General features: G+C 62.9%; 53 protein-coding genes and 7 tRNA genes (2 of these 60 cut by a window edge). 49 read left to right on the forward strand and 11 right to left on the reverse strand.

Going from position 1 to position 55,729, the window contains the following annotated elements:
* On the reverse strand, positions 1–158 hold the beginning of the coding sequence (locus BUQ73_RS05865) for an acyl-CoA dehydrogenase (protein WP_079227039.1). It extends 2,290 nt beyond the left edge of the window; only the first 158 of its 2,448 coding nucleotides appear in the window; its start codon is at positions 156–158; its stop codon lies off the left edge, out of view.
* Between the two features lie 299 nt (positions 159–457).
* Between BUQ73_RS05865 and BUQ73_RS05870 the strand changes: the two genes are divergently transcribed.
* The 3 genes from BUQ73_RS05870 (at position 458) to BUQ73_RS05880 (ending at position 2,923) form a co-directional block, all read left to right on the forward strand.
* Positions 458–1,081: a glutathione S-transferase gene (locus BUQ73_RS05870; RefSeq protein WP_079227040.1), complete on the forward strand. Its 624-nt coding sequence runs from the start codon at positions 458–460 to the stop codon at positions 1,079–1,081.
* Positions 1,082–1,214: 133 nt separating this feature from the next.
* On the forward strand, positions 1,215–2,147 hold the full coding sequence (locus BUQ73_RS05875; protein WP_079227041.1) for an ABC transporter ATP-binding protein: 933 nt from the start codon (positions 1,215–1,217) through the stop codon (positions 2,145–2,147).
* Positions 2,144–2,923, forward strand: a complete 780-nt coding sequence (locus tag BUQ73_RS05880; protein WP_027919460.1) for an ABC transporter permease — start codon at positions 2,144–2,146, stop codon at positions 2,921–2,923. Before BUQ73_RS05875 ends, BUQ73_RS05880 begins: the two co-directional genes overlap by 4 nt.
* On the opposite strand, the gene BUQ73_RS05885 is transcribed toward BUQ73_RS05880, so the two are convergent.
* Positions 2,807–3,433 carry a DUF2062 domain-containing protein gene (locus tag BUQ73_RS05885; protein WP_027919459.1) on the reverse strand — a complete coding sequence of 209 codons (627 nt, stop codon included), beginning with the start codon at positions 3,431–3,433 and terminating at the stop codon, positions 2,807–2,809. The two genes, BUQ73_RS05880 and BUQ73_RS05885, sit on opposite strands and share 117 nt — an antisense overlap.
* A 142-nt stretch (positions 3,434–3,575) precedes the next feature.
* Here BUQ73_RS05885 and BUQ73_RS05890 point away from each other — a divergent pair, with 142 nt between their 5' ends.
* The 8 genes from BUQ73_RS05890 to murB all read left to right on the forward strand — a co-directional run bounded on the left by BUQ73_RS05890 (position 3,576) and on the right by murB (position 10,506).
* Entirely contained in the window at positions 3,576–5,792 is a 2,217-nt protein-coding gene (locus BUQ73_RS05890) for a DNA internalization-related competence protein ComEC/Rec2 (protein WP_079227042.1), read from the forward strand.
* A gap of 166 nt (positions 5,793–5,958) precedes the next feature.
* A complete protein-coding gene (locus BUQ73_RS05895; protein WP_079227043.1) occupies positions 5,959–6,594 on the forward strand; it encodes a MotA/TolQ/ExbB proton channel family protein in 636 nt (211 codons plus the stop codon).
* Entirely contained in the window at positions 6,591–7,025 is a 435-nt protein-coding gene (locus tag BUQ73_RS05900) for an ExbD/TolR family protein (protein ID WP_027919456.1), read from the forward strand. Before BUQ73_RS05895 ends, BUQ73_RS05900 begins: the two co-directional genes overlap by 4 nt.
* Positions 7,025–8,026 carry a tetraacyldisaccharide 4'-kinase gene (gene lpxK, locus BUQ73_RS05905; RefSeq protein WP_079227044.1) on the forward strand — a complete coding sequence of 334 codons (1,002 nt, stop codon included), beginning with the start codon at positions 7,025–7,027 and terminating at the stop codon, positions 8,024–8,026. The genes BUQ73_RS05900 and lpxK overlap by 1 nt, the downstream gene beginning before the upstream one ends.
* Before the next feature lie 53 nt (positions 8,027–8,079).
* Entirely contained in the window at positions 8,080–8,265 is a 186-nt protein-coding gene (locus tag BUQ73_RS05910) for a Trm112 family protein (protein ID WP_003247142.1), read from the forward strand.
* Positions 8,262–9,026, forward strand: coding sequence for a 3-deoxy-manno-octulosonate cytidylyltransferase (kdsB, locus tag BUQ73_RS05915; RefSeq protein ID WP_079227045.1), 765 nt, complete (start codon positions 8,262–8,264; stop codon positions 9,024–9,026). The genes BUQ73_RS05910 and kdsB overlap by 4 nt, the downstream gene beginning before the upstream one ends.
* The gene (locus BUQ73_RS05920) at positions 9,026–9,490 is read left to right on the forward strand and encodes a low molecular weight protein-tyrosine-phosphatase (protein WP_079227046.1); all 465 of its coding nucleotides are present in this window, start codon (positions 9,026–9,028) and stop codon (positions 9,488–9,490) included. The genes kdsB and BUQ73_RS05920 overlap by 1 nt, the downstream gene beginning before the upstream one ends.
* Complete coding sequence (murB, locus tag BUQ73_RS05925) at positions 9,487–10,506, forward strand: UDP-N-acetylmuramate dehydrogenase (protein ID WP_079227047.1); 1,020 nt, start codon at positions 9,487–9,489, stop codon at positions 10,504–10,506. Before BUQ73_RS05920 ends, murB begins: the two co-directional genes overlap by 4 nt.
* A 119-nt stretch (positions 10,507–10,625) precedes the next feature.
* Here murB and rne read toward each other — a convergent pair whose 3' ends face one another.
* Positions 10,626–13,886 (reverse strand): ribonuclease E, encoded by a 3,261-nt coding sequence (gene rne, locus BUQ73_RS05930; RefSeq protein WP_079227048.1) that lies wholly within the window; start codon positions 13,884–13,886, stop codon positions 10,626–10,628.
* A gap of 801 nt (positions 13,887–14,687) precedes the next feature.
* Between rne and rluC the strand changes: the two genes are divergently transcribed.
* Genes rluC through BUQ73_RS05950 form a run of 3 tightly spaced genes read left to right on the forward strand, consistent with a single transcriptional unit; the run spans position 14,688 to position 17,351 of the window.
* Positions 14,688–15,644 (forward strand): 23S rRNA pseudouridine(955/2504/2580) synthase RluC, encoded by a 957-nt coding sequence (rluC, locus tag BUQ73_RS05940; protein ID WP_027919450.1) that lies wholly within the window; start codon positions 14,688–14,690, stop codon positions 15,642–15,644.
* On the forward strand, positions 15,634–16,314 hold the full coding sequence (locus BUQ73_RS05945) for an HAD family hydrolase (RefSeq protein ID WP_079227049.1): 681 nt from the start codon (positions 15,634–15,636) through the stop codon (positions 16,312–16,314). Before rluC ends, BUQ73_RS05945 begins: the two co-directional genes overlap by 11 nt.
* A 2-nt stretch (positions 16,315–16,316) precedes the next feature.
* A complete protein-coding gene (locus BUQ73_RS05950; RefSeq protein WP_079227050.1) occupies positions 16,317–17,351 on the forward strand; it encodes a S49 family peptidase in 1,035 nt (344 codons plus the stop codon).
* Positions 17,352–17,620: 269 nt separating this feature from the next.
* Here the strand turns inward: BUQ73_RS05950 and BUQ73_RS05955 are convergent, their stop codons facing one another.
* Positions 17,621–18,199, reverse strand: a complete 579-nt coding sequence (locus tag BUQ73_RS05955; protein WP_079227051.1) for a Maf family protein — start codon at positions 18,197–18,199, stop codon at positions 17,621–17,623.
* 96 nt (positions 18,200–18,295) lie between these two features.
* Here BUQ73_RS05955 and BUQ73_RS05960 point away from each other — a divergent pair, with 96 nt between their 5' ends.
* From BUQ73_RS05960 to BUQ73_RS06015, 12 genes are all read left to right on the forward strand, one after another.
* Positions 18,296–18,823, forward strand: coding sequence for a YceD family protein (locus tag BUQ73_RS05960; protein WP_027919446.1), 528 nt, complete (start codon positions 18,296–18,298; stop codon positions 18,821–18,823).
* A 13-nt stretch (positions 18,824–18,836) separates the two neighbouring features.
* Complete coding sequence (gene rpmF / locus BUQ73_RS05965) at positions 18,837–19,019, forward strand: 50S ribosomal protein L32 (RefSeq protein ID WP_010223221.1); 183 nt, start codon at positions 18,837–18,839, stop codon at positions 19,017–19,019.
* 3 nt (positions 19,020–19,022) lie between these two features.
* A complete protein-coding gene (gene plsX, locus BUQ73_RS05970; protein ID WP_079227052.1) occupies positions 19,023–20,033 on the forward strand; it encodes a phosphate acyltransferase PlsX in 1,011 nt (336 codons plus the stop codon).
* 127 nt (positions 20,034–20,160) lie between these two features.
* Positions 20,161–21,099: an ACP S-malonyltransferase gene (gene fabD, locus BUQ73_RS05975; RefSeq protein WP_079227053.1), complete on the forward strand. Its 939-nt coding sequence runs from the start codon at positions 20,161–20,163 to the stop codon at positions 21,097–21,099.
* 15 nt (positions 21,100–21,114) lie between these two features.
* Entirely contained in the window at positions 21,115–21,855 is a 741-nt protein-coding gene (gene fabG / locus BUQ73_RS05980) for a 3-oxoacyl-ACP reductase FabG (protein ID WP_027919443.1), read from the forward strand.
* A 203-nt stretch (positions 21,856–22,058) separates the two neighbouring features.
* Complete coding sequence (acpP, locus tag BUQ73_RS05985) at positions 22,059–22,295, forward strand: acyl carrier protein (RefSeq protein ID WP_008096410.1); 237 nt, start codon at positions 22,059–22,061, stop codon at positions 22,293–22,295.
* 173 nt (positions 22,296–22,468) lie between these two features.
* Positions 22,469–23,713, forward strand: a complete 1,245-nt coding sequence (gene fabF, locus BUQ73_RS05990) for a beta-ketoacyl-ACP synthase II (RefSeq protein WP_027919441.1) — start codon at positions 22,469–22,471, stop codon at positions 23,711–23,713.
* Positions 23,713–24,528, forward strand: a complete 816-nt coding sequence (gene pabC / locus BUQ73_RS05995) for an aminodeoxychorismate lyase (RefSeq protein ID WP_079227054.1) — start codon at positions 23,713–23,715, stop codon at positions 24,526–24,528. Before fabF ends, pabC begins: the two co-directional genes overlap by 1 nt.
* A 4-nt stretch (positions 24,529–24,532) precedes the next feature.
* Positions 24,533–25,660: an endolytic transglycosylase MltG gene (gene mltG, locus BUQ73_RS06000; RefSeq protein WP_079227055.1), complete on the forward strand. Its 1,128-nt coding sequence runs from the start codon at positions 24,533–24,535 to the stop codon at positions 25,658–25,660.
* A 9-nt stretch (positions 25,661–25,669) separates the two neighbouring features.
* Entirely contained in the window at positions 25,670–26,302 is a 633-nt protein-coding gene (gene tmk / locus BUQ73_RS06005) for a dTMP kinase (protein ID WP_079227056.1), read from the forward strand.
* Positions 26,295–27,281 carry a DNA polymerase III subunit delta' gene (locus BUQ73_RS06010; RefSeq protein ID WP_079230491.1) on the forward strand — a complete coding sequence of 329 codons (987 nt, stop codon included), beginning with the start codon at positions 26,295–26,297 and terminating at the stop codon, positions 27,279–27,281. The genes tmk and BUQ73_RS06010 overlap by 8 nt, the downstream gene beginning before the upstream one ends.
* Before the next feature lie 30 nt (positions 27,282–27,311).
* The gene (locus tag BUQ73_RS06015) at positions 27,312–28,094 is read left to right on the forward strand and encodes a TatD family hydrolase (RefSeq protein ID WP_079227057.1); all 783 of its coding nucleotides are present in this window, start codon (positions 27,312–27,314) and stop codon (positions 28,092–28,094) included.
* Positions 28,095–29,140: 1,046 nt separating this feature from the next.
* Here the strand turns inward: BUQ73_RS06015 and BUQ73_RS06020 are convergent.
* The gene (locus tag BUQ73_RS06020) at positions 29,141–30,274 is read right to left on the reverse strand and encodes an aminotransferase class V-fold PLP-dependent enzyme (RefSeq protein WP_079227058.1); all 1,134 of its coding nucleotides are present in this window, start codon (positions 30,272–30,274) and stop codon (positions 29,141–29,143) included.
* 71 nt (positions 30,275–30,345) lie between these two features.
* Here BUQ73_RS06020 and BUQ73_RS06025 point away from each other — a divergent pair, with 71 nt between their 5' ends.
* The 5 genes from BUQ73_RS06025 (at position 30,346) to BUQ73_RS06045 (ending at position 33,818) form a co-directional block, all read left to right on the forward strand.
* Entirely contained in the window at positions 30,346–30,981 is a 636-nt protein-coding gene (locus tag BUQ73_RS06025) for a TetR/AcrR family transcriptional regulator (RefSeq protein ID WP_008096393.1), read from the forward strand.
* Between the two features lie 107 nt (positions 30,982–31,088).
* Positions 31,089–32,057, forward strand: coding sequence for a GTP 3',8-cyclase MoaA (locus BUQ73_RS06030; protein WP_079227059.1), 969 nt, complete (start codon positions 31,089–31,091; stop codon positions 32,055–32,057).
* A gap of 66 nt (positions 32,058–32,123) precedes the next feature.
* Complete coding sequence (locus BUQ73_RS06035) at positions 32,124–32,729, forward strand: DUF4823 domain-containing protein (RefSeq protein WP_079227060.1); 606 nt, start codon at positions 32,124–32,126, stop codon at positions 32,727–32,729.
* Positions 32,730–32,739: 10 nt separating this feature from the next.
* A complete protein-coding gene (locus BUQ73_RS06040) occupies positions 32,740–33,300 on the forward strand; it encodes a DUF1285 domain-containing protein (protein ID WP_079227061.1) in 561 nt (186 codons plus the stop codon).
* 101 nt (positions 33,301–33,401) lie between these two features.
* A complete protein-coding gene (locus tag BUQ73_RS06045; RefSeq protein WP_079227062.1) occupies positions 33,402–33,818 on the forward strand; it encodes a cupin domain-containing protein in 417 nt (138 codons plus the stop codon).
* A gap of 153 nt (positions 33,819–33,971) precedes the next feature.
* Here BUQ73_RS06045 and BUQ73_RS06050 read toward each other — a convergent pair.
* A tRNA-Asn gene (locus BUQ73_RS06050) sits at positions 33,972–34,047 on the reverse strand.
* A gap of 74 nt (positions 34,048–34,121) precedes the next feature.
* Positions 34,122–35,318 carry an amino acid aminotransferase gene (locus BUQ73_RS06055; protein ID WP_079227063.1) on the reverse strand — a complete coding sequence of 399 codons (1,197 nt, stop codon included), beginning with the start codon at positions 35,316–35,318 and terminating at the stop codon, positions 34,122–34,124.
* 287 nt (positions 35,319–35,605) lie between these two features.
* Between BUQ73_RS06055 and uvrB the strand changes: the two genes are divergently transcribed.
* The gene (gene uvrB / locus BUQ73_RS06060; RefSeq protein ID WP_079227064.1) at positions 35,606–37,621 is read left to right on the forward strand and encodes an excinuclease ABC subunit UvrB; all 2,016 of its coding nucleotides are present in this window, start codon (positions 35,606–35,608) and stop codon (positions 37,619–37,621) included.
* Between the two features lie 145 nt (positions 37,622–37,766).
* Here the strand turns inward: uvrB and BUQ73_RS06065 are convergent, their stop codons facing one another.
* Both BUQ73_RS06065 and BUQ73_RS06070 read right to left on the reverse strand, forming a co-directional pair.
* Entirely contained in the window at positions 37,767–39,257 is a 1,491-nt protein-coding gene (locus tag BUQ73_RS06065) for an MDR family MFS transporter (protein WP_192858716.1), read from the reverse strand.
* Positions 39,258–39,306: 49 nt separating this feature from the next.
* Positions 39,307–40,362, reverse strand: coding sequence for an HlyD family secretion protein (locus BUQ73_RS06070; protein ID WP_079227066.1), 1,056 nt, complete (start codon positions 40,360–40,362; stop codon positions 39,307–39,309).
* Positions 40,363–40,505: 143 nt separating this feature from the next.
* Between BUQ73_RS06070 and gltX the strand changes: the two genes are divergently transcribed.
* The 12 genes from gltX to BUQ73_RS06130 all read left to right on the forward strand — a co-directional run bounded on the left by gltX (position 40,506) and on the right by BUQ73_RS06130 (position 46,908).
* The gene (gltX, locus tag BUQ73_RS06075) at positions 40,506–41,987 is read left to right on the forward strand and encodes a glutamate--tRNA ligase (protein ID WP_079227067.1); all 1,482 of its coding nucleotides are present in this window, start codon (positions 40,506–40,508) and stop codon (positions 41,985–41,987) included.
* Between the two features lie 345 nt (positions 41,988–42,332).
* A tRNA-Ala gene (locus BUQ73_RS06080) sits at positions 42,333–42,408 on the forward strand.
* 72 nt (positions 42,409–42,480) lie between these two features.
* Positions 42,481–42,556: transfer RNA gene (locus BUQ73_RS06085), tRNA-Glu, on the forward strand.
* Between the two features lie 53 nt (positions 42,557–42,609).
* Positions 42,610–42,685 (forward strand) — tRNA-Ala (locus BUQ73_RS06090).
* A gap of 42 nt (positions 42,686–42,727) precedes the next feature.
* Positions 42,728–42,803 (forward strand) — tRNA-Glu (locus tag BUQ73_RS06095).
* A 64-nt stretch (positions 42,804–42,867) separates the two neighbouring features.
* Positions 42,868–42,943, forward strand: a tRNA-Ala gene (locus tag BUQ73_RS06100).
* Between the two features lie 42 nt (positions 42,944–42,985).
* Positions 42,986–43,061, forward strand: a tRNA-Glu gene (locus tag BUQ73_RS06105).
* Between the two features lie 173 nt (positions 43,062–43,234).
* Positions 43,235–43,774, forward strand: a complete 540-nt coding sequence (locus BUQ73_RS06110) for a TetR/AcrR family transcriptional regulator (protein WP_079227068.1) — start codon at positions 43,235–43,237, stop codon at positions 43,772–43,774.
* A gap of 24 nt (positions 43,775–43,798) precedes the next feature.
* Positions 43,799–44,632, forward strand: a complete 834-nt coding sequence (locus BUQ73_RS06115; protein ID WP_079227069.1) for an alpha/beta hydrolase — start codon at positions 43,799–43,801, stop codon at positions 44,630–44,632.
* Positions 44,633–44,792: 160 nt separating this feature from the next.
* Entirely contained in the window at positions 44,793–45,227 is a 435-nt protein-coding gene (locus BUQ73_RS06120) for an acyl-CoA thioesterase (protein WP_079227070.1), read from the forward strand.
* Positions 45,228–45,277: 50 nt separating this feature from the next.
* Positions 45,278–46,249 (forward strand): tRNA dihydrouridine synthase, encoded by a 972-nt coding sequence (locus BUQ73_RS06125; RefSeq protein WP_079227071.1) that lies wholly within the window; start codon positions 45,278–45,280, stop codon positions 46,247–46,249.
* A gap of 215 nt (positions 46,250–46,464) precedes the next feature.
* A complete protein-coding gene (locus tag BUQ73_RS06130; protein ID WP_016392971.1) occupies positions 46,465–46,908 on the forward strand; it encodes an Hsp20 family protein in 444 nt (147 codons plus the stop codon).
* 48 nt (positions 46,909–46,956) lie between these two features.
* On the opposite strand, the gene BUQ73_RS06135 is transcribed toward BUQ73_RS06130, so the two are convergent.
* Both BUQ73_RS06135 and BUQ73_RS06140 read right to left on the reverse strand, forming a co-directional pair.
* The gene (locus BUQ73_RS06135) at positions 46,957–50,253 is read right to left on the reverse strand and encodes a PAS domain S-box protein (protein ID WP_079227072.1); all 3,297 of its coding nucleotides are present in this window, start codon (positions 50,251–50,253) and stop codon (positions 46,957–46,959) included.
* A 61-nt stretch (positions 50,254–50,314) separates the two neighbouring features.
* Positions 50,315–51,193, reverse strand: a complete 879-nt coding sequence (locus tag BUQ73_RS06140) for a LysR family transcriptional regulator (RefSeq protein WP_079227073.1) — start codon at positions 51,191–51,193, stop codon at positions 50,315–50,317.
* A gap of 131 nt (positions 51,194–51,324) precedes the next feature.
* Here BUQ73_RS06140 and leuC point away from each other — a divergent pair, with 131 nt between their 5' ends.
* From leuC to asd, 5 genes are all read left to right on the forward strand, one after another.
* On the forward strand, positions 51,325–52,758 hold the full coding sequence (gene leuC / locus BUQ73_RS06145) for a 3-isopropylmalate dehydratase large subunit (RefSeq protein ID WP_079227074.1): 1,434 nt from the start codon (positions 51,325–51,327) through the stop codon (positions 52,756–52,758).
* Positions 52,755–53,399: a 3-isopropylmalate dehydratase small subunit gene (gene leuD, locus BUQ73_RS06150; protein ID WP_079227075.1), complete on the forward strand. Its 645-nt coding sequence runs from the start codon at positions 52,755–52,757 to the stop codon at positions 53,397–53,399. Before leuC ends, leuD begins: the two co-directional genes overlap by 4 nt.
* A 120-nt stretch (positions 53,400–53,519) precedes the next feature.
* Positions 53,520–54,284 carry a class I SAM-dependent methyltransferase gene (locus tag BUQ73_RS06155; protein WP_079227076.1) on the forward strand — a complete coding sequence of 255 codons (765 nt, stop codon included), beginning with the start codon at positions 53,520–53,522 and terminating at the stop codon, positions 54,282–54,284.
* Positions 54,285–54,338: 54 nt separating this feature from the next.
* On the forward strand, positions 54,339–55,421 hold the full coding sequence (gene leuB / locus BUQ73_RS06160) for a 3-isopropylmalate dehydrogenase (protein WP_027919152.1): 1,083 nt from the start codon (positions 54,339–54,341) through the stop codon (positions 55,419–55,421).
* Positions 55,422–55,484: 63 nt separating this feature from the next.
* Positions 55,485–55,729, forward strand: the beginning of a protein-coding gene (gene asd / locus BUQ73_RS06165) for an aspartate-semialdehyde dehydrogenase (RefSeq protein ID WP_079227077.1). It continues 868 nt past the right edge of the window; 245 of the gene's 1,113 nt are visible here — the first part of the coding sequence; the start codon lies at positions 55,485–55,487; its stop codon lies beyond the right edge, outside the window.

The raw sequence follows: 55,729 nt of genomic DNA on the forward strand, positions 1-55,729 counted from the left end.
ATCCACAGCAGCGTCAGCAGCCAGCCAGGGGCGCTGCTGAAAATGCCCATCAACAGCACATAGGCCGCCATGATGCCCAGTATCTGCAAGGGCGCCAGGCGCCGGTGCGTAAAATATGCCGCGCCGATCACCAGCACCACCAACCACAACAGCAACATAATCGGTCCTCCTTGGAACCAAGGGCTTGAGCCGTCCCAGACAGCTTAGACGCAACGCTGTGAACGGCCTGTTCAGAACAGTGACAGGGTGTGGCGGTGGGAGTTTCAGTTCATTGTGCGTCTGTGCCCGGCCTCTTCGCGGCGGTTCGACGCCTCGATAAACCCGCTCCCACAGAAATATCGCTGGCTTGACGGTAGTGGTGATCCTGTGGGAGCGGGCTTGCCCGCGAAGAGGCCAGTACAGGCAATAAAACTCTGGAGTAGACTGTTCACCCTCTGCATTCCATAAGGACATTGCCATGCTGAAGATCTGGGGCCGCAAGAATTCGAGCAATGTGCGCAAGGCGCTGTGGGTCGCCCATGAGCTGGGTCTTGATTTCGAATCCATCGACGCTGGTGGCGCCTTTGGCGTGGTCAACGAGCCGCACTACCGTGCACGTAACCCCAACGGCCTGGTGCCGATGCTTGAAGATGGCGACCTGACCCTGTGGGAATCCAACACCATCGTCCGCTACCTGTGCGCCGAATACGGTGCAGAGCAGGGCTGGTACCTGGACGACCCCCGCCAGCGCGCCCTGGCCGACAAGTGGATGGACTGGACCACCTCGTCCTTCGCCACCCCGTTCCGCCCGCTGTTCTGGGGCCTGCTGCGCACCCCTGAAGACCAGCGCGACTGGGTGGCAATCAACGCCGCGCACAAGCAGTGCGCGCAGTTGCTGGCAATTGCCGACGAAACCCTGGCGCACCAGCCGTACCTATCCGGTGACCAGATCGGCATGGGCGACATCCCACTGGGTAGCTTCGTCTACGCCTGGTTCGAAATGCCCATCGAACGCCCGGCCATGCGTCATCTGGAAGCCTGGTACGAGCGCCTCAGGGCCCGCCCGGCCTACCAGGCCGCGGTGATGACTGCGCTGACCTGAGCTTGCTTCGATAGTCATTATCAATAGATGTGACTGTACTTGTGCGGCCGGGCCTTGCACCATGGCCGCACTCACTGCGCCAGTGATCTGCCCTGGCGTGTCCTGCACCTTTTTCTTCGGTAAGTGACCCGCTATGAGTTCCGCCCTGTCCATCCGACAGCTGACCAAGACCTACGGCAACGGCTTCCAGGCCCTCAAAGGCATCGACCTCGATGTTGCCGAAGGCGATTTCTTCGCCTTGCTCGGCCCCAACGGCGCCGGCAAGTCCACGACCATCGGCATCCTCTCGACGTTGGTCAACAAGACCAGTGGCATAGTCAACGTGTTCGGCCACGACCTTGACCGCGAACCCTCGGCGCTCAAGCGCTGCCTGGGCGTGGTGCCGCAGGAGTTCAATTTCAACCAGTTCGAGAAAACCTTCGACATCGTAGTCACCCAGGCCGGTTACTACGGTATCCCGCCCAAGGTGGCCAAGGAACGTGCCGAGCAGTATCTGACCCAGCTGGGCCTGTGGGACAAGCGTGATGTGCAGTCGCGCTCGTTGTCCGGCGGCATGAAGCGCCGCCTGATGATTGCCCGCGCACTGATCCACGAGCCGCGCCTGTTGATCCTCGACGAGCCGACTGCCGGCGTGGACATCGAGCTGCGTCGCTCGATGTGGAGCTTCCTCACCGAGCTCAACCAGAAGGGCATCACCATCATCCTCACCACGCACTACCTGGAAGAGGCCGAGCAACTGTGCCGTAACATCGGCATCATCGACCACGGCACCATCGTCGAGAACACCAGCATGCGCCAGCTGCTGGGCAAGCTGCATGTCGAGACCTTTGTCCTCGACCTCAAGCAGGACCTGGCCAGCGCACCGGTGCTGCAGGGTTACCCGTGCCGGCTGCTGACCCCGCATACCCTGGAAGTGCAGGTGGAGAAGGACATCGGCATCACCGCGCTGTTCGGCCAGCTGGCGCTGCAGAACATCGAGGTGCAGAGCCTGCGCAACAAGACCAACCGACTCGAGGAGCTGTTCGTGTCCCTGGTGGAAAAAAACCTGTCGAAGGTGGCCGTATGAGTGTGGAACTGCGTACCAACTGGGTCGCCCTGAACACCATCGTCTACCGCGAAGTGCGGCGCTTCCTGCGGATCTGGCCGCAGACCCTGCTGCCGCCAGCGATCACCATGGTCCTGTACTTCGTCATCTTCGGTAACCTGATCGGCCGGCAGATCGGCGACATGGGCGGTTTCACCTACATGCAGTACATCGTGCCGGGGCTGATCATGATGTCGGTGATCACCAACTCCTACGGCAACGTGGTGTCGAGCTTCTTCGGCAGCAAGTTCCAGCGCTCCATCGAGGAGCTGATGGTGTCCCCGGTGTCGCCGCACACCATTCTGGTCGGCTATGTCCTGGGTGGCGTGCTGCGTGGCTTGGCGGTTGGGGTGATCGTGACCATCCTGTCGATGTTCTTCACCGACCTGCAGGTGCATCACCTGGGTGTGACCGTGGTCGTGGTGCTGCTGACCGCGACAATCTTCTCGCTGCTGGGCTTCGTCAACGCGGTGTTTGCGCGCAACTTCGACGATATCTCGATCATTCCAACGTTCGTGCTGACGCCCCTGACCTACCTGGGCGGAGTGTTCTACTCGATTAACCTGCTGCCGCCGTTCTGGCAGACCGTGTCGCTGGCCAACCCGGTGCTGCACATGGTCAACTCGTTCCGCTACGGCATCCTAGGGGTGTCGGATATCAGTATTGGCACGGCGATCACCTTCATGCTGGTGGCCACCGCGGTGCTCTATGTGCTGTGCGTTCGCCTGCTGGTCAGTGGCCGCGGCATGCGTGCCTGACACCCGTTGCTTGCGCCGGCGCCACTGCCGGCCAATCCACCAGCGCCAGTACAGCAGGGTAGTGAAGTAGGCGAAAATGCCCAGCACCACCCCGCACACCACCGAACCCAGCAGGAACGGCTGCCACAGCGTGGCCAGCTGGTCGGTGATCCATTCGAAGGTCAGTTCGTCGGGCAGGCTGCGGGGCGGAATCTGCAGCAGCCAGGCGCCGGTCATGTAGGTGACGAAGAACACCGGCGGCATGGTCAGCGGGTTGGTCAGCCAGACCAGGCTGACGGCGATCGGCAGGTTGCCGCGTACCGGGATCGCCAGTGCTGCAGCCAGCAGCATCTGCATGGGGATGGGGATCAATGCCGCGAACAGGCCCACGCCCATGGCCCGCGCCACCGAGTGGCGGTTGAGGTGCCATAGGTTCGGGTCGTGCAGCAACTTGCCGAAAAAGCGTAAGGACTTGTGTTCCCGAATGCTGGTCGGGTCCGGCATGTAGCGTTTGAAAAGGCGGCGCGGCATGTGGGCTCCCGGAGCATTGATCGGGGAAGTATGCCTTGATTCCATCTCAGCCTTGTTCAGAGTTTGTGACAATTGTTGAGCAGACATGGGCGGCTTTTCGGCTATGCCTCAGTAGGCGATTCCGCTTCTGGAGCTCTACCTCATGCGCACAGGGATGTTTGCGCTCGCGCTCGGGCTGTTGTGCCTGGGCTTTCTTCCCGTTTTGCCGTCGGTCGGGTGGCTGCTACTGCTTGTGCTGGGTGGTGGTGTCTTCGCGTGCACCCGGCTGTGGCCGCTGGGCTGCTTTTTGCTGGGGCTGTGTTGGGCCTGCTGGTCGGCCCAGCAGGCGCTGGATGAGCGCCTGGCTGCGGGGCTCGATGGCCGCACGCTATGGCTTGAGGGCCGGGTCGTAGGCTTGCCCACACGGACTGCGCAGGGCGTGCGCTTTGAGCTGGAGCAGCCACGTTCGCGTCGCGCCGAGTTGCCCCGGCGGCTGCAACTGAGCTGGTTCAACGGCCCGGCCATTCGCGCTGGCGAGCACTGGCGCCTGGCGGTCACCCTGCAGCGCCCGGCGGGGTTGCTCAACCCTCATGGCCCGGACCGTGAAGCTCAACTGCTGGCGCGCCGGATCGGCGCCACTGGCACTGTAAAGGCGGGCCAGGTGTTGCACGCGGCGCCACCGGGGTGGCGAGATGCGCTGCGCGAGCGGCTGCTGAATGTCGATGCCCTTGGTCAGGAAGCTGCTTTGGTGGCGTTGGTGCTGGGGGATGGTGCGGGGTTGGCCCGCGACCAGTGGCAGGTACTGCAGGCTACCGGCACGGTGCACTTGATGGTGATTTCCGGCCAGCACATCGGCCTGGTTGCAGGGCTGCTGTATGCCTTGATAGCGGGGCTGGCACGCTGGGGATTGTGGCCACGTGACTGGCCATGGTTGCCCTGGGCATGCGGCCTGGCGCTGACGGGGGCGCTGGCTTATGGATGGCTGGCCGGCGCCGGCGTGCCGGTGCAGCGCGCTTGCTTGATGCTGGCGGTGGTGCTGCTGTGGCGCCTGCGCTTTCGTCAACTGGGTGCGATGTTCCCGCTGCTGCTGGCGCTGAACCTGGTGCTGTTGGCAGAGCCCCTGGCGGTGTTGCTACCCGGGTTCTGGTTGTCGTTCGCGGCAGTGGCCATCCTGATCTGCAGCTTTGCCGCGCGTCTTGGCGGCTGGCGGCCCTGGGAGGCGTGGACGCGGGCCCAGTGGGTAATCGCCGTAGGCCTGCTGCCGGTGTTGCTGGCCACGGGCTTGCCGGTGAGCCTGACCGCCCCCCTGGCAAACTTGCTGGCAGTGCCCTGGGTCAGCCTGGGCGTGTTGCCGCTGGCGTTGCTCGGCACTCTGTTGTTGCCGCTGGCCGGTATTGGCGAGGGTTTGCTATGGCTGGCGGGTGGCATGCTGGACGTGTTGTTGCGCCTGCTTGCCTTGATAGCAGCGTGGCACCCGGCATGGACACCGCCGGCCTTGCCAATGCTTGCCTGGTTGCTTGTGTGTATTGGAGCGCTGCTGCTGTTGCTGCCACGCGGAGTGCCGCTGCGCGGCCTGGGCGGGGTCCTGCTGCTGGCCTTGTGGGTGCCGAGGGAACCCGTGCCGCATGGCCAGGTTGAGGTCTGGCAGCTGGACGTCGGCCAAGGGCTGGCGGTGCTGCTGCGCACGCGGCATCACGCCCTGCTGTATGACGCAGGGCCGGCCAAGGGCGAATTCGACCTGGGCGAACGGGTGGTGCTGCCGACCCTGCGCAAGCTTGGGGTAGGCAGCCTGGACCTGATGTTGATCAGCCACGCCCATGCCGACCATGCGGGCGGTGCTGCGGCCATTGAGCGTGGTTTGCCAGTCCGGCAAATGATCGGCGGCGAAGCGCTGGATGATGTGCAGCTGCAACCTTGCACCAGTGGCGAACAATGGACCTGGGATGGCGTACGCTTTTCGTTATGGCGCTGGGCTGACGGGCAAAGCAGCAATGACCGCTCTTGCGTGTTGCTGGTCGAGGCGCAGGGCGAGCGTTTGCTGCTGGCGGGGGATATGGAGGCCGGCGCAGAACGGGCTTGGCTGGCACAGGCCGAAGCACCCCGTATCGACTGGCTGCAGGCGCCGCACCATGGCAGCCGCACTTCTTCAAGCGAGGCCTTCATCCGCGCTACGGCTGCGCGTGGGGTGCTGATTTCACGGGGGCGTAACAACAGCTTCGGGCACCCGCATGCTCAGGTGGTCGAACGCTATCGTCGGCATGGCGTGGCCATTCACGACACGGCGGCAGAAGGGGGCTTGCGGCTGGTGCTGGGGAGCCATGGTGATGTCGAGGGTGTGCGTCGGCAGCGGCGATTCTGGCGGGAGGCTGGCGGTGGCTGACCGGTCCTCTTCGCGGGCAAGCCAGCTCCCACGGGCGATCGCAAGTCTCGGTAGGGGCGGGCTTGCTCGCGAAGAGGCCGGCCCTGCCATTTGCCTGACCTCCGGCAGATGAGCCCTTTGCGCTCCTGTGTTAGAGTGGCGGCCTTTTTCCAAAGGGGCGTTTACTGTGTGGGAATTGGTCAAGTCCGGTGGTTGGATGATGCTGCCGATCATTCTGAGTTCCATCGCCGCCATGGCTATCGTCGTCGAGCGCCTGTGGACCTTGCGCGCCAGCCGCGTCACCCCGCCGCACCTGCTGAGCCAGGTGTGGATGTGGATCAAGGACAAGCAACTCACCAGTGACAAGCTCAAGGCCCTGCGCGCGGATTCGCCGCTGGGCGAGATTCTCGCTGCTGGCCTGGCCAACTCGCGCCATGGCCGCGAAATCATGAAAGAGTGCATCGAGGAGGCCGCCTCGCGCGTCATCCACGAACTCGAGCGCTACATCAGCACCCTCGGCACCATCGCTGCCATGGCGCCGCTGCTCGGCCTGCTGGGCACCGTGCTGGGCATGATCGATATCTTCAGCGCCTTCATGGGCTCGCAGATGACCGCCAACGCCGCTGTGCTGGCCGGCGGTATCTCCAAGGCCCTGGTCACCACTGCGGCCGGCCTGATGGTTGGTATCCCGGCGGTATTCTTCCACCGCTTCCTGCTGCGCCGCATCGATGAACTGGTGGTGGGCATGGAGCAGGAGGCGATCAAGCTGGTAGAAGTCATCCAGGGCGACCGCGAAGTGGAAGTGGCCGGAGGCAAGGCGTGAAGTTCCGGCGCAATCGGCAGCGGGAAAACGTCGACATCAACCTCGCATCGCTGATCGATGTGGTGTTCGTCCTGCTGCTGTTCTTCGTGGTCACCACCACCTTTACCCGCGAGACCCAGTTGCGTGTCGAGCTGCCCGAAGCGGCCAGCGCCGAGCAGGCACCGGCCGATCAGGGCAAACTGGTGGAAGTGACCATCAGCGCCGATGGCGTGTATTCGGTGAACAACCACCTGCTGCCCAAGAGCGACCTGGCGACCCTCAGCGAGGCCATCGAACGCGAATCTGGCGGTGACAACAAGTTGCCTCTGGCCATCAGCGCCGACGGCAAGACTCCGCACCAGGCCGTGATCACCGCAATGGATGCCGCCGGCAAGCTCGGTTTCAGCCACCTGCGCATGACCACCGTCGAGGCCGCCCAGGGGACACCTTGATGGCGCTCGCCGACCGCTTGCTCGCCGCCTGGTACGCCGGGCATCCGGCCCTGGCGTTGCTGCGCCCGCTTGAAGCGTTGTACCGGCGTGTGGTGAGGCGCAAGCGCGCGCGTTTCCTCAGTGGCGAAAGTGCCAGCTACCGGGCGCCGGTGCCGGTCATCGTGGTGGGTAACATCACCGTGGGCGGCACCGGCAAGACGCCAATGATTCTCTGGCTGATCGAGCATTGCCGCCGCCAGGGCCTCAAGGTCGGTGTGGTCAGCCGTGGCTACGGTGCCAAACCGCCGCACTACCCGTGGCGGGTAGAGGCGAGCCAGCCGGCCGAACAAGCCGGTGACGAGCCTTTGCTGATTGTTCAGCGCACTGGCGTGCCGCTGATGATCGACCCTGACCGTTCCGGCGCGGTGCAGGCACTGCTGGCCAGCGAACCGCTGGACCTGATCCTGTGCGACGACGGCATGCAGCACTACCGCCTGGCCCGTGACCTTGAACTGGTGCTGATCGATGCCGCCCGCGGCCTGGGCAATGGCCGCTGCCTGCCGGCCGGCCCGCTGCGCGAGCCGCGCGAGCGCTTGCAAGAGGCGGATGCCGTGCTTTACAACGGTGCCGATGGCGACCGTGCAGACGGTTTTGGCTTCCGCCTGCAGCCGTCTGCCCTGGTCAACCTGCGCAGCGGCGAACGCCGCGAACTGGGCTTTTTCCCGGCAGGCCAGCGCCTGCATGCGGTGGCCGGTATCGGTAACCCGCAACGTTTCTTCAATACCCTGCTGGAGCTAAACTGGCAGCCGGTGCCGCACCCCTTTGCCGACCATGCACAGTTCAGTGCCGAAAGCCTGGCGTTCAGCCCGGCACTGCCGCTGATCATGACCGAGAAGGATGCGGTTAAATGCCGGGCCTTCGCCGCCGACGACTGGTGGTACCTGGCGGTCGAGGCACAGCCCACGCCTGCCTTCGGCGCCTGGTTCGACAACCAGCTGCAACGGTTGCTGCGCAAGCCCTGAACGCTCATTCAGCCAATTCAATGTTCCGGCCACCTGGCCTCAAGGAAGCCTCCATGGACACCAAACTGCTCGATATCCTCGCCTGCCCGATCACCAAGGGCCCGCTCAAGCTCAGTGCTGACAAGACCGAGCTGATCAGCAAGGGCGCAGGCCTGGCCTACCCGATCCGTGACGGTATCCCGGTGATGCTGGAAAGCGAAGCGCGTACCTTGACCGACGACGAGCGTCTGGACAAATGAGCGTGAACTTCACCGTGGTCATTCCCGCCCGGCTGCGCTCCACGCGCCTGCCGGGCAAGCCGCTGCTGGCAATTGCTGGCAAGCCTATGGTCCAGCACGTCTGGGAGCAGGCGCGCAAGAGTGGCGCCAGCCGGGTGGTCATCGCCACCGATGACGTCAGCATCCTCGAAGCCTGCCAGGCCTTTGGCGCCGAAGTGCTGATGACCCGCGCCGACCATGAATCGGGCACCGACCGCCTGGCCGAAGTGGCTGCGCACCTGGGGCTGCCGGCTGATGCCATTGTGGTCAATGTGCAGGGCGACGAGCCCTTGATCCCACCGGTGATCATCGACCAGGTGGCCGCCAACCTGGCAGCCCACCCGGAAGCCGGCATCGCCACCCTGGCCGAGCCGATCCATGAGCCGGAAACCGTGTTCAACCCCAATGCGGTCAAGGTGGTCAGCGACAAGAACGGCCTGGCCTTGAGTTTCAGCCGTGCGCCGCTGCCTTGGGCCCGCGACGCCTTTGCCAAGGACCGCGACGTGCTGCCGCAAGGCGTGCCGTATCGCCGCCACATCGGCATGTATGCCTACCGCGTCGGCTTCCTGCAGGACTTCGTCAGCTGGGGCCCATGCTGGCTCGAGCAGACCGAGGCCCTGGAGCAGCTGCGTGCACTGTGGCATGGCGTGCGTATCCACGTCGAAGACGCCATCCAGGCGCCAGCCGTGGGAGTGGATACCCCCGAAGACCTGGAGCGCGTACGGCGCTTGCTGGAGGCCTGATGCGCGTCCTGTTCGTCTGCCTCGGCAATATCTGCCGCTCGCCCACCGCCGAAGGCGTGCTGCGCCATCAGTTGCAGGCAGCCGGCCTGGCTGAGCAGGTGCATGTGGCGTCTGCCGGTACCGGCGACTGGCATGTTGGCAAGGCCCCAGACAGCCGCACCTGCAAGGCCGCGCTGATGCGTGGTTATGACCTGTCGCGCCAGCGTGCCCAGCAGGTCAAGCCGGCGCATTTCGCCGAGTACGACCTGATCCTGGCCATGGATGAGAGCAACCTCGCCCATCTGCGTGCCATGCGCCCGCACAATGCCAGTGGCGAGCTCGACCTGTTCCTGCGCCGTTACGGCGCGGCCCTGGACGAGGTGCCGGACCCTTACTATGGCGGCGCCGAGGGCTTCGAGCAGGTGCTCGACCTGATCGAGGCTGCGTGCCGCGAGCTGGTCGTGGAAATCAAGGGGCGGCTATGACAGCGGTTTGGCAGGAGCACGTTTCGCTAAAGCCGTACAACACCTTCGGCATCGACGTAAAAGCCCGGTATTTCACCCAGGCACACAGTGATGACGAAGTGCGCGAGGCGTTGGCCCTGGCGCGCCAGCGTGAGTTGCGGGTGCAGGTGATCGGGGGGGGCAGCAACCTGCTGCTGACCCGCGATATCGATGCGCTGGTATTGCACATGGCCAGCCGTGGCCAGCGCGTGCTGAGTGATGACGGCGAGCGGGTGGTGGTCGAGGCGCAAGCCGGCGAACCTTGGCACCCGTTCGTGCAATGGTCGTTGGCGCAGGGCTATTGTGGCCTGGAGAACCTCAGCCTGATACCTGGCACCGTGGGCGCTGCGCCGATGCAGAACGTCGGCGCCTATGGCGTCGAGATCAAGGATGTGTTCGCCGGGCTGACCGCGTTGGACCGGCAGACCGGGGAGCTGCGCGATTTCAGCCTGGAGGAATGCGCCTTCGGTTACCGCGACAGCGTGTTCAAGCGCAACCCTGGGCGTTGGTTGATCCTGCGTGTGCGCTTTGCGCTGAGCCACGACCTGCAGGCGCATCTGGACTATGGCCCTGTGCGCCAGCGCCTGGCGGAGCAGGGCGTCGAGCAGCCAACCGCGCAGTCGATCAGCGACGCCATTTGCAGCATTCGTCGCGAAAAACTGCCGGACCCGGCCGATTTGGGCAATGCCGGGAGCTTCTTCAAGAATCCGGTGGTGTCGGCTGAGCTGGTCGACAGCATTCGAAGCCAGTACCCGGGCGTGGTGGCCTATCCCCAGGCAGGCGGCCAGGTGAAGCTGGCAGCTGGTTGGTTGATCGAGCAGGCTGGCTGGAAAGGCTACCGTGACGGCGATGCGGGTGTACATCGGCTGCAGTCGCTGGTACTGGTCAATTATGGCCAGGCGAGCGGGGCGCAGGTGCATGCGCTGGCGCAGCGGATTCAGGCAGATATCCTGCAGCGGTTCGGGGTGGAGCTGGAAATGGAGCCCAACCTGTACTGATTGCTCTGCCTGTCCCGGCCCCGACTTGCCCGCGAAGAGGCCGGAACAGGTAAAACAGATAGGCAAGAAAAAGCCCCGCCAGTTCGCACTGGCGGGGCTTTTTCATTCAGCCTTGGCTATCAACCGTGATGAGGCTTGTGCTCATCGGCGGTTTCCAGCGCGGGCTCGGCAGCTTCCTGGGCAGCCTTGGCAGCGGCCTCGGCTTCACGCTTGCGGCGACGCACTTCGCGTGGGTCGTTCGGCGCGCGGCCGTTAGGCAGCATGACAGTAGCGGCTTCGACGGTTGCAGGGGCTTCTACAGGCGCTGGCTCCACTACCGCTGGGGCAGCTTCGGCAGCAACAGGTTCTACCGCCACTTCCGGCTGGGCTTCGATGACGGCAACTGGCTGCTCGGCAACCGGTGCTTCTTCAGCCACAACCTGAGCCTGCTCGGCTTCACCGCCCTCGACCACTGGCGCTTCGATCACTTCGGCTTTGGCAGCAGGTGCTTCAACCGGTGCTTCGGCTACTACCACTGGCTCGGCGGCAGGGGCCACTTCAACCACTGGCTGTGGTGCGACCTCGACCACTGGCTCGGCACTGGCTTCGACTACGGCGACCGGCTCGCTGACAGGCTGTTCGACCACTGGAGCGATGACAGCTTCCTCGGCTTGAGCAACCACTTCAACCTGCTCGGCCGGCTGGGCGACTTCGCTGTTTTCGGTGGTTACGGCTTCGGCGCTGGCGCGTTCGGCCTGCTGGTTGGCTTCAGCCTCGGCATTGGCACTGATGTGGCTGCTGGCGACAGCGGCAGTGACAGCCAGGCCGGCAGCCAGTTCGGCGCCAAGCTCGGTGGCTTGATGCTGCTGCGGCTGCTCTTCGCTGCCTTCTTCGTCGCCGCCTTCGATCAGCTCGCCATTGGCATTGCGCTGACGCTCACGACGGTTGCTGCGGCGACGCTGGCCACGGGAGCGACGACGCGGACGCTCGTCATCGTTACCTTCCTGCTCATCCTGCAGCAGCTCTTCGTTCGGCAGTTGCTCCTCGGCGAGTTCGGCCGCCTGCTCAGCAGCCTGTTCGGCTGGGCGTGGCTGGCGCTCTTCGCGCGGTGGGCGAGGCTGGCGTTCTTCGCGAGGAGCACGTTCTTCACGCGGGGCACGCTCTTCGCGGGGCGCACGTTCTTCACGCGGGGCGCGCTCTTCACGAGGAGCACGTTCTTCACGAGGTGCGCGTTCTTCACGAGGTGCACGCTCTTCACGTGGGGCGCGTTCTTCGCGAGGTGCACGCTCTTCACGGGCTACACGCTCTTCGCGCGGCTGGCGCTCTTCGCGTTCTGCCGGTGTAACGTCCAGCGGCTCGCGCAGTTCGCGTACGCGCTCTTCACCGCGGTTGCCGCGGCGGTCTTCGCGTGGCTGGCGTGGTGCACGCTCTTCACGTGGCGCACGCTCTTCGCGAGGGGCGCGTTCTTCACGTGGAGCACGCTCCTCGCGTGGTGCGCGTTCTTCACGCGGGGCGCGTTCGGCCCGCTCTTCGCGTGGCTTGCGTTCTTCATCGCGGCGGCCGTTGCGGTTGCGGCTCTGCTGGCGGCCGTTGCGGCGCTCTTCGTTGCGTGCGCTGCGCTCGGCAGCCGGCTTCTCGGCGGCGGCGACGACCGGTGCGGCGGCAGGTTCTTCCTTGCCGGCGAACAGGCTGACCAGCGACTTCACCAGGCCTTTGAACAGGCTTGGCTCAGGTGCGCTTGGTGCGGGGGCTACCGGTGCGGCAGGCTGAGGCTGTTCTTCGGCGGCGCTCGGTACTGGAGCGTTGACGCGGGCCGGAGCAGTCTTCACCGCGGCTTCCTGGCGAACCAGGGTGCGGGTGGCGGTCGGCTGTGGCGCCTCTTCAGTTTCGGCGGCGGCGATTTCGTAGCTGGACTGGTTGTTCAGCACTTCCGGGTTGTCGTCGCGCAGGCGCTGGACTTCGAAGTGCGGGGTTTCCAGGTGGTCGTTCGGCAGGATGATGATGCGTGCGCGAGTGCGCAGTTCGATCTTGGTGATCGAGTTGCGCTTCTCGTTGAGCAGGAAGGCGGCAACCGGGATCGGCACCTGGGCACGTACTTCGGCGGTACGGTCTTTCAGGGCTTCTTCTTCGATCAGGCGCAGGATGGCCAGCGACAGCGATTCGACGTCACGGATGATGCCGGTGCCGGAGCAGCGTGGGCAGACGATGCCGCTGCTTTCGCCGAGCGATGGGCGCAGGCGCTGACGGGACATTTCCAGCAGGCCGAAGCGCGAGATGCGGCCGACCTGGACGCGGGCACGGTCGGCTTCCAGGCATTCACGCACGCGCTCTTCTACTGCGCGCTGGTTTTTCGCCGGGGTCATGTCGATGAAGTCGATGACGATCAGGCCGCCGATGTCACGCAGACGCAGCTGGCGGGCGATTTCCTCGGCCGCTTCCAGGTTGGTCTGCAGGGCGGTTTCCTCGATGTCGCTGCCTTTGGTGGCGCGCGCCGAGTTGATGTCGATGGAGACCAGTGCTTCGGTCGGGTCGATCACGATCGAGCCGCCGGACGGCAGGTCGACGACGCGCTGGAAGGCGGTCTCGATCTGGCTTTCGATCTGGAAACGGTTGAACAGCGGCACGCTGTCTTCGTACAGCTTGACCTTGCTGGCGTACTGCGGCATCACCTGGCGAATGAAGGTCAGTGCTTCTTCCTGGGCATCGATGCTGTCGATCAGCACTTCGCCGATGTCCTGGCGCAGGTAGTCACGGATGGCGCGGATGATGACGTTGCTTTCCTGGTAGATCAGGAACGGCGCGGCGCGGTCCAGGGACGCTTCCTTGATGGCGGTCCACAGTTGCAGCAGGTAGTCGAGGTCCCACTGCATTTCTTCGCTGCTGCGGCCAAGGCCGGCAGTGCGCACGATCAGGCCCATGTCGCCCGGCACGGTCAGGCCGTTCAGGGCTTCACGCAGCTCGTTGCGCTCTTCGCCTTCGATGCGGCGGGAGATGCCACCGGCACGCGGGTTGTTCGGCATCAGCACCAGGTAGCGGCCAGCCAGGCTGATGAAGGTGGTCAGGGCGGCGCCTTTGTTGCCGCGCTCTTCCTTCTCGACCTGGACGATGACTTCCTGGCCTTCGCTCAGGACTTCCTTGATGTTGACCCGGCCTTCAGGGGCTTTCTTGAAGTATTCGCGGGAGATTTCCTTCAGCGGCAGGAAGCCGTGACGTTCGGAGCCGAAGTCGACGAAGGCGGCTTCGAGGCTGGGCTCGATCCGGGTGATCTTGCCTTTGTAGATGTTGGCCTTTTTCTGCTCACGTGCGCCGGACTCGATGTCCAGGTCGTAGAGACGTTGGCCGTCCACCAGGGCTACACGCAACTCTTCGGGTTGAGTTGCGTTAATCAGCATTCTTTTCATGTTGTACCGTCGGTTTCCGGGCTGCCGGAAACGGCGTTCGGCACACACGACTTCTCATGGTCGGTGCCAAGGTGCGCAAAGGGTGGCCGGGCCACCCCCGTGTCGAGCAACGTTCGGCACCAGCCGGTTGCCCAGCCTGCCGTTGTCGCGACGACGCGTCCTGTTTGCTGCGGTGCCTACCAGGCCCCGGTGGCTTCGAATGGGTATCCGAATCAACCAAGCGGGCCTCGTGCACTCAGTCAGGAGGAGGAATCAACCGTCGGCCGTGGACGCCCGGAGGCATCTGTTCAGGACCTTATCCGCTCGCCGGCCATTCAGTGGGCCGGTGGCCGGACGCGGTGCTACACGGTCCGAGGGCTGTGCATCTCCACCCTGCACGTATCCCTGATAATTCGGGTGCTGCCGCGCGCTGAATCCGCAACGGGTTGCATTTTTCGCCAGCTTCGAACGGGAAGCTGACGCCATTACATATCCAAGGCAGGTATTTCCGAAGCATTCGCCTTGCGTTGCGTGGAAGCGACGGGGGCGGGCAGAGGTGCAGCGAAAAGAATCGGGAAGCAGGTGAAAAACCACACTTGTCGTTTTTTTTCGGTCTTCTCTACACAGCGCTGGTGGCGATTCCAGGCAATTCGGTAAACTGGCGAAAACCCCGTAGGACGGCCTCGCGTCCTGGAGAACTGCGTAGGTCAGGAACCGGCCCAGGGCCTGGTTTCACTGGCCTGCCGCTTTTGGCGGCGTTCGCGACTATAGCAGTAATGATTAAGTGCTTCAATTCCATAAATAATTGTTATGATCCCCGCCATGACGACCAATACCCCTCCGACTTCCGGCGTTCAGCTGATCGAAGTCGCGCCGGAACTTGCCGGCCAACGAATCGACAATTTCCTCATCACGGCGCTCAAGGGCGTGCCCAAGACCCTGGTCTACCGCATCCTTCGCAAGGGTGAGGTGCGGGTCAACAAAGGGCGGGTCAAGCCTGAATACAAGATCCAGGCCGGCGATATCGTGCGCGTTCCGCCTGTCCGGTTGCCCGAGCGTGACGAACCGGCACCCGTGGCCCAGGGGCTGCTGCAGCGCCTGGAGGCAGCCATTGTCTATGAAGACAAGGCGCTGATCGTGATGAACAAGCCGGCCGGCATCGCTGTGCATGGTGGCAGCGGCCTGAGCTTTGGCGTGATCGAAGCGCTGCGCCAGTTGCGCCCGGACGCGAAGGAGCTGGAGCTGGTGCATCGCCTGGACCGCGATACCTCGGGCCTGCTGATGATCGCCAAGAAGCGCAGCATGCTGCGCCACCTGCATGCCGCCCTGCGTGGTGATGGCGTGGACAAACGTTACATGGCGCTGGTGCGTGGCCACTGGCCGACTTCGAAGAAACAGGTTAATGCGCCGCTGCTCAAGAGCAACCTGCGCTCCGGTGAGCGCATGGTCGAGGTCAACGATGAAGGCAAGGAGGCGCTGACCCTGTTCCGCGTACTGCGCCGTTTCGGCGAATTCGCCACCATTGTCGAGGCGCGCCCGATCACCGGCCGCACTCACCAGATTCGCGTGCACACCTTGCATGCCGGCCACATGATCGCCGGTGACAGCAAGTATGGCGACGAGGACTTCAGCCGCGAGATTCGCGAGCTGGGTGGCAAGCGTCTGTTCCTGCACGCCTATGCCCTGACCGTGCCGCTGCCCGATGGCGGTGAGCTCAAGCTTGAGGCGCCAGTGGACGAGGTGTGGGCAAAAACCGTGGAGCGACTCAGTGCGCCGTGACTATGAGCTACTGATTTTCGATTGGGATGGCACCCTGGCCGATAGCATCGGCCGCATCGTCGAGGCGATGAATGCCGCTGCCGAACGTGCCGGCGAAGCGCCTAGCCCCGAGGGCGCGGTCAAGGGCATCATCGGCTTGGCGCTGGGGGAGGCCATTTCGACGTTGTATCCGCACCTTGATCCGTTGCAGGTCGAAACTTTCCGCCAGCACTACGCCGACATCTATATGGCCCTGGATCAGCAGCCTTCGCCGCTGTTCGAGGGTGTGGTCGAGTCGCTGGATGCGTTCCGTGCCGAGGGCTATCGCCTGGCGGTGGCGACTGGCAAGGCGCGCCGCGGGCTGGATCGCGTGCTCAAGGCCAATGGCTGGGAGCAGTTCTTCGACATCACCCGTGCCGCTGACGAAACCCGTGGCAAGCCGCACCCACTGATGCTCGAAGAAATCCTCGGGCATTGCGGCGTCGAACCCGGGCGGGCGCTGATGGTCGGAGATTCGGCATTCGACCTGCAAATGGCCAGCAATGCCGGCATGCATTCGGTGGCGGTGGGCTATGGTGCCATGTCGCTGCAGGCGCTGGCCGAGTTCGGTCCGCAGGTGTGCATCGAGCATTTTTCCCAGTTGCGCGAGTGGCTGGCCGGTTCCAGGCAAGTTCAATTCCAAGGTAGGTGAGCATGGCTGACGAGTGGAAAGCGCCGGTTAACGAAACCGACGAGGAGCGCCTCGCCCGCGAGGCGCGTGAAGCGCAGAACGAAGAGGTTCGTGTCGAGCAGAAGAGCTGGAAGCTGCTGGAGAAGACCCTGCTGGCCGGTGTTCAGGAGCAGCGTCGGGCCCGGCGCTGGGGAATCTTCTTCAAGCTGCTGACCTTCGTCTATCTGTTCGGCATTCTGGTGCTGTTCACGCCGTTGATGGACATGGACAAGGCCGCTTCGCGCAGTGGCAATCACACCGCCTTGGTAGAGGTGCGCGGGGTAATTGCCGACCAGGAGGCCGCCAGTGCCGACAACCTGGTCAAGAGCTTGCGCGATGCGTTCAAGGACCCCAAGACCAAAGCAGTGGTCATGCGCATCAACAGCCCGGGCGGCAGCCCGGTGCAGGCGGGCTATGTGTACGATGAAATTCGTCGTCTGCGTGGTGAGCACCCAGATATCAAGCTGTATGCGGTAATCGCCGATCTGGGGGCTTCCGGTGCCTACTACATCGCCAGTGCCGCGGATGAGATCTATGCCGACAAGGCCAGTCTGGTTGGCTCCATTGGCGTGACGGCGGCCGGCTACGGCTTCGTGGGTTCAATGGAGAAGCTAGGTGTCGAGCGCCGTACCTACACCGCGGGTGAGCACAAGGCCTTCCTTGACCCGTTCTCGCCAGAAAAGCCTGATGAGCGCGCGTTCTGGCAGGGTGTGCTGGATACTACCCACCAGCAGTTCATTGCCATGGTCAAGCAGGGGCGGGGAGACCGCTTGAAGGATAAGGAGCATCCGGAATTGTTCAGTGGCCTGGTCTGGTCGGGTGAGCAGGCCAAGGCGCTGGGGCTGGTGGATGGGTTGGGCAGTGCCAGCTATGTGGCGCGTGAAATCGTTGGTGAGAAGGACCTGGTCGACTACACCGTGCAGGAATCGCCCTTCGATCGCTTCTCCAAGCGCATTGGTGCCAGCGTGGCCGAACACCTGGCCATGTGGATGGGCTTCCAGGGCCCTCAGCTGCGCTGAGCCTGTCGTGCGTTTTGCGGCGCCTGAGAGATCGAGTGCCGCCCGCGCGGCGCATCGCGGATAAATCCGCGCCTGCATTTGCTGCAGCGTGGCCATGCCTGACAGGCCATGGTTGTCAGTCGGTTTGCAAGGCTCAAGACATGCGCCAAGGCGGGCGACCATGGCGTAACAGGTTCGGCACGTTGCAACAGATGTAGGAGCGGATTTATCCGCGATGCGCCGCGCGGGCGGCGCTCGATCTCTCAGGCGCCACAACCCTCAAGCCAGGCTCAAGGAACCGTCACGCCTTCCTTGGTCAGCATATCCACCAGTCGAATCAGCGGCAGCCCTATCAGGCTGGTCGCATCACACCCGTGGGTGCTCTGAAACAAGCTCACGCCCAGCCCCTCGGCCTTGAAGCTCCCTGCGCAATCCAGTGGCTGCTCTGCCTCCACATAGCGCTCCACGCGCTCCCGATCCAGCTCGCGCATTGTTACCGTGAATGGCACGCAGTCGACCTGGCATTGCCCGGTCGCGGTATTGAGCAGCGCCAGCCCGGTCAGGAAGGTCACCTGCTGGCCGCTGGCTTCGAGCAGTTGCTCGCAGGCGCGCTCGAAGGTGTGTGGCTTGCCGAGGATCTGCTCGCCGAGTACCGCTACCTGGTCTGAGCCGATGATCAGGTGCTGTGGATGGCTGCCGGCCAGAGCTTCGGCCTTTTGCCTGGCCAGGCGCCGGACCAGCTCGACGGCGGGCTCGTCAGCCAGGCGCTGCTCGTCTAGGTCGGGGCTTGCCCAGGTGAAGGGCAGGCGCAGGCGCGCGAGCAGTTCGCGCCGGTAGGCAGAGCTGGAAGCCAGCAACAGAGGCAGCATGATAGACTCCTGGTCAGTTGAACCTGATTCTAACATGCGAGATGCCACCGAATTTCCTTTGACAGGGGCGGGGGGCATCCCTAGAATGCTGCGCCTATGTTGAATGACCCGATTCCACCTCACGTTGACCCGCGCAAATTAGCCGACCGAGGCGTATCCATCACTGGTACGCTGCAACTCGCTGATTTGGAAAGACTCTGCGACCCGCTTTCCGACGATGTCGGTACGGTGCAGGCGAAGTTCGATTTTGAACGAGATGAACAGCACGTGGTGGTTATCCACAGCGAGCTGGACGTCGAGGTCAAAATGGTTTGCCAGCGTTGTCTTGAGCTGGTCACCCTGCCGATCCACAGCGAATGTACTTACGCCGTGGTGAAGGAGGGTGCGAATACCCAGTCGTTGCCGAAAGGCTATGACGTGCTGGAACTGGGCGAAGATCCTTTGGATCTGCAGGCCTTGGTCGAGGAGGAGCTGCTGCTCGCCTTGCCTATCGTGCCTGCTCATCATCCGGAAGAATGCCAGCAGCCGGCGGGCGCAGACGAGCCCGAATCGAGCAAGGACGAGGTATCGCGGTCCAACCCGTTCAGTGTTTTGGCGCAGTTAAAGCGTGACCCAAACGTTTAGGAGTTAATCAATTATGGCTGTTCAGCAGAACAAAAAATCCCGCTCTGCCCGTGACATGCGCCGTTCGCACGACGCTCTGTCGGAAAACGCGCTGTCGGTAGAAAAGACCACTGGTGAAGTACACCTGCGTCACCACGTTTCGCCAGAAGGCGTGTACCGTGGTCGTAAAGTGATCGACAAGGGCGCTGACGAGTAATCCTTGTCCGCTCAGATCATCGCGATCGACGCAATGGGCGGGGACTTCGGTCCCCGCAGCATTGTCCAGGCTAGCATTGCCTGCCTTTCGGCTACCCCCTCGCTGCACCTGACCCTCGTCGGTCAACCCTCCCTCCTTGAAGATCTTGTCAGCGGCCTTGCAGCTGCGGATCGCGCGCGCCTGCAGATTGTCGCCGCCAGTGAGGTGATCGGTATGGACGAGCGGCCATCCCAGGCGTTGCGTGGCAAGCCGGATTCGTCGATGCGCATCGCCCTTGAACTGGTGCGGGACGGCAAGGCTCAGGCCTGCGTCAGTGCTGGCAATACCGGGGCGCTGATGGCGTTGTCGCGTTTTGTGCTCAAGACCCTGCCGGGTATCGATCGGCCTGCCATGGTCGCGGCTATCCCGACGCAGGCAGGCTACTGCCAGCTGCTCGACCTGGGTGCCAACGTCGACTGCAGTGCCGAGAACCTCTACCAGTTCGCCGTCATGGGCTCCGTGGCTGCCCAGGCCTTGGGCATTCACCGGCCGCGCGTGGCGCTGTTGAACATCGGTACCGAGGACATCAAGGGCAATCAGCAGGTCAAGCTGGCTGCCACGTTGCTGCAGAATGCCCGCGGCCTCAATTATGTCGGCTTCGTCGAAGGTGACGGCCTGTACCGCGGCGAGGCGGATGTGGTGGTGTGTGACGGCTTTGTCGGCAATATCCTGCTCAAGTCCAGCGAAGGCCTGGCGACCATGATCGGCGAGCGTATCGAAAAGCTGTTCAAGGGTGGGGCGTTGTCGCGGGTGGCCGGGGCGGTGGCGATGCCGCTGCTCAAGCGCCTGCAGGCCGACCTGGCGCCAGCGCGGCATAATGGCGCGAGCTTCCTCGGGCTGCAGGGCATCGTCATCAAGAGCCATGGCTCAGCGGGTGTGCAGGGTTTTCAAAGTGCGATCCAGCGGGCGCTGATCGAGATCCAGGAAAACCTTCCGCAGCGGCTGCATGGCCGCCTTGAAGATTTGTTGCCTTAGGCATTTCGCCGATGAAGTGCTTAAATGTGACCGCTTGGTCTGCGTATCCATCCAAGTTTTCAAATTCTGCGTCTAGCTCAGGGCTCGGCGCACCCCATTCGACGACAAGATCATAAGGGCTTGTTCAATGTCTGCATCCCTCGCATTCGTCTTCCCCGGTCAAGGTTCCCAGTCGCTGGGCATGCTCAAAGAGCTGGGCGCCGAAAAACCGGTGATCGTCGAGACCTTCAAGGAGGCCTCCGACGCTCTGGGTTACGACCTGTGGAAGCTGGTCCAGGAAGGCCCGGAAGAACAACTCAACCAAACCGACAAGACCCAGCCGGCGATCCTCACCGCCTCCATTGCTCTGTGGCGCCTGTGGCTGGAAGAGGGCGGCGCGCAGCCGGCTTTCGTTTCCGGGCACAGCCTGGGTGAATACAGCGCCCTGGTCGCTGCCGGCGCCCTGTCGCTTAAAGATGCCGTGCGCCTGGTCGAGCGCCGTGGCCAGCTGATGCAGGAAGCCGTGCCAGCCGGTCACGGTGCCATGGCTGCAATCCTTGGCCTGGACGACGCCGTCGTGGTGGAAATCTGCGCCGAAGCGGCCGAAGACGAAGTGGTGAGTGCCGTCAACTTCAACTCGCCGGGCCAGGTGGTCATCGCCGGTAACAAGGTTGCGGTCGATCGTGCCATGGAACTGTGCAAGGCCAAAGGTGCCAAGCGCGCCTTGCCTCTGGCGGTCAGTGTGCCGTCGCATTGCGCCCTGATGAAGCCGGCTGCCGAGCGTTTTGCCGAGTTCGTCAACGCCATCGAATGGAAGGCTCCGCAAATCCCGGTGGTGCAGAACGTCACTGCCGCCGTCGCCGCCGACCTCGATGCGCTGAAGCAGGACCTGCTGGCGCAGCTTTACCAGCCGGTACGCTGGGTCGAGTGCGTGCAGACGCTGGCGGCCAACGGTGCCGTCAACCTGGTCGAATGCGGCCCGGGCAAGGTGCTGGTCGGCCTGAACAAGCGTTGCGCCGACGGCGTGACCACCTACAACCTCAATACCCCTGACGCTGTCGCCGCCACCCGTGCGGCGCTGGCCTGATTTGGAGAAGCTTGCATGAGCCTGCAAGGTAAAGTTGCACTGGTCACCGGCGCCAGCCGTGGTATTGGCCAGGCCATCGCCCTCGAGCTGGGCCGCCAGGGCGCGACCGTGATCGGTACCGCCACCTCGGCTTCCGGTGCCGAGCGCATCGCCGCCACCCTGAAAGAACACGGCATCACCGGCACCGGCATGGAACTGAACGTTACCAGCGCCGAGTCCGTGGAAGCAGTGCTGGGCGCCATTGGCGAGCAGTTCGGCGCGCCGACCATTCTGGTCAACAACGCTGGCATCACCCGCGACAACCTCATGCTGCGCATGAAGGACGACGAGTGGTTCGACGTGATCGACACCAACCTGAACAGCCTCTACCGTCTGTCCAAGGGCGTGCTGCGTGGCATGACCAAGGCGCGCTGGGGTCGTATCATCAGCATCGGTTCGGTCGTCGGTGCCATGGGTAACGCCGGTCAGGCCAACTACGCGGCGGCCAAGGCCGGCCTCGAAGGCTTCAGCCGCGCCCTGGCGCGTGAAGTGGGTTCGCGTGGCATCACCGTCAACTCGGTGACCCCGGGCTTCATCGACACCGACATGACCCGCGAGCTGCCTGAAGCGCAGCGCGAAGCCCTGCAGACCCAGATTCCGCTGGGCCGCCTGGGCCAGGCTGACGAAATCGCCAAGGTGGTTTCGTTCCTGGCGTCGGACGGCGCTGGCTACGTTACCGGCGCTACCGTGCCGGTCAACGGCGGGATGTACATGTAAAACTGCAACGCAATGTGACGGATTGCTTCAAAAAAGAGTCATACTGCGAGCCTAAAATCCGTTATAAAGCTGCAACCAGATTCCAGGCAGCGGGTGAGGTGGCTAAAGGGAAGGTTCGTTCCGCTTGAAAAGCGAACGTCTTTCTATAAACTTGGTCACCGGCCAGCTGCCTGACATATGTCCATTAGGAGTGAAAACTAGGTATGAGCACCATCGAAGAACGCGTCAAGAAAATCGTCGCCGAGCAACTGGGCGTCAAGGAAGAGGAAGTGACCAACGAGAAGTCCTTCGTCGATGACCTGGGTGCCGATTCGCTTGACACCGTTGAGCTGGTGATGGCTCTGGAAGAGGAATTCGAGACCGAAATCCCTGACGAAGAAGCCGAGAAGATCACTACCGTTCAAGCTGCAATCGACTACGTCAACAGCCACAAGGCCTAAGACGTTGTAGTCGACGCTTCTTGTCGAGAAGAACCGCACTGCCTTTGCCGGCGTGCGGTTTTTTCTTTGCGAGCCTTCAGCGTCGCTTCGCTCGCACCGAGAGCTTGTTGCCATTTCATTCCATTGCTTGAATGCAATGGCAAGAAACTCTGTGATTAGAAAAGGAGAGTACTGTGTCGCGTAGACGCGTCGTGGTCACCGGTATGGGTATGCTGTCGCCACTGGGTACCGATGTACCGAGCACCTGGCAGGGCATTCTGGCTGGCCGCAGTGGCATTGGTCCGATCGAGCATACGGACCTGTCTGCCTACTCCACCCGTTTTGGCGGCTCGGTGAAAGGCTTCGAGGTTGAGCAGTACCTGTCGGCCAAAGAGGCCCGCAAGCTTGACCTGTTCATCCAGTACGGCCTGGCGGCCGGTTTCCAGGCGGTGCGTAACGCTGGCCTGGAAGTCACCGATGCCAACCGTGAGCGCATTGGCGTGGCCATGGGCTCGGGTATCGGTGGCCTGACCAATATCGAAGAAACCAGCCGTACCTTGCACGAGCAGGGCCCGCGCCGTATTTCGCCGTTCTTCGTGCCCGGTTCGATCATCAACATGATCTCCGGTTTCCTGTCGATCCACCTGGGTCTGCAGGGGCCGAACTACGCCATTGCCACCGCTTGCACCACTGGCACCCACTGCATCGGCATGGCCGCGCGCAACATCGCCTACGGTGAAGCCGACGTGATGATTGCCGGTGGCGCCGAAATGGCCGCCTGTGGCCTGGGCATGGGTGGCTTTGGTGCGTCCCGTGCGCTGTCGACCCGCAACGATGAGCCAACCCGTGCCAGCCGTCCGTGGGACAAGGGCCGTGATGGCTTCGTGTTGTCCGACGGCGCCGGCGCCCTGGTGCTCGAAGAGCTCGAACACGCCAAGGCCCGTGGTGCGACCATCTATGCCGAGCTGGTCGGTTTCGGCATGAGCGGTGACGCCTACCACATGACTTCGCCACCCGACAGCGGCGAAGGCGCTGCCCGTTGCATGGCCAATGCCCTGCGCGATGCTGGCATCCAGCCTGAAGCAGTCAGCTACATCAACGCCCATGGCACCTCGACGCCGGCCGGTGACATCGCCGAAGTCGCGGCGATCAAGCGCGTGTTCGGTGAACATGCCTACAAGCTGGCCGTCAGCTCGACCAAGTCGATGACGGGTCACCTGCTTGGCGCTGCCGGTGCGGTAGAGGCGATCTTCAGTGTGCTGGCGATCAACAGCCAGATGGCACCGCCAACCATCAACCTCGACGAGCCGGACGAGGGCTGCGACCTCGACTTCGTGCCTCACCAGGCGCGCAGCATGCCGATCGATGTGGTGCTGTCCAACTCGTTCGGCTTTGGTGGCACCAACGGTTCGCTGGTGTTCCGCCGGTTCGCCGGTTGATGCACAGCTGGATCGACGGCCAGCCCGCGACTGCGATCAATTTGCAGAACCGCGGCCTGGCCTACGGCGATGGCCTGTTCGAGACCATCGCTGTGCGCGGTGCACGGCCCAGCCTGCTGGACGGCCATCTGGCCCGTCTGGCGCTGGGGTGTCAGCGCCTGGCCATCGACGCCGACCTGGCGCTGGTGCGTGATGAAATCCTGCGCTTCGCCAGCCAGCTCGGTGACGGTGTCGCCAAACTGGTCCTCACCCGTGGCGACAGCCAGCGTGGCTACGCGCCGGTTGCCGGTGTTGCGCCGCGCCGGATCCTCCAGGGCAGCCCGCTGCCCAGCTATCCTGTCGAAAATGCCGAGCATGGCGTGCGGCTGTTCCCTTGTCAGACCCGGCTTGGGGAACAACCGTTGCTGGCCGGTCTCAAACACCTCAACCGCCTGGAGCAGGTGCTGGCCCGTGCCGAATGGCAGGACAGCGAACATGCCGAAGGCCTGATGCGTGACGGGCAGGGCAGGGTGGTCGAAGGCGTATACAGCAACCTGTTCCTGGTTCGCGATGGCGTGCTGCTTACGGCTGACCTCAGCCGTTGCGGCGTTGCTGGCGTTATGCGTGGTGCCCTGCTGGAGCAGGCGCAACGGCTGGGCATGGCGGTGCAGGTGCGTGATATCGCATTCGACGAACTGCAGCAGGCGGATGAAGTGTTCGTCTGCAACAGTGTCTATGGTGTCTGGCCTGTGCGTGGAATTGCCGCGCTGAACTGGTCGCCGGGCCCGCTCACCCGTAAACTGCAGGCCGTTGCCCGTACGTTACTGGATACCTGAATTCGTGAGACGCAAATTCCTGCTGCTGCTGGAAATGGGCTTGATCCTCGCCGGCCTGGCCCTGGGCTGGTCGGCGTGGAAGATCAACTCGGTGTTGGAGCAGCCCCTGCATGTGGCTGAAGAGCGCATGCTCGACGTGCCCAGTGGCACCAACCCCAACCGCATGTTCTATCGCATGCAGGCCGATGGTCTGCTCGATGACGCCGTCTGGCTGCGCCTTTACTGGCGCTTCAACATGGCCGGCACACAGTTGCATACCGGCGAGTATCGCCTCACTCCCGGCATGACCGTGGAGGAACTGTTCGACGTCTGGCGTCGTGGCGATGTGGTGCAGTACAACCTGACCCTGGTCGAAGGCTGGACGTTCCGCCAGGTGCGCTCGGCGGTGGCCAAGCATGAAAAGATCAAGCACACCCTCGAAGGGCTTTCCGATTCCGAGGTGATGGACAAGCTCGGCCACACGGGTGTGTTCCCTGAAGGCCGCTTCTTCCCCGACACCTATCGCTTCGTGCGTGGCATGAGCGACGTCGAGTTGCTGCAGCAGGCGTACATGCGCCTGGACGAGGTGCTGGCCAAGGAGTGGGCAGAGCGTACGACTGACCTGCCTTACCGTGACCCTTACCAGGCCCTGATCATGGCCTCGCTGGTGGAGAAGGAAACCGGTATCCCCCAGGAGCGCGGGCAGATCGCCGGGGTCTTCGTCCGCCGCCTGCGCCTGGGCATGATGCTGCAGACCGACCCGACGGTGATCTACGGCATGGGTGAGCGCTACAACGGCAAGATTTCCCGTGCTGACCTGCGCGAACCGACGCCTTACAACACCTACACCATGACTGGCCTGCCACCGACACCGATCGCCATGGTCGGGCGCGAGGCGATCCATGCCGCGCTCAATCCGTCCGATGGCACCAGCCTGTACTTCGTCGCCCGTGGCGATGGCAGCCACGTGTTCTCCGATGACCTGGACGATCACAACTCGGCGGTGCGCGAGTTTCAGCTCAAGCGTCGCGCGGATTACCGGTCCAGTCCGGCTCCGCAAAGTGCGCCCGAGGACGCAGCCGAGCCTGCCGAGCAGGATCCCGCCAGCGAGGCTGCACCGGCCGACGTGCCGGCGCCCGACGAACAACATTAAGGACTGCCTGTGAGCGGCTTGTTTATTACCCTGGAAGGCCCCGAAGGCGCGGGCAAGAGTACCAACCGCGATTACCTGGCGGCGCGCCTGCGTGAGCAGGGCCTGGACGTGGTGCTGACGCGAGAGCCTGGCGGTACGCCACTGGCTGAAAAGGTCCGTGAGCTGTTGCTGGCGCCAAGCGATGAAGTCATGGCGGCGGACACCGAGCTGCTGCTGGTGTTCGCTGCCCGAGCCCAGCACCTGGCCGAGGTGATTCGCCCGGCACTGGAGCGTGGCGCGGTGGTCCTGTGCGACCGTTTTACCGATGCGACCTACGCCTACCAAGGGGGTGGTCGCGGCCTGTCCGTGGCGCGAATCGCTTCCTTGGAGCAATTCGTCCAAGGGGATCTGCGCCCGGACCTGACCCTGGTCTTCGACCTGCCAGTGGAAGTCGGCCTGGCCCGTGCCGCTGCGCGCGGCCGCCTGGACCGTTTCGAGCAGGAAGGCCAGGCCTTCTTCGAGGCCGTGCGCCAAGCCTATCTGCAGCGCGCCCAGGGCGAGCCGCAGCGCTACAGCCTGCTCGACGCCGCGCAGCCGCTGGAGGCCGTGCAGCGTGCCATCGATGCGCTGCTGCCTGGCATCGTGGGGCGTTGCCGTGGCTGAGGCCTACCCCTGGCAGCAGGCGCTGTGGCAGCAACTGGCCGGGCGTGCCCGGCACGCCCACGCCTACCTGCTGCATGGCCCGCAGGGCATCGGCAAGCGCGCCCTGGCCGAGCGGCTGATGGCGCGTCTGCTGTGCCAGCAGCCGCAGGGGCTGGACGCCTGCGGGCAGTGCAAGTCGTGCCTGCTGCTCAAGGCTGGCAGCCACCCGGACAACTTCGTCCTGGAGCCCGAAGAGGCCGACAAGCCGATCAAGGTCGACCAGGTGCGCGAACTGGTTTCGTTTGTAGTACAGACGGCGCAGCTGGGTGGGCGTAAAGTGGTGTTGATCGAGCCGGTCGAGGCGATGAACGTCAATGCCTCCAACGCCTTGCTCAAGAGCCTGGAGGAGCCCTCGGGCGATACCGTGTTGCTGCTGGTCAGCCACCAGCCGAGCCGCCTGCTGCCGACGATCAAGAGCCGCTGCCAGCAAGTCGTTTGCCCGCAGCCGAGCTTGGCGCAGAGCCAGGCCTGGCTGGCCACTGCCTTGCCCGACAGCGACGAGGCCGAGCGCGAGGAGCTGCTGACGTTGGCTGCCGGTTCGCCGCTGATGGCGGTCAGCCTGCAAGCTCAAGGTGTGCGCGAGCAGCGAGCCCTGGTCACCGATGGGGTGAAGAAGCTGCTCAAACAGCAGCAATCGCCCAGCCAGTTGGCCGAGGCCTGGGGCAGTGTGCCGTTGTTGCTGCTGTTTGACTGGTTCTGCGACTGGTCACACCTGATTCTGCGCTACCAGTTGACCCAGGATGAAGACGGCTTGGGTTTGGCCGACATGCGCAAGGTGGTGCAGTACCTGGCGCAGAAAGCCCGTCAGGGCAAGGTGCTGGAAGTCCAGGCGTGGATCCTCGAACAGCGCCAGAAGGTGCTCGGTAAAGCCAACCTCAATCGCGTTTTGCTGCTGGAAGCCTTGCTGGCCCATTGGGTACAGCTGCCGGGTTCCCGCTGATTTTTCCATCTTTCATGTGTGCCGCCTCCCATGCTCGTAGATTCCCATTGCCACCTCGACCGTCTTGACCTGAGTGCCCACCAGGGCTCCCTCGATGCTGCCCTGCAGGCGGCGCGTGAACGCGGGGTCGGGCATTTCCTGTGCATTGGCGTCAGTGCTGAAAATGCCGGGGCGGTGAAGGCGTTGAGCGAGCAGTACGGCGATGTCGATTGCTCGGTGGGCGTGCACCCGCTGGACCTGGCGCCGGGCGAAACGCCGGCGCTGGAATGGCTGCTGCGCGAGCTGGCGCACCCGCATGTGGTGGCGATCGGTGAGACCGGCCTGGACTACCACTACGAACCGGAAGCCGCCGAGTTGCAGCAAACGTCGTTCCGCCTGCACCTGGAGGCCTCGCGCCAGACTGGCAAGCCGGTGATCGTACACACTCGTGCCGCGCGGGCCGATACCTTGGCGTTGTTGCGTGAAGCCAATCTGCCGCAGGCTGGTGTGCTGCACTGCTTCACCGAAGACTGGGACATGGCCAAGGCGGCGCTGGACCTGGGTTACTACATTTCGCTGTCTGGCATCGTCACGTTCCGCAATGCCGATGCCCTGCGCGAGGTGGCGCGGCAGGTGCCGGTTGACCGCTTGCTGGTGGAAACCGACTCGCCGTACCTAGCGCCGATTCCGTATCGCGGCAAGCCGAACCTGCCGCAGTATGTGCGGGAAGTGGCGGAGTACGTGGCTTCGCTGCGTGGGGTCAGCTACGACCAGCTGGCCGAGCAGACCACGGGCAACTTCAAGCGCTTGTTCCCACTTGCGCGAGTGGCCTGAACCCAGGCCAACCGCTTTTGCTCTGCTTTTGCTCTGCTTTTGCTCTGCTTTTGCTCTGCTTTTGCTCTGCTTTTGCTCTGCTTTTGCTTCTAAGTGCGCGATAGTTCAGGCGCCACAAAGTGCGACTTCAGGAGGCCGAACGCAGGCGTCTGGAGGGCCAGGGTGCGCAGCACCCCTTCGGCGTAGCCGAAGGCGCGAGATGTAGACTTGCGTAGCAAGTCGTAGGCCGCGCGGGCCCGGAAGGCGCCGGAGTGAGGGGACCCCGGAGCGCAGCGCAGGGGCCGGATGATGGGAGCCGGGGTTTTTGGTTACTTTTTGCCCAGTCAAAAAGTGACCCGCCGTAAGGGCGGAAAGGTGACTTTGCGTCGCCATCGCAAATGAATGTACTTGAAACTGTCAAAACCATCGCAGTCGAGCTTTTGGCTTTTGGCTTTTGGCTTTTGGAAGTGGGCTTTCAAATCAGGTCTACATGCAGTCGCCAGGGTGGCGCTGAATCACCTTTTCGCCTTTACGGCGACCTACTTTTTGACTGGGCAAAAAGTAGGCAAAAACCCCCGCTCCCATCATCCGGCCCCTGCGCTACGCTCCGGGGTCCCCTCACTCCGGCGCCCTCCGGGCCCGCGCGGCCTACGACTTGCTACGCAAGTCTACATCTCGCGCCTTCGGCTACGCCGAAGGGGTGCTGCGCACCCTGGCCCTCCAGACGCCTGCGTTCGGCCTCCTGAAGTCGCACTCTGCGTCGCCTGAACTATCGCGCGCTTAGAAGCAAAAGCAAAAGCAAAAGCAGAGCAAGAGCAAGAGCAAGAGCCAGAACCGGGCAGCTGGTTCTGGGCAAAAAAAACCCGGGTTCTGGGGGGGGGAATCCGGGTTAAGACCATTAGGAGTAAAACAAAGGTACGCGGTCCCTGAGCACCTTTATTGGCGCGCCACTTGGGGGGGATGCGCCGCGCCAACACTTCAAGTATTGGTCAGGTTTGGCGCAGTGCCAGTGCTTCTCTGTTCGTTTTTTAAACAGATTTGGAATACGCCCGCCTTCCCTTCCTCCTTCAATGCATGGCAAGACGCCTTACTTGCTGGACAGCTTCGTCGATCATCTGCTCGCTGGTGTAGAAATGTGGCGAAAATCGCACACCGGACCCTCTTAGTGCGCAGATTGTCTGCTCCGCCAGCAGCCTTCGATAGACAACCTCGCTGTCCTGCCCATGAAGGCTGAAAGTCACGATACCCGCCCGTTTTTCCTGGGCCGCGGGGCTGTGCAGGTGTATCCCGGGAATACCGGCCAAACCGTGAAGCAGTTGATCGACGCGCAGTTGCAATTGTCGGCCAACCTCGTCCATGCCGATCTCCTCCAGCAGTGACAGGCTGGCTTCCAGGGCACATGCACCCAGCATGTTCGGGCTGCCGCTTTCGAATCGCCTGGCGCTTCGGGCTGGCTTCCACTCGCGGTGCTCGAAGTCACCCAGTCGCTCCAACATATGCCAGCCATAGGCATGCAGCGTGAGCTGCGGGCGCAAGGCGGCGCGGCAATAGAACAGGCCCAGGCCCTCCGGGCCCAGCATCCACTTGTGGCCATCGGCCATGGCGAAATCGCAGCGGTAGCGCTGCACGTCGAAGGGCAGGGCGCCAATCTGCTGGATGGCATCGATACAGAACAGCACCTGGCGTGCCTGGCAGCCCTCGCCGAGGCGAGGCAGGTCAAGGCGCAGTCCGCTGGCGTACTGCACGGCGCTCACTGCCAGCAGACGCGTGCGTGGGCCGCAGGCGGCGAGCAGCGCGGCTTCCGGGTCTGGCCCGGCAAGGCTCACCTGAGTCAACCCGACGCCGCGCTCGGCCAATGCTTCCCAGACTACCCGGTTGGAGGGGAACTCCTCGTCGCTGATCACTACCTGGTCACCGGCTTGCCAGTCGAGACCGAAAGCGACCAGTGACAGCGCCTCGGATGTGTTCTTCACCAGCGCGATGTCTGCCCAGGAAGGGGCGTTGATCAGGCGCGCCAGCCTTTCGCGCAGCCTGCGTTCGGTGGCCAGCCAGCTCGGGTAGTCGCTCGCACCCAGGCGTACGTTGTCACGGGCAAAGCGCGCCACGGCCTCGCTGGCCCTGCGTGGCCAGGGAGCGATGGCTGCATGGTTCAGGTAACGCAGCCCCGGCGCCAGTTCGAACTCATCGTGAAACATAGACATGGTTGGATGATCCGTGCAATTTGCTGCAAGTTAGGCATAATAAACCGCTTCAATGTCATCCAGTCCTTCCTATGCAGAAAGAACCTCGTAAGGTCCGTGAGTTTCGCCGTCGCGAACAGGAAATCCTCGATACAGCGCTGAAGCTGTTCCTCGAACAGGGTGAAGACAGCGTCACCGTCGAGATGATCGCCGACGCCGTGGGTATCGGCAAAGGCACGATCTACAAGCACTTCAAGTCCAAGGCGGAGATCTACCTGCGCCTGATGCTCGATTATGAGCGTGACCTGAACGCGCTGTTGCACTCGGCCGATGTCGATCGCGACAAGGAAGCACTGTCGCGCGCCTATTTCGAGTTCCGCATGCGCGACCCGCAGCGCTACCGGCTGTTCGACCGCCTGGAAGAGAAGGTGGTGAAGGGCAACCAGGTGCCAGAAATGGTCGAGGAGCTGCACAGCATCCGTGCGTCCAACTTCGACCGCCTGACCCAGCTGATCAAGGGCCGCATCAGCGAAGGCAAGCTCGAAGACGTGCCACCGTACTTCCACTACTGCGCCGCCTGGGCGTTGGTGCACGGCGCCGTGGCGCTGTACCACTCGCCGTTCTGGAGCAATGTGCTGGAGGATCAGGAAGGCTTCTTCCAGTTCCTCATGGACATCGGCGTGCGCATGGGCAACAAGCGCAAGCGTGATCCGGAAGCCACCAACTGACGGCACTCGTCATCACAGGGTGAGCCTGGCGTGAAATGGGGACTTGCAAAAACTTGAACCATGAGTCAAGTTTTGCCGGCCCCGATTCATCCATGCCGGAGTCATCCATGATCGTCGATCGTCAAGGCAGGCGTTTTCGCAACCTGCGCGTCAGCCTGACGGCTGCCTGCAACTATGCCTGCAGCTACTGCGTGCCGGATGGCAAGCGCCTGGTCGCCGCCCAGGATGAGCTGTCGGCTGAAGCCTTGGCGCGTGGTGTGGCATACCTCATTGAAGCCGCCGGCATCGAGCGTTTGCGCATCACCGGTGGCGAACCGCTGGTCAGCCCTCGGCTGGATGCCTTTCTGGCGGCGGTGGCCAAGCTCGACCTTGACGATATTTCGCTGACCACCAACGGGCAGCTGCTTGCGCGCAAACTGCCGCAGTTGCAGGCGGCAGGCATCCGTCGCTTGAACGTGTCCCTCGATACCCTCGATCCCCAGGCATTCCGCCGCATCGCCCGTGGTGGTGATCTGGCCAGCGTGTTGGCAGGCATGGACAAGGCCAGCGCCGTGGGCATGCGTATCAAGGTCAACATGGTACCGATGCGTGGGCAGAACCTCGATCAGGTGCTCCCGATGCTCGACTACTGCATGGCGCGTGGTTTCGAGCTGCGCTTCATCGAACTGATGCGCATGGGGCATCTGGCCCGGGACAGCAATGCGTTCCTGCAGCAATTTGTCGGGCTCGATGCATTGCTCGATGTGATTGGCGGCAGGTATGGCTATCAACAGGTCGACGCTCCGCTCGATGCCACAGCGCTGCGTTACCAGATCCCAGGGCGCGGCCATTTCGGCGTCATCGCCAACGAAAGCGTGCCCTTCTGCCGTACCTGCTCGCGCTTGCGCCTGTCCTCTACCGGTTGGCTGCACGGCTGCCTGTCTTCGGGTAATCGTCATTTTGTCGGCGACCTGCTGGAAAAGCCCCGTCATCTGGCGCTTCCAGGCTTGCAGCGGTTGTTGGTGAAAGCCCTGGCGGACAAGCAGGAGCTGGCATTCTCCGGGGGAGTGACGGTGATGAAGGTGATTGGCGGCTGAAGCTGGCGCAAAAGCTGCATCCGCCGGCTATTCGCCGGTTTTTCGTCACCGGCCACTGGAGGAAAGATGCGTAGCCTGGTCTTGCTGCTGGCGCTGATGGCGTTGGGCGGTTGCATGAATGTCAGCGATATGGGCGAGGGTGTCCGTTACCACATGAGTGATGCCGGCCTGCTGGACCACAGCGACACCCGTCGTACCCTGTCGATTCGCCTGCAGCCTGATTCATTCATCTTCATCGGCCAAGGCGCGTTCATGCCGCCAGGCAAGGGCCCGGTGCCGAAGCAGAACGTCGTGGCCGAGGAGGCGTTCAAGAGTTTCGTAGAGTATTTCCCGCTGGTGCGTCGCGCCCAAGGCCCGCTGGGCCTGGAGGAAGCGATTGCCCAGGCGCGTTCAGTCGGCGCCGACTACGTGCTGTATACCCGCTTCGCCCGCACCGATGACCGTATCGGCAATGGCGACGAGTGGTATGACGAACAGGCCGTCGACCGTTTGGGTTGGGATACTGGTGTGGTGCAGATGATGCTGATCGAAACCAACACGCGCTATCTGATCGACACGGCGCGGATCAAGAGCCGTGGCGGTTTGTTGACGTTCCACGATCAGTCGCCGCAGGATTTGCTTGGCGCACCGATGCGCGAGTACGCTCGTAGCCTTCTGGGCATGAGCGAGTGAGGGCAGGGTGATGACGGATTCCGGCAAGGCCAACGATCTACTGGCGCAGATTCCCAAGCACAAGGGGCTGCCGCCAGTGCATCTGTGGAATCCGGAGTTCTGCGGCGATATCGACATGCGTATCGCCCGTGATGGTACCTGGTATTACCTGGGTACACCCATCGGGCGCAAACCGATGGTTCGCCTGTTCTCCACCATCATTCGCCGCGATGGTGATGACTATTTCCTGATCACGCCGGTGGAGAAGGTCGGTATCCGCGTCGATGACGCGCCATTCGTGGCGGTGACGCTGGAAGTGCTGGGCAGTGGTGAGGCGCAGGTGCTGCGCTTTACCAGCAATGTCGAGGACCAGGCCGAGGCGGGGCCGCAAAACCCGTTGCGGGTCGAGATCGATCCGCTCACCCAGGAACCATCACCCTACGTCTTGATGCGCACGAACCTGGAGGCGCTGATCCATCGCAATGTGTTCTACCAGTTGGTCGACCTGGCGGTGCCGCGCATGATCGAGGGCGAGGAGTGGCTCGGGGTCTGGAGCCACGGCGAGTTCTACCCGATCGGGCGCAATTGCTGAGGCCGATTGCCGCTGGCCCCCTGCTTTTTCTCCTGATTGGCCGTTTGTGCCGTGTGCCACTGGGCCTAACCTGCAGGCAGTTGCCAATCAGGAGAAACCTTGTGAAAACTTCCCCCCTTGCGTTTGCCTTGCTCATTGCCACTGGATTGCTCGGTGGCCAGACTGCTGCCTGGGCCCACGGCGACGCCGCTGACCAGGTCAAAGTTCTGCAGCAACAACAGCCCTCGAATGCTCCAGGCAAAAGCGCCGTCATGCTCACGGTCAGCTATGCCCCAGGGCAAGCTTCACCTGCCCACCAGCATCCGGGAGCGGTAATGGCCTATGTGCTGGAGGGTGCGGTGGTATCGAAGCTGAACGACGAACAGGAAAAGACCTACAAGGCAGGCGAGTTCTGGTACGAAGCGCCCGGTACCGTGCACAGCATTTCGCGCAATGCCAGCAAGACACGGCCTGCCAAATTGCTGGTGTGGAGTTTGGTGGATGAGGGCAAGCCGGTGACCGAGCCGCTTGGGCAGTGATGTGGTGGCCGTAACAGGCTTGGCTGGAGATGTTCAGCGCCTGTGAGACCGAGCGCCGCCCGCGCGGCGCTCGGTCTCACAGGCCCCACATATTTTCAGCCAGGCAAAGAAAAAGCCCCCGATGCTTGCGCATTCGGGGGCTTTCTCAGTATTTGGCTCCGCGACCTGGACTCGAACCAGGGACCCAATGATTAACAGTCATTTGCTCTACCGACTGAGCTATCGCGGAATCTGTGCGTATCTTACCGATTGCCAGGGGGAAGTCAACCCACCCCCTAACAATTCGAAAGCCAAATCAAGCAGTTACAGCACTTCGACGATGGCCTTGGTGACCACGTGAATGTTGCTCTGGTTCAGTGCGGCGACGGCGATGCGGCCGGTATCCAGCGCGTAGATGCCAAAGTCGTTCTTCAGGCGGGCGACCTGGTCAACGGTCAGGCCCGAGTAGGAGAACATACCCACCTGGCGGCCGACGAAGCTGAAGTCGCGGTTGGCGCCGTATTCGGCCAGCAGCGCAACCATCTGCTTGCGCATGCCGTGGATGCGCTCGCGCATCTCGCCCAGCTCGGCTTCCCACATCTGGCGCAGTTCGGCGCTGTTCAGCACAGTGGCGACGATGGTCGCGCCGTGGGTTGGCGGGTTGGAGTAGGTGGTGCGGATCACACGCTTGACCTGCGACAGCACGCGGGTGCTTTCGTCTTTCGAGGCAGTGACGATCGACAGTGCACCAACGCGCTCGCCGTACAGCGAGAACGACTTGGAGAACGAGCTGGAAACGAAGAATTCCATGCCCGACTCGGCGAACAGGCGCACGGCGAAGGCGTCTTCGCCGATGCCGTCACCGAAGCCCTGGTAAGCCATGTCGAGGAACGGTACGTGGCCTTTGGCCTTGACTACTTCCAGGACGTTTTTCCAGTCGTCCAGGGTCAGGTCGACGCCGGTCGGGTTGTGGCAGCAGGCGTGCAGCACCACGATCGAGCCGGACGGCAGAGCGTTGAGGTCTTCGAGCATGCCGGCACGGTTGACGTCGTTGCTTGGAGCGTCGTAGTAACGGTAGTTCTGTACCGGGAAGCCAGCGCTTTCGAACAGCGCGCGGTGGTTTTCCCAGCTTGGGTCGCTGATGGCCACCACGGCGTTCGGCGAGATGCGCTTGAGGAAGTCGGCGCCGATCTTCAGAGCGCCGGTACCGCCCACGGCCTGTACGGTAACCACTCGGCCAGCGGCCAGCAGTGGCGACTCGGCACCGAACAGCAGCTTTTGTACAGCCTGGTCGTAGGTAGCGATACCATCGATCGGCAGGTAGCCGCGCGAGGCGTGCTGGGCGGCACGCTGGGTCTCGGCTTCGATCACGGCGCGCAGCAGCGGAATGCGGCCTTCCTCATTGCAGTAAACGCCTACGCCCAGGTTGACCTTGTCGGTACGTGGGTCAGCGTTGAATGCTTCGTTGAGGCCCAGGATAGGGTCGCGGGGTGCCAGCTCGACAGCGGAAAACAGGCTCATTGTTACTTCGGCTCTGATTGGAGAGTGATAGGGCGTACACGCTCCAGCCGAATGCACTGAAGCGGTGCACAAACGGGGAGTCAGTATAGTGATACCGACCGGTCACTGCGACAGCTTGGCGCAGGTTTTCCGGCGATTTGCGCAAAAAAATTTCGACCATTGGTCGAATTGCCCGGTCCACCGTAATGCGCGTTCACAGCGTGGCCTTGATTCGGGCCCCTGGCGGGCGCATTTGGGTATAGACTACTGGCTAAATTTACAGTTGCTGCGTTACCGCGAGGTCCGTCATGTCCGAGTTCCAGCTCGTCACCCGTTTCCAGCCGGCCGGCGACCAGCCCGAGGCCATCCGTCAGATGGTCGAAGGCATCGACGCGGGCCTGTCGCACCAGACCCTGCTCGGGGTGACGGGTTCGGGCAAGACCTTCAGCATCGCCAACGTCATCCAGCAGGTGCAGCGGCCAACCCTGGTACTGGCGCCGAACAAGACCCTGGCGGCGCAGCTGTATGGCGAGTTCAAGGCGTTCTTCCCGAACAACGCGGTGGAGTACTTCGTTTCCTATTACGACTACTACCAGCCAGAGGCCTACGTGCCGTCGTCGGATACCTTCATTGAGAAGGATGCCTCGATCAACGACCATATCGAACAGATGCGCCTGTCGGCGACCAAGGCGCTGCTGGAACGGCGCGATGCGATCATCGTCACCACCGTGTCATGCATCTATGGCCTGGGCAGCCCCGAGACCTATCTGAAAATGGTCCTGCACGTCGACCGCGGCGACAAGCTCGACCAGCGCGCCTTGCTGCGCCGCCTGGCCGACCTGCAGTACACCCGCAACGAAATGGACTTTGCCCGTGCCACCTTCCGCGTACGCGGTGACGTGATCGACATCTTCCCGGCCGAATCCGACCTCGAGGCCATCCGCATCGAGCTGTTCGACGACGAGGTCGAGAACATCGCCGCCTTCGACCCGTTGACCGGCGAGGTCTTCCGCAAGCTGCCACGCTTCACGTTCTACCCCAAGAGCCACTACGTCACCCCGCGGGAAACCCTGCTGGAGGCGGTGGAGGGCATCAAGGAGGAACTGAAGGACCGCCTGGAGTACCTGCACAAGGCCAACAAGCTGGTCGAAGCCCAGCGCCTTGAACAGCGTACCCGCTTCGATCTGGAGATGATCCTCGAGCTGGGTTACTGCAACGGTATCGAGAACTACTCGCGCTACCTGTCCGGGCGCCCGGCCGGTGCGCCACCGCCCACCCTCTACGACTACCTGCCGCCTGATGCGCTGCTGGTGATCGACGAATCCCACGTCAGCGTTCCGCAGGTCGGCGCCATGTACAAGGGCGACCGTTCGCGCAAGGAAACCCTGGTCGAATACGGCTTCCGCCTGCCGTCGGCACTGGACAACCGGCCGATGCGCTTTGACGAGTGGGAGGATGTCAGCCCGCAGACCATCTTCGTCTCGGCCACCCCAGGCCCCTACGAGGCCGAGCATGCAGGCCGCGTGGTAGAGCAGGTAGTGCGCCCGACCGGTCTGGTCGACCCGCAGGTGGAAGTGCGCCCGGCGCTGACCCAGGTCGACGACCTTTTGTCGGAGATCCGCAAGCGCGTCGCTCAGGGTGATCGGGTACTGGCCACCACGCTGACCAAACGCATGGCCGAAGACCTCACCGATTACCTGGCTGACCACGACGTGCGGGTGCGTTACCTGCACTCGGACATCGACACGGTGGAGCGCGTCGAGATCATCCGCGACCTGCGCCTGGGTACCTTCGATGTGCTGGTGGGTATCAACCTGCTGCGCGAGGGCCTGGACATGCCCGAGGTGTCGCTGGTGGCGATTCTCGATGCCGACAAGGAAGGCTTCCTGCGCTCCGAGCGCTCGCTGATCCAGACCATCGGCCGCGCTGCGCGCAACCTCAATGGCCGAGCGATCCTGTATGCCGACAACATCACCGGCTCCATGCAGCGTGCCATCGACGAGACCGAACGGCGTCGCGAGAAGCAGGTCGCCTTCAACCAGGCCAACGGCATCGTGCCCAAGGGTGTGGTCAAGGACATCACCGACATCATGGAAGGTGCCACCGTGCCTGGCGCGCGCAGCAAGAAGCGCAAGGGCATGGCCAAGGCCGCGGAGGAGAGCGCCCGTTACGAGGCCGAGCTGCGTACCCCGGGCGAAATCACCAAACGCATCAAGCAGCTGGAAGAGAAAATGATGCAGTTTGCCCGCGACCTGGAGTTCGAGGCCGCCGCGCAATTGCGTGACGAGATTACCCAACTGCGCGAGCGCCTGATCACCAGCTGAGGCTTAGCGCGGCCCTCTGTGGGAGCGGCCTTGTGTCGCGAAAGGGCTGCAAAGCAGCCCCAGGATTTCAGCATGAACGCATAAATCGCCGGGGCTGCTGCCCAGCCCTTTCGCGACACAAGGCCGCTCCTACCGGGTGCGTGAGTCAGTGGGCTTCACCAGCCTTCAACCCTTCCGGCAGTTTGCGGGTCAGCAACACAGCCACCATGCTCACCGCCAAGCCGATCCCGACAAAGTGGAACGCATCGTTGTAAGCCATGATCAGTGCCTGCTGGTGGGCAATCTCGCTCAGCTTGCCCAGCGCCGCGTTGTCATTGCCCAAACGCTCCGTCAATTGCGCCAAGCGCTCCGCCACCTGCGGGTTGCTTGGCACCAGCGCTTCCCTCAGATAATCGAAATAGACCTTGGTCCGCGCATCCAGCAAGGTCGCCAGCAAGGCAATGCCGATCGCGCCGCCCAGGTTGCGCAGAATGTTGAACAGGCTCGACGCTGACCCGGCATCCTGCTGCTGGATGTACGCCGTGGCAATCAACGAAATGGTCACCATGATCATCGGTTGGCCGAGGGCGCGGATGATCTGGATATGGTTGAACTGCGGCCCGGCAAAGTCCGGGTTCAACACCCCCGAACCAAAGCTGGCGACACCGAACAGGCAGAAGCCCAGGGCGCACAACAGCTTGGGCGACACCACTTTCATCAGTTGTGGCACCAGCGGAATCAGGAACAGCTGCGGAATGCCCATCCACATGATCACCTCGCCTATCTGCAGCGCGTTGTAACCCTGGATCTGTGCCAGATACAGCGGCAGCAGGTAGATCGACCCATACAACCCCACGCCCATGCCCAGGCTGGCAATGCTCGACAGGCCGAAATTGCGGTTGCCGAGGATGCGCAGGTTGATCAGCGGGTGCGGCTTGGAAAGCTGCAGGATGACGAATGTGATCAGGCTGATCAGGGCCACGGTGCCCAGGCCGACGATCAGGTTCGATTCCAGCCAGTCCTTGCGGTGGCCCTCTTCAAGAAACACCTGCAGGCAACCCAGGCCCAGGCCGAGCGTGACGATGCCGGCATAGTCAGTGCTTTTCAGCAGTTCCCAGTGCGCTTCCTTCTTTTCCAGCCCGTAGAGCAGGCCGGCGATCATCACCAGCCCGGGCGGGATGTTGATGTAGAAAATGTATTCCCAGCCCCAGTTTTCGGTCAGCCAGCCGCCCAGGGTGGGGCCGATGGACGGGGCGAAGGTGGCAGTCATGGCGAACATCGCCATGCCTTTGGCGCGGTGGTGTTCGGGCAGCTTGATCAGGGTCAGGGTGAAAGCCAGCGGGATCAGAGCACCGCCGGTGAAGCCCTGCAGCGCACGGAAAAGGATCATGCTCTCGAGGTTCCAGGCCATCGAGCACAGCAGCGATGACAGCAGGAAGCCGCCAGACACCCACACCGCAAGGCGCCGCGCCGAGAGCAGTTGCACCAGCCAGGCGGTCAGCGGAATCATGATGATCTCGGCCACCAGGTACGAGGTGGAAATCCACGAGCCTTCCTCCAGGGTCGCTGACAGCGCGCCCTGGATGTCCTTGAGCGAGGAGTTGGTGATCTGGATGTCCAGCACCGCCATGAAGGCACCGAGCATCACGCTCATCACCGCGATCCAGTCGCGCCGGGTCGGCTCCGCAGTAGGGCGGAGCAGTTGATCACCGGCCATCGTGGCCTTCGTCTTCGCGGCGCAGGTCGACAGTGGCGGTCACCGACATGCCGGGGCGAATGCGCCCATGCAACGGGTTATCGGCGGCGAAGGTCAGCTTCACCGGAATGCGCTGCACCACCTTGGTGAAGTTGCCGGTGGCGTTGTCTGGCGGCAACAGGCTGAACTGCGCACCGGAAGCGGCGAACAGGCTGTCGACACGGCCCTCGATCGGGGTATCGGGGTAGCTGTCGAACAGCAATTCGGCGCGCTGGCCGGGTTGCATCTTGCCGATCTGGGTTTCCTTGAAGTTGGCCTGCACCCAGATGTTTTCATCGGGCACGATCGACAACAGGTAAGCGCCAGCCTGCACCACCTGGCCATTGCGGGCATTGCGCTGGCCGATGGTGCCGCTCAAGGGCGCGCGAATCTCGCAGCGGCTCAGGTTCAGCTCGGCCTGGGCCAGGTCGGCATGGGCATTGGCGATCTGGGCGTCGAGGCGCTTGAGGTCGGCATTCAGGACGTTGACCTGCTGGCGCTGGCCTTGCAGGTCGGCACGGGCTTTATCAACCTGGGAACCGGCCACGTGGGTATCTGCCGACAGGGTGGTGACCTGTGCTTCTGAGACAAAACCGGGTTTACGCAGCTTTTCGGCGCGGCTCAGGTCCAGGCGCGAGCGGTCGAAGGTCGCCTGGTTGGCTGATACCTGGGCCTGGCCGGCGGCGATCAGGCTGCCTTGTTGGGTAAGGCGGCTTTGCGCCTGTGCATACTCGGCCTCGCGGGTGGCCAAGGCGGCGCGGGCGCGGTCCACAGCCAGTTGGAAATCGGCGGCCTCCAGGCGCACCAGCAGGTCGCCCTTGTTCACGTGCTGGTTGTCGTCGACCCGTACCTCGTCGATGCGTGCGCCGAGCTGGCTGGAGATACGGGTGATTTCGCCCTGCACATAGGCGTTGTCGGTGCTTTCGTAGAAGCGGCCTTTGAAGTACCACTCGGCCAGGAAGGCGAGGGCGATGATGGCCACCAGGGTGAAGAAGATCGCCAGGCGGCGTTTGAGTTGGGCAGGCATGAGGACTATCGTTCCAGAAATGTAATTAAATTTAACAGCGGCAGATGGCCAGTCGACAAGTGTCGTTCGCGCCATTGCTGGAGCCCGGTGCCTGCTCCCTGCTAACATCCCGCCTTTGTTTCATCTTTCGTTCGAGACTCTCCATGACCACCGTTCGCACGCGTATCGCGCCATCGCCCACTGGCGACCCCCATGTCGGCACCGCCTACATCGCCCTGTTCAACTACTGCTTTGCCAAGCAGCACGGCGGTGAGTTCATCCTGCGTATCGAAGACACCGACCAGCTGCGCTCCACGCGCGAGTCGGAACAGCAGATTTTCGACGCCTTGCGCTGGCTCGGCATCGAATGGAACGAAGGCCCAGATGTCGGCGGCCCGCACGGCCCGTACCGGCAGAGCGAGCGTGGCGAGATCTACGCCAAATACGCCAAGGAGCTGGTTGACGCCGGTCACGCCTTCTACTGCTTCTGCACCGCCGAAGAGCTGGAGCAGATGCGCGCCGAGCAGATGGCCCGTGGTGAAACCCCACGCTACGACGGCCGTGCCCTGCTGCTGAGCGCCGAGGAGGTGCAGCGCCGCCTGGCCGCTGGCGAGCCACACGTGATCCGCATGAAGGTGCCGAGCGAAGGCATCTGCGTGGTTCCGGACATGCTCCGTGGCGATGTCGAAATTCCTTGGGACCGCATGGACATGCAGGTGCTGATGAAGAACGACGGCCTGCCGACCTACTTCCTGGCCAACGTGGTCGACGACCACCTGATGGGCATCACTCACGTGCTGCGTGGCGAAGAGTGGCTGCCGTCGGCACCGAAGCTGATCAAGCTGTACGAGTACTTCGGATGGGAGCAGCCGAAGCTGTGCTACATGCCGCTGCTGCGTAACCCGGACAAGTCCAAGCTGTCCAAGCGCAAGAACCCGACTTCGGTAACCTTCTACGAGCGCATGGGCTTCATGCCCGAGGCCATGCTCAACTACCTGGGCCGCATGGGCTGGTCGATGCCGGACGAGCGCGAAAAGTTCTCCCTGGCCGAGATGGTCGAGCACTTCGACCTGTCGCGTATCTCCCTGGGTGGCCCGATCTTCGACATCGAGAAACTGTCCTGGCTCAATGGCCAGTGGCTGCGCGAGTTGCCGGTGCAAGAGTTTGCCGCACGCGTGCAGCAGTGGGCGTTCAATAGCGACTACATGATGAAGATCGCCCCGCACGTGCAAGGCCGGGTCGAGACCTTCAGTCAGATCGCCCCGCTGGGTGGTTTCTTCTTCGAAGGTGCGCTCAAGCTCGATGCCAAGCTGTTCGAAAGCAAGAAGCTGTCTGCCGACCAGGTACGCCAGGTCATGCAGTTGATCCTGTGGAAACTGGAAAGCCTGCGGCAGTGGGAGAAAGAACGCATCACTGGCTGCATCCAGGCCGTGGTCGAAGCGCTGGAGTTGAAGCTGCGTGACGCCATGCCGCTGATGTTCGCCGCCATTACCGGCCAGGCCAGCTCGGTTTCGGTGCTTGATGCCATGGAGATCCTTGGCCCCGACCTGACCCGTTACCGCCTGCGCCAGGCACTGGACCTGCTCGGTGGTGTGTCGAAGAAAGAAAACAAGGAATGGGAAAAGCTGCTGGCCAACATCGCCTGATAGCTTTCCGAAGGCCGCAGCCGAACCCTGTGGGAGCGGCCTTGTGTCGCGAAAGGGCCGCCACGCGGCCCCAGCGAAATTTGCGTTGAAGTTGAATTCGTGGGACCGCGTGGCGGTCCTTTCGCGACACAAGGCCGCTCCCACAGCGGTTACCGCAAGGCAGAACAACCGGTTTTACTAGGGCAGGGCGGTAAGTGATTGTTATCTGTGAAAAAAATTTCGATTTTTTTCAAAATTTAGTTTGACAGCTGTGCAATCCGATCTTAATATGCGCCCCGTCCACAGCGATGAACGAAAACGAAACGCCAGGCACCCAGCCAGCGCTTCTGTTCAGAGCGACATTGTGGGGCTATAGCTCAGCTGGGAGAGCGCCTGCATGGCATGCAGGAGGTCAGCGGTTCGATCCCGCTTAGCTCCACCAAATTCCGTTTGACAGCCAAGGCTGTCAAGCAAGACCGGGTCCAGCAACCGGGTCTTGAAGGTAAGAAGGTTCGTCCCCTTCGTCTAGTGGCCTAGGACACCGCCCTTTCACGGCGGTAACAGGGGTTCGAGTCCCCTAGGGGACGCCAGTTTTGCACAAGCGATGTTTCAGGATGTCGCTGGGCCGAGAGGCTAGAAATCCGGGGCTATAGCTCAGCTGGGAGAGCGCCTGCATGGCATGCAGGAGGTCAGCGGTTCGATCCCGCTTAGCTCCACCAATTTTGCCGCGATTCGCGAAAGCGGGTCGGCACGAAGGTTACGTCCCCTTCGTCTAGTGGCCTAGGACACCGCCCTTTCACGGCGGTAACAGGGGTTCGAGTCCCCTAGGGGACGCCACTTTTACCCGCGTTTTGCGGGACTTTAAAAGGCTCATTCGTATATTGGATGAGTCTTTTGTTTCGGGGCTATAGCTCAGCTGGGAGAGCGCCTGCATGGCATGCAGGAGGTCAGCGGTTCGATCCCGCTTAGCTCCACCATTTCTGCCAGGGTTCGATGCGTCGAATCTTCGCGAAGGTTACGTCCCCTTCGTCTAGTGGCCTAGGACACCGCCCTTTCACGGCGGTAACAGGGGTTCGAGTCCCCTAGGGGACGCCATTTTTACCCGCGTTTTGCGGGACTTTAAAGGCTCATTCGCTTATTGAATGGGCCTTTTGTTTTTCTCCCCTCCCTAAAACTCTGGCGCCGATAAGCGGCAGCAGATTTCGCTTGCCAAAAAATATGATGAGAATAATATTTCGATCATCATATTTTTATCGGCGAGCCGGCTAATGAGTGACAAGAAGAGCAAGACCCGCGAACGCATCCTCGAAGCAGCCCGCAGCGCATTGATCCAGCATGGCCCTGCCGAGCCGAGTGTCAGCCAGGTGATGGGTGCGGCAGGCCTGACCGTAGGCGGGTTCTATGCGCACTTCGAGAGTAAGGACGAGCTCATGCTCGAGGCCTTCCGCCAGTTGCTGAACGAGCGTCGTGCCTTGCTCGCCCAGGTCGATCCAAGCCTGGATGGGGAAGGTCGTCGTGCCCTGGTGAGCGCCTTCTACCTGTCGCGCAAGCACCGCGACGCCGAAGTGCATGCCTGCCCGTTGCCCAACTCGCTCGGCGAGATGCAGCGCCTGCCCGAAGCCTTTCGCGAGGTACTGGCCGAGCATATCGAGCTGATGACGGCGGCCATGGTCGACCGCCCGGAAGACGCCGACAAAGCCTTGGCCGACCTGGCCTTGATGATCGGTGGCCTGGCCCTGGCACGTGCCTTGGGCCCAGGTGAGTTGTCCGACCGCATTCTGCGTGCCGCCAAGTCGGCAGTTCTCTGATACCTCTGATCCTGGAGCAAGGCGATGACTACCCTGAACTGGATTCGTGGCGTGAATGGCACCCTGGGCCGGCTGGCCCCCGAGCACATTGCCGGCAAGATGCGCCGTGCCTTCATGACCCCGCGCAACTTGCCGCCCCGGCAATGGGAGCTGCCGCTGCTGGCCAGCGCCGAGCGCATCACCTTGCGCTTCGGCCTGTCGGCCTTGCGCTGGGGCAAGGGGCCAACGGTGTTGTTGATGCATGGCTGGGAAGGGCGCCCCACCCAGTTTGCGGCGTTGATCGAAACCCTGGTGCAGGCCGGGCATACAGTGGTGTCGCTGGAAGGCCCGGCCCATGGCCGCTCGCCCGGCCAGCAGGCGCATGTGGTGCTGTTTGCGCGGGCGCTGCTGGAGGCGGCGGCCGAGCTGCCGCCACTGCGAGCCGTGATCGGTCATTCCATGGGCGGTGCCAGCGTGCTGCTGGCGCTGCAGATGGGGCTGCGTGCCGAAGCCGCAGTGAGCATTGCGGCGCCAGCGCAGTTGCTTGGTGTGCTGCGTGGTTTTGCCCATCGTCTGGGCTTGCCGGCGCGCGCAAGGGCGGCCTTCATTCGCCAGGTCGAACACGACGTCGGCATGCAGATTGCCCGCCTCGATGTCAGTGGCTATCAGCTGGAGCTGCCGGGCTTGGTGGTGCATGCCGCTGATGACGCGCTGGTGCCTGCCGGCGAGGCGCAGGTCATCCACAAGGCCTGGTTCGACAGCCGGCTGATGCTGTTGGAAGAGGGTGGCCACCAGCGCGTGCTGGCCGACCCGCAGTTGAGCGAAGCGGTGCTCGAATTGCTTGCTCGCGCAGCTGCGCCGGCGCGGCAGAGTGCTTGAACATCCGTTACACTCGGGCAAATTCTGGGGCTGCTGCGCAGCCCTTTCGCGACACAAGGCCGCTCCTACAGGAGACGTAATTCTCTGTAGGAGCGGCCTTGTGTCGCGAAAGGGGCGCAAGGCGCCCCCAGCAATTCTGAATTGAACCACAGGAGCGGGCATGAGCTGGGACCTGGCAACGCCATTCATCATCGACCTGCGCGTCGGCAGCGAGGATATCGACGGCCTCGGTCACGCCAACAACGCGGTCTACGTTACCTGGCTGGAGCGCTGCGCCTGGCGCCACTCCCAGCGCCTGGGTCTGGACCTGGCCGAATACCGGCGCCTGGACCGGGCCATGGCGGTGGTGCGCCACGAAATCGACTACCTTGCCGCAGGTTACGAGGACGATGAATTGCAACTGGGCACCTGGATCATCGACTGGGACAAGCGCCTGCGCATGACCCGGCGCTTCCAGCTCAAGCGCCCACGCGACGGCGTGACCTTGCTGCGTGCGCAGACCACCTTTGCCTGTATCGAATTGTCCAGCGGCAAGCCCAAGCGCATGCCGGCTGAGTTCCTCGACGGTTACGGTCCAGCGCTGATCGGTAGCTGAAGCAGCGGCTTTTTTTGCTAGACTGCCGCCTTTTCCGCCGAGACCCAGACATGCAAATTGCCCTGGCCCCCATGGAGGGGCTGGTCGACAACATCCTGCGCGACGTCCTGACCCGAGTGGGCGGCATCGATTGGTGCGTCACCGAGTTCATCCGTGTGTGCGACCGCCTGCTGCCGGCATCCTCGTTCGACAAGCTCGCCCCTGAGCTGCGCCAGGGTGCGCGCACGGCGGCCGGCGTGCCAATGCGCGTGCAGTTGCTGGGTTCTGACCCGGTATGCCTGGCGGAAAACGCCGCCTTGGCGTGCGAACTGGGTGCGCCGGTCATCGACCTGAACTTCGGCTGCCCGGCCAAGACTGTGAACAAGTCGCGTGGCGGTGCGGTGTTGCTCAAGGAGCCGGAGCTGTTGCATGCCATCGTGCGTGAAGTGCGCCGCGCGGTGCCGGCGCACATCCCGGTGACTTCCAAGATGCGCTTGGGCTTCGACAGCCCGGACGGCGCGCTGGACTGTGCCACGGCCTTGGCCGAGGGCGGTTCGGCGCACTTGGTGGTGCATGCGCGGACCAAGGTGGAAGGCTACAAGCCGCCTGCCCATTGGGAGTGGGTGGCGCGGGTGCAGGATGTGGTCCAGGTGCCGGTATTTGCCAATGGTGAGATCTGGACCGTTGACGACTGGCGGCGGTGCCGCGAGGTCAGCGGTGCCGAAGACATCATGCTGGGGCGCGGGTTGGTGTCACGGCCGGACCTGGCCTTGCAGATCGCCGCGGCACGGGATGGGCGCGAATACCAGCCGATGAGCTGGAGTGAGCTGCTGCCGTTGTTGCGCGAGTTCTGGCGCCAGGCCCAGGCCAAGCTGTCGCCGCGCTATGCGCCAGGGCGATTGAAGCAGTGGCTGGCGATGATGACCCGCAGTTATCCCGAGGCGGTAGTGCTGTTTGCCGAGTTACGCCGTGAAGATGATTGCGCCCGTATCAGCCGGTTGCTTGGGGTTGAAGCTACATCCTTCGAGGCATGTGTTGCCTGACCCGGCCTCTTCGCGGCTAAAGCCGCTCCTACATGGGCAGCGCAGAACCTGTTGGAGCGGCTTTAGCCGCGAAGAGGCCATAAAGCCCGAAGCTGATTTCGGATTTTTTTACCCTTCCCCTTGAAAGCTTTTCCGCAGGCCATATCTCTTGAGTACGCGATGCCGAAGTCGGGTCGCGTAATGACCTACTTGCTGAATTTCAGGAGTTTATGACCATGACCAGCGCTTTCTCTCTCGCTCCACTGTTCCGCCATTCCGTTGGCTTCGACCGTTTCAACGACCTGTTCGAATCCGCGGCACGCAATGAGGCGGGTAGCAGCTACCCTCCCTACAACGTTGAAAAACATGGCGATGACCACTACCGCATCGTGGTTGCCGCAGCCGGTTTCCAAGAACAGGACCTCGACCTGCAGGTCGAAAAAGGCGTCCTGACCGTGATCGGTGGCAAGCGCGAAAACGGCGCCGCTGAAGTGACCTACCTGCACCAGGGTATTGCCCAGCGCGCCTTCAAACTGTCGTTCCGTCTGGCGGACCATATCGAGGTCAAGTCGGCGGGCCTGGCCAACGGCCTGCTCAGCATCGACCTGCTGCGCATCGTGCCGGAAGAAGCCAAGGCCAAGCGCATCCCGATCAATGGCGACAAGCCTGCACTGAACTGATTCAGGCGGGCTGATAGAAAGGGCACCTTCGGGTGCCCTTTTTTCGTTTCAGTAATCCGCCGGCGCCTCCAGCAACATCTGCCGGAATTCCGGCAGCGGCAGTGGCCGGCTGTGCAGGTAGCCTTGATACAGGTGGCAGCCCAGGCGTTCGAGGAACGCCAGTTGCTCGGTCAGCTCTACCCCTTCGGCGATCACTGCCAGGTCAAGGCTGCGGGCCATGGCCACGATGGCGCGGACAATTTCGGCATCATTGGGGTCTTCCGGGGCGTCGCGGACGAAGGTCTGGTCGATTTTCAGCGCGTCCACCGGCAGGCGCTTGAGGTAGGTCAGCGAGGAATAGCCTGTGCCGAAGTCGTCCATGGCAAAGCTCACACCATAGCGCTTGAGCTCGCGCATCTTGCTGATGGTGTCTTCTAGGTTCTGGATGACGATGCCCTCGGTGATTTCCAGCTTCAGCATCTGCCGCGGCAGGTGGTAGTCGTCGAGGCTGCGCAGCACCCGCTCGACAAAATCATTCTGACGGAACTGCCGCGGGCTGATGTTCACGCACAGGCTGAAATCATCGGCATCAATCAGGCGGTCTTCCAGCATGCGCGCGCAGGCGTCGCAGGCTTCGTCGAGGATCCAGCTGCCAACTTCCAGAATCAGGCCGCTTTCTTCAAGTACCTGGATGAATTGCGAGGGAGGTTGCTGGCCAAGTTGCGGATGGTGCCAGCGCAGCAGCACTTCGGCGCCGACGATGCGATTGTCGCGGGCGTCGACCTGAGGTTGGAAATGCAAGGCCAGCTCGCCGCGGGCCAGGGCCAGGCGCAGGTCGCTTTCCATGCGCAGGCGCTCGCTGGCGGCCTTCTGCATGGTGGTGTGGAACAGCTGGGTGGTGTTGCGCCCGGAATCCTTGGCCCGGTACAGGGCGATGTCGGCGCGCTTGAGCAGATCGGCCGGGGTCGCGCCATGGTCGGGGATCAGCGCCACACCAATGCTCGGCGTCACCTGCAGGCGCTGGCCGTCCAGCGACATCGGTTCGGCCAGCAGCTCGCGCAGGGTATCGGCCAGCTCGCGGACTTTGGCTTCCACCGCTTCGCGGCTGCCTTCCAGGCCGCTGAGCAGCACCACGAACTCGTCGCCACCCAGGCGCGCCACGGTGTCTTCGAGGCGCACGCTGGCTTCAAGGCGTGCGGTGATGATCTTCAGCACGGTGTCGCCCACCGGGTGCCCGAGCGAGTCGTTGATGTGCTTGAAGTGGTCCAGGTCGAGGAACAGCAGCGCGCCACGCAGGTTGTGCCGGCGCAGCAGGGCGATCTGCTGGCTCAGGCGGTCCATCAGCAAGGCGCGGTTGGGCAGGTTGGTCAGTGGGTCGTGGTAGGCGAGGTGGCGGATCTGCGCCTGGGCGTTCTTCAGCTGGCTGACATCGCGGGCGGTCAGCAACAGGCAGTCGACCTCGTTGAGGCTGATCGGCTCCACCGACACCTCGACGGTGAGGATGTCGCCACGCTTGTTGCGCCCAAGCATCTCCCGGTGGTGCACCCGGCCACGCTCCTTGAGCTCGCTAAGCAGGGCGCCGCGCTGCTTGTCATCGGCCCAGATGCCGATTTCGTAGACACTGCGGCCGATCACTTCGCCGGCGCTGTAGCCGGTCAGCCGGCAGAAGCCGTCGTTGACTTCCAGGTAGCGGCCGCTGCGGCGTTCGGTGATGGTGATGGCGTCGGGGCTGGAATGGAAGGCCTTGGCGAACTTCTCTTCGCTGGACTTGAGCGCCGCCTCGGCACGTTGCTGCTGGGTGATGTCGCGCAAGGTGGTGACGCTGCAGGGCTGGTCGTCGACGGTGATCAGGCGGCTGGCAATTACACACGTCAGTGGCGAGCCATTGCGGTGGTTGACCACCACCGCGACATTGCTCAGCGCCTGTTCGCGGATCACCCGCTCGATGCGCTGGGCGCGTTCGATCGATTCGGCCCACAGGCCAATCTCTTCGGCGGTGCGGCCGATCACCTGTTCGGCATTCCAGCCGAAGGTCTGGGTGAAGGCCGGGTTGATCTCGATGAACTGGCCGGTGTCCTGGCGGGTTACGCAGATCGGGTCGGGGCTGACCTGGAACAGGCTGGCGAATTTTTCTTCTGAGGCGCTCAGGCGCTGTTCACGTTCTACCTGCTCGGTGATATCGAGCAAGGTGCCGGCCATGCGCAACGGGTTGCCTTGGTCATCGCGATAGAGGCGTGCACGGCTTTCGATGTAGCGTGAGGTGCCATTTTCCAGCTGTACCCGGTAGGTGATCTGGTAGTTGCCGGCCGGGCCTTCGCGCAGGCTGCGGTAGGCCTGGCGCATGCTGGCACGCTCGAGCTCCGGCACACCTTCGAAGAACGAGTCGAACGACTCGTGGAACGGCACCGGGTCCAGCCCGTGCAGTTGCGCGGCGCGGGCCGAGCCGTAGAGCATCCCGCTCGGGATGTGCCAGTCCCAGGTGCCCAGCTGCGCGGAATCCAGTGCCAGGTCCAGGCGTTCCTGGCTGTCCTTGAGGGCCTGCTCGGCACGTTTGCGTTCGGTGGTGTCGACGAAGGTACTGATCAGGTAAGTGACGCCCTCCATTTCGATGCTCTGGGTGCACAGAATGCCATCGTGGAGTTTGCCGGTGCTGGCGCGGAACTGCACCTCCATGGTCGCCGGGCCCTGGGTGCCGCGGGTTGCTTCGATGACCTGGTGACGCTGTTCGGGATTGACCCACAGGCCCAGTTCGATGCTGGTCTTGCCGATTACCTGGCCACCGGGCCAGCCGAACATGTCCTCGAAGTGCTGGTTGACCTCGATGATCATGCCGTCCTGGCGGCGGCTCAGCAAAATCGCGTTGGGGCTCAGGTGAAATAGCGTGGCGAAGCGCTTTTCCGAGTTGATCAGCGCGGTTTCCCGTTCGCGCTGGCGGGTGATTTCGCGGATCACCCCGATCATCTGCCTGCGGCCATGGCGGTCGTGGGTCAGGCTGCCGTTGATCTCCAGCCAGTGCAGGCTGCCGTCCGGCCAGCGGATGCGATGGCGCATGGCTTGTTCTACCGGTTCGCCATTGACCACTGCGTGGAACAGCTGGCGGGTACGGGCGCGGTCTTCTTCTGGCAGCAGGTCGAGGTAGTCGATGTCGTTGGGTAGCGGTCGTTGCGGGTCAAAGCCGAACAGCGCCTGGGTGCCCCGTGACCAGCTGATCCGGCCGGTGTCAATGTCCCACAGCCAGGCGCCCAGGCGGGCGCCATTGAGCGCGGCCAGCAGTTGCGGGGCGTTCTGCCAGGCCTGTTCCGATTCCTGAGGGTCGGCCGCAGGGATGCGCGGCAGGCGCGGAAAGCGATTTGCTGATTTGGGCATTGGTACCAGACCTTTGGCGTTTGACGCGTCCATGAGTTGGAAATGCCGAGCTGACGACCGGTCAGGCGGACCCTGCGTGGCTGTCGAGCAGGGCCATGAAGGCCCTTGCAGCGTTCGATAGCGTGCGCTCCGTGTGCAGAATGTAGCCTAGCTGGCGCGACAGCTGTATGCCGGGCAAGGCGATGGGTGCAACCTGATCATCCAGCATAGTCCGGGGCAGCACGCTCCAGGCCAGGCCGATCGATACCATCATCTTGATGGTCTCCAGGTAGTTGGTGCTCATGGCGATGTTCGGCGTCAGGCCCTGGCTTTCGAACAGGCGCTGGACAATGTGGTGGGTGAAGGTGTTGCCGCCGGGGAAGACGGCCGGGTGGCGGGCCACGTCGGCCAGGCTGACAGCGTGGTTGCTGGCCAGCGGATGCTCGGGCGCTGCCACGAAATCCAGGGCGTCGTCCCACACGGCTACGGCCTTGACCAGGTGGTGAGGCTCGGGGGCGAGGGTGATCACGGCAATTTCAGCGCGGCCATGGAGGATTTCATCGTAGGCCTGTTCCGAATCCATGAACTGAATATCCAACGCCACGGCCGGGTACTGCCGGGTAAAAGCCCGCAAAAGCGGGGGCAAGCGGTGCAATCCGATATGGTGGCTGGTGGCTAGCGTGAGGCGACCGCTCACTTCCCCCGTCAAATTGGTCAGTGCCCTTCGGGTATCATCAAGGACGTTGAGGATCTGGTAGGCGCGCGGCAGCAGGGCGCGGCCGGCTTCAGTCAAGGTCACTTCGCGACCGAGGCGGTCGAACAGGCGCACGTCGAGTTGCTGCTCGAGCCCGGCGATGCGTTTGCTGATCGCTGGCTGGGTGAGGAACAGGCGCTCGCCAGCGCCAGAAAAGCTGCCGGTTTCGGCAATCGCGATGAATGCGCTGAGGTTGGCGAGGTCCATGATTTCGGATTCCTTTTGGTTATCCAAAGCATAAAAATTATGAATTTGAGTTATTCAATCTAACCCCATAGCATCGTCCGTACAAGCCAAGGGGTCTTTGGCATAGAAAGACGCTGATGAGGAACAGTCTGATGGCTGGCAAAACGCTCTACGACAAACTCTGGGAAGCCCATGAGGTCAAGCGCCGTGATGACGGCTCGTCCTTGATCTACATCGACCGCCATATCATTCACGAAGTGACGTCGCCCCAGGCCTTCGAAGGCCTGCGCCTGGCCAATCGCAAGCCGTGGCGCATCGATGCCAACATCGCCACTCCGGACCACAACGTGCCGACCACGCCAGAGCGCAAGGGCGGCATCGAAGCCATCGCCGACCAGGTGTCGCGCCTGCAGGTGCAGACCCTCGATGAGAACTGTGACGAATATGGCATCGTCGAATTCAAGATGAACGACGAGCGCCAGGGCATCGTCCACGTCATCAGCCCGGAGCAGGGTGCCACCTTGCCGGGCATGACCGTGGTCTGCGGTGACTCGCACACCTCCACCCACGGCGCTTTCGGTGCCTTGGCCCATGGCATCGGCACTTCTGAGGTCGAGCACGTGCTCGCTACCCAGTGCCTGGTCGCCAAGAAGATGAAGAACATGCTGGTGCGTGTCGAAGGCCAATTGCCGGCCGGCGTCACCGCCAAGGACATCGTCCTTGCCGTGATCGGCAAGATCGGCACCGCCGGTGGTAACGGCCATGCCATGGAATTCGCCGGCAGCGCCATCCGCGAGTTGTCGATGGAAGGCCGCATGACCATCTGCAACATGTCCATCGAAGCCGGTGCCCGTGTGGGCCTGGTGGCGACCGACGCCACCACCGTTGCCTACGTTGAAGGCCGCCCGTATGCGCCGAAAGGCGAGGACTGGAAGCGTGCCGTCGAGGCGTGGAAAGACCTGGTTTCCGACGACGATGCCGTATTCGACACCGTAGTCGAGCTCGACGCTGCGCAAATCAAGCCACAAGTCAGCTGGGGTACTTCGCCGGAGATGGTGCTGGCCGTGGATCAGCGCGTGCCGGACCCGGCCGCCGAGCCAGACCTGATCAAGCGTGGTTCGATCGAGCGCGCCCTCAAGTACATGGGCCTCGCTGCCAACCAGGCGATCACCGACATCAAGCTCGACCGCGTATTCATCGGTTCGTGCACCAACTCGCGCATCGAAGACCTGCGCGCCGCCGCCGAAATCGCCAAGGGCCGCAAGGTCGCCGCGACGGTCAAGCAGGCGCTGGTGGTGCCGGGCTCGGGCCTGGTCAAGGCCCAGGCCGAACGTGAAGGCCTGGACAAGATCTTCCTCGAAGCTGGCTTCGAATGGCGTGAACCTGGCTGCTCGATGTGCCTGGCGATGAACCCGGACCGCCTGGAAAGCGGCGAGCACTGCGCATCCACCTCCAACCGCAACTTCGAGGGCCGCCAGGGCGCCGGTGGCCGTACCCACCTGGTCAGCCCGGCCATGGCTGCCGCTGCCGCGGTGACCGGCCACTTCATCGATGTCCGCGAGTTGATCCAAGGGAGCGCAGCATGAAAGCCTTTACCCAGCACACCGGTCTCGTCGCGCCGTTGGATCGTGCCAACGTCGACACCGACCAGATCATCCCCAAGCAGTTCCTCAAGTCGATCAAGCGCACCGGCTTCGGCCCCAACCTGTTCGACGAGTGGCGTTATCTGGATGTCGGTCAGCCGTACCAGGACAACAGCAAGCGCCCGCTGAACCAGGAGTTCGTGCTCAACCACGCGCGTTACCAGGGTGCCAGCGTGCTGCTGGCGCGGGAAAACTTTGGCTGCGGTTCGAGCCGTGAGCATGCACCGTGGGCGCTGGACGAATACGGTTTCCGTAGCGTGATCGCGCCAAGCTTCGCTGACATCTTCTTCAACAACAGCTTCAAGAACGGCTTGCTGCCGATCATCCTCAGCGACGAGGAAGTCGACGAGTTGTTCAAGCAGGTCGAAGCCAACCCGGGCTACCAGTTGACCATCGACCTGCAGGCGCAGGCGGTGACCCGCCCGGATGGCAAGGTGCTGCACTTCGAGATCGACGCGTTCCGCAAGCACTGCCTGCTCAATGGCCTGGACGACATCGGCCTGACCTTGCAGGACAGCGACGCGATCAAGGTTTTTGAACAGAAGCACCGTGCAGCGCAGCCCTGGTTGTTCCGGGATGCCTGATTGAGCGGCTGGCCTCATCGCGGATAAATCCGCTCCTACAGACCGTGCGTGATCCTTGTAGGAGCGGATTCATCCGCGAAAGGCCGGTGAAGGCAACACACCACCCAAGGATCGATACCCATGACCAGCACCACCCACACCGATGTGGTCCAGCGCCAGTTCGGCGAACAGGCCAGCGCCTACCTCAGCAGCGCCGTGCACGCCCAGGGCAGCGAATTCGCCCTGCTGCAGGCCGAGCTGGCGGGGCAGGGCAGTGCCCGCGTGCTGGACCTGGGTTGCGGTGCTGGCCATGTCAGTTTTCACGTCGCGCCTCTGGTCGCCGAAGTGGTCGCCTACGACCTCTCGCAATCGATGCTCGACGTGGTCGCCAGTGCCGCCAGCGAGCGCGGCCTGGGCAATATCACCACCGAATGCGGTGCCGCCGAACGCCTGCCGTTCGCCGACGCTTCGTTCGACTTCGTCTTCAGCCGCTACTCGGCGCACCACTGGAGCGACCTCGGCGTGGCCCTGCGCGAAGTGCGCCGGGTGCTCAAGCCGGGTGGCGTGGCAGCATTCATCGATGTGATGTCGCCGGGCAGCCCGTTGCTCGACACCTACCTGCAGACCGTCGAAGTGTTGCGTGACACCAGCCATGTGCGCGACTACTCGGCAGCCGAATGGCAGCGCCAGGTCAGCGAAGCCGGCCTGCACGTGCGCAGCCACACGCGCCAGCCATTGCGCCTGGAGTTTGCCAGCTGGGTCGAACGCATGCGCACCCCGGAGCCGATGCGCGTTGCCATCCGCCAATTGCAGCAAGCCATGGGCGAAGAAGTACGGCAGTATTACCAGATCGAGGCCGATGGCTCGTTCAGCACCGATGTGCTGGTGTTGTGGGCCGAGCGATAAGAACTTTTCGGTGGGGCCCGCTTGGCCGCACCGCGTGAATGGATAGAGGAAAGCATGAGCAAGCAGATTCTGATTCTCCCAGGTGATGGCATCGGCCCGGAAATCATGGCCGAGGCGGTCAAGGTACTGGAGCTGGCCAACGACAAGTTCCAGCTCGGCTTCAGCCTGGAGCATGACGTGATCGGCGGCGCCGCCATCGACAAGCACGGCGTGCCGCTGGCCGATGAAACCCTGGACCGTGCACGCAAGGCCGACGCCGTGCTGCTGGGCGCCGTGGGTGGCCCGAAGTGGGACAAGATCGAGCGTGACATCCGCCCGGAGCGCGGCCTGCTGAAAATCCGTTCGCAGCTGGGCCTGTTCGCTAACCTGCGCCCGGCCATCCTCTACCCGCAACTGGCCGACGCTTCCTCGCTGAAGCCGGAAATCGTCTCGGGCCTGGATATCCTCATCGTCCGTGAGCTGACCGGTGGCATCTACTTCGGTGCCCCGCGCGGCCAGCGCGAGCTGGAAGGTGGCGAGCGTCAGGCCTACGACACCCTGCCGTACAGCGAGAGCGAAGTGCGCCGTATTGCCCGTGTCGGTTTCGACATGGCCCGCGTGCGTGGCAAGAAGCTGTGCTCGGTGGACAAGGCCAACGTCCTGGCTTCCAGCCAGCTGTGGCGTGAAGTGGTCGAAGACGTGGCCAAGGACTACCCGGACGTCGAGTTGAGCCACATGTACGTCGACAACGCCGCCATGCAGCTGGTCCGGGCGCCGAAACAGTTCGATGTGGTAGTGACCGACAACATGTTCGGTGACATCCTGTCGGATGAAGCTTCCATGCTGACGGGTTCCATCGGCATGCTGCCTTCGGCCTCCCTGGATGCCAACAACAAGGGCATGTACGAGCCTTGCCACGGTTCGGCTCCGGACATCGCCGGGCAGGGCATCGCCAACCCGCTGGCGACCATCCTGTCGGTGTCGATGATGCTGCGTTACAGCTTCAACCAGCACGCGGCGGCCGAGGCGATCGAGAAGGCGGTCAGCGTCGTGCTGGACCAGGGCCTGCGTACCGGTGACATCTGGTCGGCCGGCTGCGACAAAGTAGGCACGCAGGAAATGGGCGACGCAGTAGTCGCAGCGTTGCGGAATCTGTAATCTCTCTGGCCCGCCACCAAAAATTCGAGGTGGCGGCCCACTTTTAGCAAAGGTGTAGTTGCGATGAAACGTGTAGGTCTGATCGGTTGGCGCGGTATGGTCGGTTCCGTGCTCATGCAGCGGATGCTGGAGGAGCAGGATTTCGACCTTATCGAGCCAGTGTTCTTCACCACGTCCAACGTGGGTGGCCAAGGTCCGAACGTGGGCAAGGATATTGCTCCGCTCAAGGACGCTTATTCGATTGAAGAACTCAAGACCCTCGACGTGATCCTGACCTGTCAGGGTGGCGACTACACCAACGAGGTATT

The organism is Pseudomonas putida (assembly GCF_002025705.1).
GTDB classification, from domain to species: Bacteria; Pseudomonadota; Gammaproteobacteria; order Pseudomonadales; family Pseudomonadaceae; genus Aquipseudomonas; species Aquipseudomonas putida_J.

Excerpts from the sequence above, each read along its gene's own strand:
- BUQ73_RS05870 (WP_079227040.1), top strand. The coding sequence starts at position 458 with ATGCTGAAGATCTGGGGCCGCAAGAATTCGAGCAATGTGCGCAAGGCG.
- BUQ73_RS05875 (WP_079227041.1), top strand. The coding sequence starts at position 1,215 with ATGAGTTCCGCCCTGTCCATCCGACAGCTGACCAAGACCTACGGCAAC.
- BUQ73_RS05880 (WP_027919460.1), top strand. The coding sequence starts at position 2,144 with ATGAGTGTGGAACTGCGTACCAACTGGGTCGCCCTGAACACCATCGTC.
- BUQ73_RS05885 (WP_027919459.1), bottom strand. The coding sequence starts at position 3,433 with ATGCCGCGCCGCCTTTTCAAACGCTACATGCCGGACCCGACCAGCATT.
- BUQ73_RS05890 (WP_079227042.1), top strand. The coding sequence starts at position 3,576 with ATGCGCACAGGGATGTTTGCGCTCGCGCTCGGGCTGTTGTGCCTGGGC.
- lpxK (WP_079227044.1), top strand. The coding sequence starts at position 7,025 with ATGGCGCTCGCCGACCGCTTGCTCGCCGCCTGGTACGCCGGGCATCCG.
- BUQ73_RS05910 (WP_003247142.1), top strand. The coding sequence starts at position 8,080 with ATGGACACCAAACTGCTCGATATCCTCGCCTGCCCGATCACCAAGGGC.
- kdsB (WP_079227045.1), top strand. The coding sequence starts at position 8,262 with ATGAGCGTGAACTTCACCGTGGTCATTCCCGCCCGGCTGCGCTCCACG.
- BUQ73_RS05920 (WP_079227046.1), top strand. The coding sequence starts at position 9,026 with ATGCGCGTCCTGTTCGTCTGCCTCGGCAATATCTGCCGCTCGCCCACC.
- murB (WP_079227047.1), top strand. The coding sequence starts at position 9,487 with ATGACAGCGGTTTGGCAGGAGCACGTTTCGCTAAAGCCGTACAACACC.
- rne (WP_079227048.1), bottom strand. The coding sequence starts at position 13,886 with ATGAAAAGAATGCTGATTAACGCAACTCAACCCGAAGAGTTGCGTGTA.
- rluC (WP_027919450.1), top strand. The coding sequence starts at position 14,688 with ATGACGACCAATACCCCTCCGACTTCCGGCGTTCAGCTGATCGAAGTC.
- BUQ73_RS05950 (WP_079227050.1), top strand. The coding sequence starts at position 16,317 with ATGGCTGACGAGTGGAAAGCGCCGGTTAACGAAACCGACGAGGAGCGC.
- BUQ73_RS05955 (WP_079227051.1), bottom strand. The coding sequence starts at position 18,199 with ATGCTGCCTCTGTTGCTGGCTTCCAGCTCTGCCTACCGGCGCGAACTG.
- BUQ73_RS05960 (WP_027919446.1), top strand. The coding sequence starts at position 18,296 with ATGTTGAATGACCCGATTCCACCTCACGTTGACCCGCGCAAATTAGCC.
- rpmF (WP_010223221.1), top strand. The coding sequence starts at position 18,837 with ATGGCTGTTCAGCAGAACAAAAAATCCCGCTCTGCCCGTGACATGCGC.
- fabD (WP_079227053.1), top strand. The coding sequence starts at position 20,161 with ATGTCTGCATCCCTCGCATTCGTCTTCCCCGGTCAAGGTTCCCAGTCG.
- fabG (WP_027919443.1), top strand. The coding sequence starts at position 21,115 with ATGAGCCTGCAAGGTAAAGTTGCACTGGTCACCGGCGCCAGCCGTGGT.
- acpP (WP_008096410.1), top strand. The coding sequence starts at position 22,059 with ATGAGCACCATCGAAGAACGCGTCAAGAAAATCGTCGCCGAGCAACTG.
- pabC (WP_079227054.1), top strand. The coding sequence starts at position 23,713 with ATGCACAGCTGGATCGACGGCCAGCCCGCGACTGCGATCAATTTGCAG.
- BUQ73_RS06015 (WP_079227057.1), top strand. The coding sequence starts at position 27,312 with ATGCTCGTAGATTCCCATTGCCACCTCGACCGTCTTGACCTGAGTGCC.
- BUQ73_RS06020 (WP_079227058.1), bottom strand. The coding sequence starts at position 30,274 with ATGTCTATGTTTCACGATGAGTTCGAACTGGCGCCGGGGCTGCGTTAC.
- BUQ73_RS06025 (WP_008096393.1), top strand. The coding sequence starts at position 30,346 with ATGCAGAAAGAACCTCGTAAGGTCCGTGAGTTTCGCCGTCGCGAACAG.
- BUQ73_RS06030 (WP_079227059.1), top strand. The coding sequence starts at position 31,089 with ATGATCGTCGATCGTCAAGGCAGGCGTTTTCGCAACCTGCGCGTCAGC.
- BUQ73_RS06035 (WP_079227060.1), top strand. The coding sequence starts at position 32,124 with ATGCGTAGCCTGGTCTTGCTGCTGGCGCTGATGGCGTTGGGCGGTTGC.
- BUQ73_RS06040 (WP_079227061.1), top strand. The coding sequence starts at position 32,740 with ATGACGGATTCCGGCAAGGCCAACGATCTACTGGCGCAGATTCCCAAG.
- BUQ73_RS06055 (WP_079227063.1), bottom strand. The coding sequence starts at position 35,318 with ATGAGCCTGTTTTCCGCTGTCGAGCTGGCACCCCGCGACCCTATCCTG.
- uvrB (WP_079227064.1), top strand. The coding sequence starts at position 35,606 with ATGTCCGAGTTCCAGCTCGTCACCCGTTTCCAGCCGGCCGGCGACCAG.
- BUQ73_RS06070 (WP_079227066.1), bottom strand. The coding sequence starts at position 40,362 with ATGCCTGCCCAACTCAAACGCCGCCTGGCGATCTTCTTCACCCTGGTG.
- gltX (WP_079227067.1), top strand. The coding sequence starts at position 40,506 with ATGACCACCGTTCGCACGCGTATCGCGCCATCGCCCACTGGCGACCCC.
- BUQ73_RS06110 (WP_079227068.1), top strand. The coding sequence starts at position 43,235 with ATGAGTGACAAGAAGAGCAAGACCCGCGAACGCATCCTCGAAGCAGCC.
- BUQ73_RS06115 (WP_079227069.1), top strand. The coding sequence starts at position 43,799 with ATGACTACCCTGAACTGGATTCGTGGCGTGAATGGCACCCTGGGCCGG.
- BUQ73_RS06120 (WP_079227070.1), top strand. The coding sequence starts at position 44,793 with ATGAGCTGGGACCTGGCAACGCCATTCATCATCGACCTGCGCGTCGGC.
- BUQ73_RS06125 (WP_079227071.1), top strand. The coding sequence starts at position 45,278 with ATGCAAATTGCCCTGGCCCCCATGGAGGGGCTGGTCGACAACATCCTG.
- BUQ73_RS06130 (WP_016392971.1), top strand. The coding sequence starts at position 46,465 with ATGACCAGCGCTTTCTCTCTCGCTCCACTGTTCCGCCATTCCGTTGGC.
- BUQ73_RS06135 (WP_079227072.1), bottom strand. The coding sequence starts at position 50,253 with ATGCCCAAATCAGCAAATCGCTTTCCGCGCCTGCCGCGCATCCCTGCG.
- BUQ73_RS06140 (WP_079227073.1), bottom strand. The coding sequence starts at position 51,193 with ATGGACCTCGCCAACCTCAGCGCATTCATCGCGATTGCCGAAACCGGC.
- leuC (WP_079227074.1), top strand. The coding sequence starts at position 51,325 with ATGGCTGGCAAAACGCTCTACGACAAACTCTGGGAAGCCCATGAGGTC.
- leuD (WP_079227075.1), top strand. The coding sequence starts at position 52,755 with ATGAAAGCCTTTACCCAGCACACCGGTCTCGTCGCGCCGTTGGATCGT.
- BUQ73_RS06155 (WP_079227076.1), top strand. The coding sequence starts at position 53,520 with ATGACCAGCACCACCCACACCGATGTGGTCCAGCGCCAGTTCGGCGAA.
- leuB (WP_027919152.1), top strand. The coding sequence starts at position 54,339 with ATGAGCAAGCAGATTCTGATTCTCCCAGGTGATGGCATCGGCCCGGAA.